This is a genomic window from Variovorax flavidus (assembly GCF_030317145.1).
GTDB lineage: Bacteria > Pseudomonadota > Gammaproteobacteria > Burkholderiales > Burkholderiaceae_C > Variovorax > Variovorax flavidus.
Window position 1 is genome coordinate 56,633 of the sequence record NZ_JASZYE010000009.1, and the last position, 55,651, is coordinate 112,283.

58 protein-coding genes (2 of these 58 cut by a window edge) are annotated in these 55,651 nt (G+C 61.6%); 23 read left to right on the forward strand and 35 right to left on the reverse strand.

The window, feature by feature from the left end:
* On the forward strand, positions 1-78 hold the end of the coding sequence (locus tag QTH90_RS27135) for a hypothetical protein (RefSeq protein WP_286667685.1). It extends 192 nt beyond the left edge of the window; the window shows 78 of its 270 coding nt (coding positions 193-270); its start codon lies beyond the left edge, outside the window; its stop codon occupies positions 76-78.
* A gap of 179 nt (positions 79-257) precedes the next feature.
* Here the strand turns inward: QTH90_RS27135 and QTH90_RS27140 are convergent, their stop codons facing one another.
* Positions 258-1,376, reverse strand: coding sequence for a DNA-binding protein (locus QTH90_RS27140; protein WP_286667686.1), 1,119 nt, complete (start codon positions 1,374-1,376; stop codon positions 258-260).
* Positions 1,377-1,662: 286 nt separating this feature from the next.
* Between QTH90_RS27140 and QTH90_RS27145 the strand changes: the two genes are divergently transcribed.
* The 3 genes from QTH90_RS27145 (at position 1,663) to QTH90_RS27155 (ending at position 4,374) form a co-directional block, all read left to right on the forward strand.
* Positions 1,663-2,670, forward strand: coding sequence for a site-specific integrase (locus QTH90_RS27145; protein WP_286667687.1), 1,008 nt, complete (start codon positions 1,663-1,665; stop codon positions 2,668-2,670).
* A 133-nt stretch (positions 2,671-2,803) separates the two neighbouring features.
* Positions 2,804-3,058, forward strand: coding sequence for a hypothetical protein (locus tag QTH90_RS27150; RefSeq protein WP_286667688.1), 255 nt, complete (start codon positions 2,804-2,806; stop codon positions 3,056-3,058).
* A gap of 365 nt (positions 3,059-3,423) precedes the next feature.
* Entirely contained in the window at positions 3,424-4,374 is a 951-nt protein-coding gene (locus QTH90_RS27155) for a GlxA family transcriptional regulator (RefSeq protein ID WP_286667689.1), read from the forward strand.
* Between the two features lie 629 nt (positions 4,375-5,003).
* On the opposite strand, the gene QTH90_RS27160 is transcribed toward QTH90_RS27155, so the two are convergent.
* Positions 5,004-5,897, reverse strand: a complete 894-nt coding sequence (locus QTH90_RS27160) for a sigma-70 family RNA polymerase sigma factor (RefSeq protein WP_286667690.1) — start codon at positions 5,895-5,897, stop codon at positions 5,004-5,006.
* Between the two features lie 106 nt (positions 5,898-6,003).
* Here QTH90_RS27160 and QTH90_RS27165 point away from each other — a divergent pair, with 106 nt between their 5' ends.
* Positions 6,004-6,363, forward strand: a complete 360-nt coding sequence (locus QTH90_RS27165) for a YciI family protein (RefSeq protein WP_286667691.1) — start codon at positions 6,004-6,006, stop codon at positions 6,361-6,363.
* Positions 6,364-6,941: 578 nt separating this feature from the next.
* Here the strand turns inward: QTH90_RS27165 and QTH90_RS27170 are convergent.
* From QTH90_RS27170 to QTH90_RS27280, 23 genes are all read right to left on the reverse strand, one after another.
* A complete protein-coding gene (locus tag QTH90_RS27170; RefSeq protein WP_286667692.1) occupies positions 6,942-7,802 on the reverse strand; it encodes an alpha/beta fold hydrolase in 861 nt (286 codons plus the stop codon).
* Positions 7,803-8,645: 843 nt separating this feature from the next.
* Complete coding sequence (locus QTH90_RS27175; RefSeq protein WP_286667693.1) at positions 8,646-9,341, reverse strand: TetR/AcrR family transcriptional regulator; 696 nt, start codon at positions 9,339-9,341, stop codon at positions 8,646-8,648.
* The gene (locus tag QTH90_RS27180; RefSeq protein WP_286667694.1) at positions 9,274-10,059 is read right to left on the reverse strand and encodes an ABC transporter ATP-binding protein; all 786 of its coding nucleotides are present in this window, start codon (positions 10,057-10,059) and stop codon (positions 9,274-9,276) included. The genes QTH90_RS27175 and QTH90_RS27180 overlap by 68 nt, the downstream gene beginning before the upstream one ends.
* Positions 10,056-11,090, reverse strand: coding sequence for an ABC transporter ATP-binding protein (locus QTH90_RS27185; RefSeq protein WP_286667695.1), 1,035 nt, complete (start codon positions 11,088-11,090; stop codon positions 10,056-10,058). Before QTH90_RS27185 ends, QTH90_RS27180 begins: the two co-directional genes overlap by 4 nt.
* Positions 11,087-11,971 carry an ABC transporter permease gene (locus QTH90_RS27190; protein WP_286667696.1) on the reverse strand — a complete coding sequence of 295 codons (885 nt, stop codon included), beginning with the start codon at positions 11,969-11,971 and terminating at the stop codon, positions 11,087-11,089. Before QTH90_RS27190 ends, QTH90_RS27185 begins: the two co-directional genes overlap by 4 nt.
* Complete coding sequence (locus tag QTH90_RS27195; protein WP_444814773.1) at positions 11,968-13,035, reverse strand: ABC transporter permease; 1,068 nt, start codon at positions 13,033-13,035, stop codon at positions 11,968-11,970. The genes QTH90_RS27190 and QTH90_RS27195 overlap by 4 nt, the downstream gene beginning before the upstream one ends.
* Positions 13,032-14,555, reverse strand: a complete 1,524-nt coding sequence (locus tag QTH90_RS27200; RefSeq protein WP_286667697.1) for an ABC transporter substrate-binding protein — start codon at positions 14,553-14,555, stop codon at positions 13,032-13,034. The genes QTH90_RS27195 and QTH90_RS27200 overlap by 4 nt, the downstream gene beginning before the upstream one ends.
* Before the next feature lie 148 nt (positions 14,556-14,703).
* Positions 14,704-15,867 (reverse strand): acyl-CoA dehydrogenase family protein, encoded by a 1,164-nt coding sequence (locus QTH90_RS27205; protein ID WP_286667698.1) that lies wholly within the window; start codon positions 15,865-15,867, stop codon positions 14,704-14,706.
* Positions 15,868-15,909: 42 nt separating this feature from the next.
* On the reverse strand, positions 15,910-17,103 hold the full coding sequence (locus tag QTH90_RS27210) for an alkene reductase (protein WP_286667760.1): 1,194 nt from the start codon (positions 17,101-17,103) through the stop codon (positions 15,910-15,912).
* Between the two features lie 86 nt (positions 17,104-17,189).
* On the reverse strand, positions 17,190-17,690 hold the full coding sequence (gene tnpB / locus QTH90_RS31555; protein ID WP_353506640.1) for an IS66 family insertion sequence element accessory protein TnpB: 501 nt from the start codon (positions 17,688-17,690) through the stop codon (positions 17,190-17,192).
* Between the two features lie 415 nt (positions 17,691-18,105).
* On the reverse strand, positions 18,106-18,891 hold the full coding sequence (locus QTH90_RS27220; protein ID WP_353506637.1) for an NAD-dependent epimerase/dehydratase family protein: 786 nt from the start codon (positions 18,889-18,891) through the stop codon (positions 18,106-18,108).
* Between the two features lie 139 nt (positions 18,892-19,030).
* Positions 19,031-21,028 carry a hypothetical protein gene (locus QTH90_RS27225; protein ID WP_286667700.1) on the reverse strand — a complete coding sequence of 666 codons (1,998 nt, stop codon included), beginning with the start codon at positions 21,026-21,028 and terminating at the stop codon, positions 19,031-19,033.
* Positions 21,029-21,281: 253 nt separating this feature from the next.
* Complete coding sequence (locus tag QTH90_RS27230) at positions 21,282-21,650, reverse strand: protocatechuate 3,4-dioxygenase (protein WP_286667701.1); 369 nt, start codon at positions 21,648-21,650, stop codon at positions 21,282-21,284.
* Positions 21,647-22,486 (reverse strand): gallate dioxygenase, encoded by an 840-nt coding sequence (locus QTH90_RS27235; RefSeq protein ID WP_286667702.1) that lies wholly within the window; start codon positions 22,484-22,486, stop codon positions 21,647-21,649. The genes QTH90_RS27230 and QTH90_RS27235 overlap by 4 nt, the downstream gene beginning before the upstream one ends.
* Positions 22,487-22,498: 12 nt before the next feature.
* Positions 22,499-23,674 carry a 4-hydroxybenzoate 3-monooxygenase gene (locus tag QTH90_RS27240; protein WP_286667703.1) on the reverse strand — a complete coding sequence of 392 codons (1,176 nt, stop codon included), beginning with the start codon at positions 23,672-23,674 and terminating at the stop codon, positions 22,499-22,501.
* A gap of 59 nt (positions 23,675-23,733) precedes the next feature.
* Positions 23,734-24,579, reverse strand: coding sequence for a creatininase family protein (locus QTH90_RS27245; protein ID WP_286667704.1), 846 nt, complete (start codon positions 24,577-24,579; stop codon positions 23,734-23,736).
* Positions 24,580-24,590: 11 nt separating this feature from the next.
* On the reverse strand, positions 24,591-25,280 hold the full coding sequence (locus tag QTH90_RS27250; RefSeq protein WP_286667705.1) for an ABC transporter ATP-binding protein: 690 nt from the start codon (positions 25,278-25,280) through the stop codon (positions 24,591-24,593).
* Positions 25,273-26,037, reverse strand: a complete 765-nt coding sequence (locus QTH90_RS27255) for an ABC transporter ATP-binding protein (RefSeq protein WP_286667706.1) — start codon at positions 26,035-26,037, stop codon at positions 25,273-25,275. Before QTH90_RS27255 ends, QTH90_RS27250 begins: the two co-directional genes overlap by 8 nt.
* A complete protein-coding gene (locus QTH90_RS27260) occupies positions 26,037-26,990 on the reverse strand; it encodes a branched-chain amino acid ABC transporter permease (protein ID WP_286667707.1) in 954 nt (317 codons plus the stop codon). The genes QTH90_RS27255 and QTH90_RS27260 overlap by 1 nt, the downstream gene beginning before the upstream one ends.
* Positions 26,987-27,856 carry a branched-chain amino acid ABC transporter permease gene (locus tag QTH90_RS27265; protein WP_286667708.1) on the reverse strand — a complete coding sequence of 290 codons (870 nt, stop codon included), beginning with the start codon at positions 27,854-27,856 and terminating at the stop codon, positions 26,987-26,989. Before QTH90_RS27265 ends, QTH90_RS27260 begins: the two co-directional genes overlap by 4 nt.
* Positions 27,857-29,062, reverse strand: a complete 1,206-nt coding sequence (locus QTH90_RS27270; protein ID WP_286667709.1) for an ABC transporter substrate-binding protein — start codon at positions 29,060-29,062, stop codon at positions 27,857-27,859. It abuts the gene before it with no gap.
* A 10-nt stretch (positions 29,063-29,072) separates the two neighbouring features.
* A complete protein-coding gene (locus tag QTH90_RS27275; protein WP_286667710.1) occupies positions 29,073-29,570 on the reverse strand; it encodes a nuclear transport factor 2 family protein in 498 nt (165 codons plus the stop codon).
* Positions 29,567-30,244: a cysteine hydrolase family protein gene (locus tag QTH90_RS27280; RefSeq protein WP_286667711.1), complete on the reverse strand. Its 678-nt coding sequence runs from the start codon at positions 30,242-30,244 to the stop codon at positions 29,567-29,569. The genes QTH90_RS27275 and QTH90_RS27280 overlap by 4 nt, the downstream gene beginning before the upstream one ends.
* Positions 30,245-30,454: 210 nt before the next feature.
* On the opposite strand from QTH90_RS27280, the gene QTH90_RS27285 reads away from it, so the two are divergent.
* The 6 genes from QTH90_RS27285 to QTH90_RS27310 all read left to right on the forward strand — a co-directional run bounded on the left by QTH90_RS27285 (position 30,455) and on the right by QTH90_RS27310 (position 37,333).
* Positions 30,455-31,654, forward strand: a complete 1,200-nt coding sequence (locus tag QTH90_RS27285; protein ID WP_286667712.1) for a LysR family transcriptional regulator — start codon at positions 30,455-30,457, stop codon at positions 31,652-31,654.
* A gap of 420 nt (positions 31,655-32,074) precedes the next feature.
* The gene (locus tag QTH90_RS27290) at positions 32,075-32,983 is read left to right on the forward strand and encodes an NmrA family NAD(P)-binding protein (protein WP_286667713.1); all 909 of its coding nucleotides are present in this window, start codon (positions 32,075-32,077) and stop codon (positions 32,981-32,983) included.
* A 4-nt stretch (positions 32,984-32,987) separates the two neighbouring features.
* Complete coding sequence (locus QTH90_RS27295) at positions 32,988-33,578, forward strand: malonic semialdehyde reductase (protein WP_286667714.1); 591 nt, start codon at positions 32,988-32,990, stop codon at positions 33,576-33,578.
* A gap of 64 nt (positions 33,579-33,642) precedes the next feature.
* Entirely contained in the window at positions 33,643-34,635 is a 993-nt protein-coding gene (locus QTH90_RS27300) for a Bug family tripartite tricarboxylate transporter substrate binding protein (protein WP_286667715.1), read from the forward strand.
* Between the two features lie 39 nt (positions 34,636-34,674).
* Entirely contained in the window at positions 34,675-35,124 is a 450-nt protein-coding gene (locus QTH90_RS27305) for a (2Fe-2S)-binding protein (protein WP_286667716.1), read from the forward strand.
* A 1-nt stretch (position 35,125) separates the two neighbouring features.
* Positions 35,126-37,333, forward strand: coding sequence for a xanthine dehydrogenase family protein molybdopterin-binding subunit (locus tag QTH90_RS27310; RefSeq protein ID WP_286667717.1), 2,208 nt, complete (start codon positions 35,126-35,128; stop codon positions 37,331-37,333).
* A gap of 247 nt (positions 37,334-37,580) precedes the next feature.
* Here the strand turns inward: QTH90_RS27310 and QTH90_RS27315 are convergent, their stop codons facing one another.
* From QTH90_RS27315 to QTH90_RS27325, 3 genes are all read right to left on the reverse strand, one after another.
* Positions 37,581-38,486 carry a LysR family transcriptional regulator gene (locus tag QTH90_RS27315; protein ID WP_286667718.1) on the reverse strand — a complete coding sequence of 302 codons (906 nt, stop codon included), beginning with the start codon at positions 38,484-38,486 and terminating at the stop codon, positions 37,581-37,583.
* 577 nt (positions 38,487-39,063) lie between these two features.
* Complete coding sequence (locus QTH90_RS27320) at positions 39,064-40,053, reverse strand: zinc-dependent alcohol dehydrogenase family protein (protein WP_286667719.1); 990 nt, start codon at positions 40,051-40,053, stop codon at positions 39,064-39,066.
* Between the two features lie 540 nt (positions 40,054-40,593).
* Complete coding sequence (locus QTH90_RS27325) at positions 40,594-41,526, reverse strand: NADP-dependent oxidoreductase (RefSeq protein WP_286667720.1); 933 nt, start codon at positions 41,524-41,526, stop codon at positions 40,594-40,596.
* A 99-nt stretch (positions 41,527-41,625) separates the two neighbouring features.
* Here QTH90_RS27325 and QTH90_RS27330 point away from each other — a divergent pair, with 99 nt between their 5' ends.
* The 8 genes from QTH90_RS27330 (at position 41,626) to QTH90_RS27355 (ending at position 47,494) form a co-directional block, all read left to right on the forward strand.
* Complete coding sequence (locus QTH90_RS27330; protein ID WP_286667721.1) at positions 41,626-42,501, forward strand: LysR substrate-binding domain-containing protein; 876 nt, start codon at positions 41,626-41,628, stop codon at positions 42,499-42,501.
* A gap of 1,097 nt (positions 42,502-43,598) precedes the next feature.
* Positions 43,599-43,919, forward strand: coding sequence for an NmrA family NAD(P)-binding protein (locus tag QTH90_RS31560; protein ID WP_353506638.1), 321 nt, complete (start codon positions 43,599-43,601; stop codon positions 43,917-43,919).
* On the forward strand, positions 43,916-44,389 hold the full coding sequence (locus tag QTH90_RS27335) for a LysR family transcriptional regulator (protein ID WP_286667722.1): 474 nt from the start codon (positions 43,916-43,918) through the stop codon (positions 44,387-44,389). Before QTH90_RS31560 ends, QTH90_RS27335 begins: the two co-directional genes overlap by 4 nt.
* A 23-nt stretch (positions 44,390-44,412) precedes the next feature.
* On the forward strand, positions 44,413-44,886 hold the full coding sequence (locus QTH90_RS31565; RefSeq protein WP_353506641.1) for a LysR substrate-binding domain-containing protein: 474 nt from the start codon (positions 44,413-44,415) through the stop codon (positions 44,884-44,886).
* Positions 44,865-45,497, forward strand: coding sequence for a glutathione S-transferase family protein (locus QTH90_RS27340; protein WP_286667723.1), 633 nt, complete (start codon positions 44,865-44,867; stop codon positions 45,495-45,497). The genes QTH90_RS31565 and QTH90_RS27340 overlap by 22 nt, the downstream gene beginning before the upstream one ends.
* A 504-nt stretch (positions 45,498-46,001) precedes the next feature.
* Positions 46,002-46,370, forward strand: coding sequence for an enolase C-terminal domain-like protein (locus QTH90_RS27345; RefSeq protein ID WP_286667724.1), 369 nt, complete (start codon positions 46,002-46,004; stop codon positions 46,368-46,370).
* A gap of 39 nt (positions 46,371-46,409) precedes the next feature.
* Complete coding sequence (locus QTH90_RS27350; RefSeq protein WP_286667725.1) at positions 46,410-47,333, forward strand: DUF3616 domain-containing protein; 924 nt, start codon at positions 46,410-46,412, stop codon at positions 47,331-47,333.
* Entirely contained in the window at positions 47,330-47,494 is a 165-nt protein-coding gene (locus QTH90_RS27355; protein WP_286667726.1) for a methyltransferase family protein, read from the forward strand. The genes QTH90_RS27350 and QTH90_RS27355 overlap by 4 nt, the downstream gene beginning before the upstream one ends.
* A 40-nt stretch (positions 47,495-47,534) precedes the next feature.
* Here QTH90_RS27355 and QTH90_RS27360 read toward each other — a convergent pair whose 3' ends face one another.
* From QTH90_RS27360 to QTH90_RS27380, 6 genes are all read right to left on the reverse strand, one after another.
* Positions 47,535-47,777: a hypothetical protein gene (locus QTH90_RS27360; protein WP_286667727.1), complete on the reverse strand. Its 243-nt coding sequence runs from the start codon at positions 47,775-47,777 to the stop codon at positions 47,535-47,537.
* Between the two features lie 235 nt (positions 47,778-48,012).
* Positions 48,013-48,390, reverse strand: a complete 378-nt coding sequence (locus QTH90_RS27365) for a hypothetical protein (RefSeq protein ID WP_286667728.1) — start codon at positions 48,388-48,390, stop codon at positions 48,013-48,015.
* A gap of 209 nt (positions 48,391-48,599) precedes the next feature.
* A complete protein-coding gene (locus tag QTH90_RS31570) occupies positions 48,600-48,947 on the reverse strand; it encodes an SH3 domain-containing protein (RefSeq protein ID WP_353506639.1) in 348 nt (115 codons plus the stop codon).
* A 317-nt stretch (positions 48,948-49,264) separates the two neighbouring features.
* Positions 49,265-49,642, reverse strand: coding sequence for an SHOCT domain-containing protein (locus QTH90_RS27370; protein WP_286667729.1), 378 nt, complete (start codon positions 49,640-49,642; stop codon positions 49,265-49,267).
* 35 nt (positions 49,643-49,677) lie between these two features.
* Positions 49,678-49,992, reverse strand: coding sequence for a hypothetical protein (locus tag QTH90_RS27375; RefSeq protein ID WP_286667730.1), 315 nt, complete (start codon positions 49,990-49,992; stop codon positions 49,678-49,680).
* A 17-nt stretch (positions 49,993-50,009) separates the two neighbouring features.
* The gene (locus QTH90_RS27380) at positions 50,010-51,440 is read right to left on the reverse strand and encodes a basic amino acid/polyamine antiporter (protein ID WP_286667731.1); all 1,431 of its coding nucleotides are present in this window, start codon (positions 51,438-51,440) and stop codon (positions 50,010-50,012) included.
* 288 nt (positions 51,441-51,728) lie between these two features.
* Between QTH90_RS27380 and QTH90_RS27385 the strand changes: the two genes are divergently transcribed.
* Together QTH90_RS27385 and QTH90_RS27390 are read left to right on the forward strand one after the other, a co-directional pair.
* Complete coding sequence (locus QTH90_RS27385) at positions 51,729-51,971, forward strand: YMGG-like glycine zipper-containing protein (protein ID WP_286667732.1); 243 nt, start codon at positions 51,729-51,731, stop codon at positions 51,969-51,971.
* A 475-nt stretch (positions 51,972-52,446) separates the two neighbouring features.
* Positions 52,447-54,156 carry a uracil-xanthine permease family protein gene (locus QTH90_RS27390; protein ID WP_286667733.1) on the forward strand — a complete coding sequence of 570 codons (1,710 nt, stop codon included), beginning with the start codon at positions 52,447-52,449 and terminating at the stop codon, positions 54,154-54,156.
* A 104-nt stretch (positions 54,157-54,260) separates the two neighbouring features.
* Here QTH90_RS27390 and QTH90_RS27395 read toward each other — a convergent pair whose 3' ends face one another.
* Positions 54,261-54,524 (reverse strand): hypothetical protein, encoded by a 264-nt coding sequence (locus QTH90_RS27395; RefSeq protein ID WP_286667734.1) that lies wholly within the window; start codon positions 54,522-54,524, stop codon positions 54,261-54,263.
* Between the two features lie 747 nt (positions 54,525-55,271).
* Between QTH90_RS27395 and QTH90_RS27400 the strand changes: the two genes are divergently transcribed.
* Both QTH90_RS27400 and QTH90_RS27405 read left to right on the forward strand, forming a co-directional pair.
* Positions 55,272-55,607: a helix-turn-helix domain-containing protein gene (locus QTH90_RS27400; RefSeq protein WP_286667735.1), complete on the forward strand. Its 336-nt coding sequence runs from the start codon at positions 55,272-55,274 to the stop codon at positions 55,605-55,607.
* A 31-nt stretch (positions 55,608-55,638) separates the two neighbouring features.
* Positions 55,639-55,651: the 5' portion of a type II toxin-antitoxin system HipA family toxin gene (locus QTH90_RS27405; RefSeq protein WP_286667736.1), read on the forward strand. It continues 1,208 nt past the right edge of the window; the window shows 13 of its 1,221 coding nt (coding positions 1-13); the start codon lies at positions 55,639-55,641; its stop codon lies beyond the right edge, outside the window.

The following is a 55,651-nucleotide window of genomic DNA, read 5'->3' on the forward strand; positions in this document are numbered from 1 at the left end:
GAAGCGATCCGTCACGCCGAGCAACAGGCGATGCGCTGGGTTCATGATCGCACCGGCGATGGGCAGGCGCAATTCTGAGCAGCGCTCGAGATGCTCCAGCCGCAGGCCTTGAAAGGCGAGGGCGCCAGAGGCTGCCTGCAGGCCCTTGCCGCTTCATTGCACTGCGAGGTCCCATAGGTCGTCGAGCCGAATGGAGCATGGTGCGGCATTGAGGTTATCGCGGGGCGCTCGCTGCCACGCTTCGGCGGTTCCGAGGATCATGATTGACCGAATTTCCTGCTTCGCGCTGCGCGGCCGACCTGCGGCTTCTTCACGTCATCCTCTCTTCGACTTGCCTCGAACTGGCGCAAGGCAGCTGTCGTTGCCTCCTGGCTTTCGCGGAGCCGCTCAATCTCCTGTGCGGCCTGCTCTTCCTGCCGCCGCAGCCGGTCGCCCAGATCCGCTGCGCGCTGCTCTGCCCCGGCGGCGCGCTCTCGCAGGGTCGCCAGGTCGACCCGAATCTCCTGCTGCTCACGCAACCAGGCGGCGGCGGCATCGCGGTGTGCGGCTTTCTGGTTCTGGAGCGCCTGCTCTGTCGCCGTCAGTGCGGCGCGCGCGGCCTCCCGCTCTTCAGTGCGCACCTTCTGTTCTTTCGCAATGTCCGCCGCGGCCTGGCGCGCCGCTACCCGCTCGCGATCGACGTCGGCGAGCAGTCGGCGCTCGTGGGCGACATGGCGTTGCTCGGCTTCCTTCGCGTCGCGGTGAGCAGCGCCGAGGTCCATCTCGGACTTCTCGCGCAGGGCTTCCTTGCTGGCCACGGACTCCTCGAGGGCTTTGCGCAGGCGCCGCACCTCGGCTTCCGATTCGCTGAGCAGGCGCGCTGATTCCTGCTGCTGCGTGTGCATCTGCGCCTCCATGGCTGCGACTGCCTGGCGCGAGGATGCGAGCGCCTCGTCAAGCCCGACGCGGGCTTGCTCGAACGAAGTCTCGCGCTGCTGCAGATCGGCTTCCTTTTGGGAGAACGCGCTGCGCTCGAGTTCGAGCTCGCGCCGGACAGCCTCAGTCTTCTGGATCTGCGCCTGATCAGCCTCGCGACGGGCGACGTCCCAGAACTGCTGTGCGGCTTGCACGATGGCCAGGGGAAGCCGATGCGCGTCGTCGTCGGTCACGCTGGCGCCACGGCCGTCAAGTCGCTTGCCGAGCGTGGCGAACCAGCGTTCGAGCATTGGGCTCACAGTGTTGGGTGAGCCGCTGCCGATCTTCTGGCGCACGCGCTCGATCGTCGGGCGCAGGCCCTCGTGGAGCAGCAAGTCGGCCGCTTCCCAAACCTGAGCCTCCTGAATTCCACGGCCGCTGCGGACAGGGTGAATGCTGGCGCTCGAACTTCTCGGATCCATGTCGGCTTTCCTTGCTGACTTTTACTTGCGATAATAAATGATTATCGGAAGTGATATGCAGTGTATGTAAGACATCATACATGGCATGTGTGATAAATAACATTAACGTGAAATCGGTCAGACTGCTGCCGCCGTCGTCCGGGGATCCGTTGCTGCTGGAGATCGCTTGAAGAAACCCGCTGAAAAAGTGCCGTCCTCCAAGGCCCTGTTGTCTTTGAAACTTGATCACGCGCTGCTCGATCCCGGCCAACTCTCGGGCATGGCCGAAGAAGCCGCGCAAGATCTCATGGCCGAGGGCGAGTCGGACAACACCCGGCTGGCGTACCGCGCAGCGATGCGCTACTGGGCCGCTTGGTACGGTGCACGTTTCGGCAGCCAGCTGGAGCTTCCTGTGCCGGTACCGGTGGTGGTCCAGTTCATCGTCGACCACGCCGAGCGCTCGACCAAGGCCGGCCTGGTGCATCAGCTGCCGCCGGAAATCGATGCCGCATTGGTCGAGGCCGGCTTCAAGGGCAAGAAGGGCGCGCCGGCGCTGAACACGGTGATGCACCGGGTCTCGGTCCTGTCGATGGCACATCACCTGGCCAAGCAGCCCAACCCATGCACGGACTCGGTGGTGAAGGCCCTCCTGAGCAAGACCCGTAAGGCCTACGCCAAGCGCAACGCCACGCCTCATAAGCAGCGCGCGCTGACCAAAGAGCCGCTCGAGGCCGTTCTCGACACCTGCGATGATTCGCTCAAGGGCAAGCGCGACCGCGCCCTCCTCCTGTTCGCCTGGTCGTCGGGCGGCCGCCGGCGCTCGGAGGTCTCGGAGGCGGTGTTCGAAAACCTGCGCCGCGTCGATGAAGGCGACTACCTCTACACGCTGGCCAACTCGAAGACGAACCACACCGGCAAGGTGAAGCCCGAGGATGTGAAGCCCGTTGTCGGCATGGCCGCAGAGGCGATGGAAGCCTGGCTGAAGGCCAGCGGGATCAGCTCAGGCCCCCTCTTCCGCCGGATCAACAAAGCCGGGCACCTGGGCGATGACGCCCTCACCGGGACCGCCATCCGCGACATCGTGAAAGCGCGCTGCGCTCTTGCCGGCGTGGGCGACGACTTCTCGGCGCACTCGCTGCGATCGGGCTTCGTCACGGAAGCCGGCCGCCAAAACATGCCGCTGCAGGAAACCATGGCCATGACCGGCCACCGCAGCATGGACGTCGTGACGGGCTACTTCCGCGCCGGTGCGGCGCAGGTTAGCGCGGTAGCTCGCATGATGGATGCACGGACGCGGCCGACTAGGGACGATTAGGGCAGCTCGGGATCATCCGGTGTCGGGCGCGATGAGGGCGTTCGTGCTCAAACAGGAACCAAAATCCAGAGAGAGCCAAGCTCAACCGAACCGTCGACCTCCCGTTGCCAGCGCATTGAGATAAGTATCGTTCATGAAGGGCTCGGAAGGCGAAGATCGACGAGATGGAGACCCTCGAGTACTTGTATGGCAGTTCCTGTGCCCTGAGAAATTCGACACTGCGCAGCGCGCGCCCGAAAGCGCAAAAGAGCTTGCGATCAATTGGGCGAACGAGCCAGCTGGCGATGGATTCGAACTGGCGATCGATCGCGTCAGGGGCAATGAGGCTGAGGGAAAGTTCTTGTGCTTCACCGGCGACTGCGTATTCGGGGCCTCGAAAGATCTGTGAGCAGGCCATTGAAGGGCGTTGTGGGATCGTCCCCAGCGTGAATAGGAAGCTCGGCAGCTTCGGGAAAAAAATCGAAAAAGCCATGCCACCACAAGCAATCGGATCGCCCCTCTTCTTTGTGCGCGAGGGCACGTCGGCCAACGCGCGAACGGATTGATCGTCCTCTTCGCAACGAGTACGTCAGTTGTGCAGGCGAGGTCCAGCGGCCGGATGGCGTCGTCATGAACGGGCCTTGCGGGAAGGTCGTCCAGTGGCGTGCCTCGTAATAAGCGTCTGTAACGCGACGTGGATCGAAGCTTAAGCTTGCCAATGTCTCAAAGGACGTATAGAGTACCGTTTCGTGACATAGCATTAGGAGCCTCGACATGCACCAAGTCGGATACGTCCTGACCGACGGCTTCCAACTGATGGCTTTGGCAACGCAGACCGCTTTCGAGATGGCAAACATCGTCGCTCGCGAGCCCTTCTATGCGATTACCAACTACGTTCTTAACGACTGTGAGGCACGCTCTTCCTCAGGGTTGATAGTTTCGGCTCACCCGTTGAACCGCCGTAGTAAAGCCGACACTTGGATGATCGCCGGCGTTTTGAATCCGCTTGCTTCGCCCCAACCGGAGGCAGTGATCAGCTTTGTGCAGCGGGCCAGTACACGAGCGCGGCGCGTTGCGGGGATCTGCACGGGCGCCTTCCTACTCGCCGAGGCCGGTTTGCTGGACCGTCGGCGGGCGACCACCCATTGGGCGTATGCCAATGCGATGCAAAGTCTGTACCCGGACGTTCAAGTCGAAGCCGACCGCATCTTTGTGATCGATGGGACGGTGTGGACCTCTGCCGGCATGACTGCAGGCCTCGACTTGGCGTTGGCCATGATAGAAAAGGATCTTGGCGAAGAAGTGGCGCGCGCGGTTGCACATAAACTGGTTATGAACCAGCGCCGGACGGGGGGACAGTCCCAACACTCGGAATTGCTTGAACTTGCGCCTAAATCGGATCGCATCCAAACAGCGCTAAGTTACATCCGCGCCAACCTAAATCAGGCGCTCACGGTTCAGGATCTGGCCTCGGTCGCGCACCTGAGTTCCAGGCAATTCAGCCGCGTTTTCACCACCGAGACAGGGCGGTCCCCGGCCAAGGCGGTTGAAGGGCTGCGTGTTGAGGCGGCACGACTGCTAATTGAAAAGAGCAGACACTCACTCGACACAATTGCCCGGGACACCGGCTTTCGCGATCGCCGTCACATGCGGGAGGTGTTTCTGCGCAACCTAGGCGTGTCACCTCAATCGGTTCGAAGTGGTGTGCGGACCTCACCAGCGTGATTCTTCAATCCGATCGCAATCCCTGTGCCACTTGCTGCGTGGCGTGTGGATGAGTCACTGGATCATCGGCTGAATGCATCAAGATCCAGGCTGACGCAGGATTGCAAACTGCTTTTCCAATTCGATGTCGTCTGAGGGCCTTGGTCAACGCATAAACCAGCGATGCACCGCCGAATGAATGCGCAATGGCGGCGTTGAACTTACTGATAAGGCAGCCAAGATCTAGAGATGAGCTGGCCAATAGACGACCATGTGCCTTGTGAGTGCCCGCGTCCGGTAGGTCGGGTGCCCAGACGGTGAATCTTGCGTCAGCGACGCCCTGGGCTTGGACAAGCAGGTCTGCAGCTTGAGACTGCCAGTGGTGGACCGATCACTGCGCAGGCTGGACACCGATCTGATGACGGGCAACTTGGGGCTGCACGGTGGGAAGCTGCTGGTTGAGGGTATACCAATTCTCGACTGGAAATGCGAAATCGTGGTCACCGCTGATGTGAAGGATGGGCACTTGGTCGTGCTTCAAGGCCAGAAAGGATTGGATCGGCCGGGAACATCGGTGAGCGGGGCTCAGGAGGCAAGAAGCTGCTGCAAAAGCGTAGGGAATCTGCTGGCATCTGCCTTCCTTGCGCAAATCAAGTCGGCCATGGCAGTGCGGCGAGGTCGAGTCTTCCCAGACGCCCTGGATCCGAGATGATCTCGGCCGCACGGATCCGTCCTTCGACGTCGAATTCGAAGACGAGCACTCGCTGCAGCCGTCCGCGCGCCGCGAGGATGAGGCCGACGGCGCCGTTGATAAGCGCCGGCCGCATGAAGCGCGCTGCCTGGGCGTAAGCGATTGCACCCCTGGCCCAGTTACGCGCGCCGTGGACTTCAACGCGCGCGTCCGCGCGGCTAGCCGCCTCGGTGCGGAATACCATGTCGGGATCGAGGATCGCCACAAGGCCTTCGAAGTCGCCCGCACGCAGCGCTTCGATAAACGTGTCGACGACTTCACGGTGACGCCGGATTCTGGCTGGGTCAGCGGTCTGCGCGCCTCGGACACGCCGCCGCGCGCGGCTCGCGAGCTTCCGTGCCGTGGTCGGCGTACGGCCAACAATCGCGGCGATCTCTTCGAACGCCAAGTCGAACATGTCGTGCAGCACGAAGGCGAGCCGCTCGGCGGGCTCGAGCGTCTCGAGGACCACGAGCAGCGCGAGCCCCACTGACTCGGCGAGCTGCGCTTCCTCCTCGGGATTTGCGGCGAGTGCGACTGCCGCAGCGCTTTCGGCAGAGCTCTCGTCGAGCGATTGCTCGCCGCGCGTCGCGCGCGAGCGTAGCATGTCGAGGCACACGCGTGAGACCACTGTCGTGAGCCAGCCGCCGAGGTTGTCGATTTCGCTACATTCGGACCGCGCGAGCCTTAGCCATGCTTCCTGCACTGCGTCCTCGGCCTCGCCGAGCGAGCCCAGGACCCGGTAGGCCACACGCCGCAGGTGTCCGCGGTGTGCCTCGAATCGCAGCGCCAGCCAGTCATTTCCATTGCTCATGGAGACAAGACGGACAAGAGGCATGAAATGTGACCGGTCACAATGTGCCTTCCCGGTACGTCATGCAGTGGAAGGCCCATCCCGGGCCTTTTTTTGAGGAATGATGATGCAATTCTTGCTGTTGATATATCACGGGACAACTCCGCTGCCGGGGACCGATCGCTGGAACGCGCTTGCCATGGCAGAGCAAAGGCGCGTTTATGAGGAGTACGGCGAACTCAACAAGGCGCCCGGCATTACGCCCGGCCTTCCGCTCGGGTTGCCGAAGGACGCGAAGACCGTGCGTGCGAAGAACGGGAGCGCGCAAGTCAGCGACGGGCCATACCTCGATGAGTCCGGCGCAGTGGGTGGGTATTTCATCCTGGAGGCCGACGATCTCGACGATGCCATCAAGGTAGCTTCGCGGGTCCCGGCGGCGCGTCTTGGAGGTGCAATCGAGGTGCGGCCTGTTGCGAAGTACTGGTAGACAGGAGCGCTGATCGTCTTGCGCGGGTGGGGTCCAACTTTCGAGGATGCGGCCCAAGCGATCGGCTTGTCGACCCAGGCGCGCGGGGCTGCAACCACCTGGCGGCTGACGAGGTCGACTAACAACGCCAAAAGCAGCCGGCCCTGGCCGGCTGCGACGTAGGTGATGTTGCTCGTCCACAGCTTGTCGGGTTCGCTCATGGTGAACAGACGGTTCAGCAGGTTGGCTAGGAGAGTGAGAGACTGAGAGAGACCTTGAATGTGTTGTTGACTGACCGGCGCCATAGCCGGTCAAAGTACCAACAGTGCCGAGCTGGTACCGCTGTAGGCGTTGTCTGCGAGAGGAGCTCTACTGGGCCTGCGCCGTGCAGGCACTCGCCGATGAAACACCCAACTCGCACGAGCCATGCGAATTACGAACCCGCGCTAGCGGCTCCAACGCCGGTGCACTGTTCCGAGCGACAGACAATTCCGCGACGGCTTGCGGCATGCCGAGAGCGGCGAGGTGGACCCTGTGGCGGTGCGCAGATGTCCTCCGATTCGTCGGCATCAATCATTGAACATCATCTTCTCTTGCCGTCAACGCCGCAGGCGGACGAAGGCGGCGATGTGCAAGGCTGCTGCTTCGGGATACTGGTGGTGCGGACCGTGGCCAGCTTGTGGGAAAGTGATCAGCTGCACCGTGGGAAGCTGCTGGTTGAGGGCATACCAGTTTTCCACTGGAAATGCGATGTCGTGGTCACCGCCGATGTGGAGGATGGGCACTTGAGTGTGCTTCAAGGCCAGAAGGATTGGATCGGCCGGGAACATCGGTGAGCGCGGCTCAGGGGGCAAGAACGCTACTGCGAAAGAGTGGGAAATGTCTTGGCTCCGGCCTTCCTTGCGCAAAGCAAGTCGTTCATGCGATAGGTGGGCCGCCGCTCTACTGGCAGGCGATGCTGGCTCGAAGAAAAGGACGATCTCGTCTTCAAGGTCGTTCTCAATCTTGCGCGCCGTGTCATTGAACAACTGCTCTGCGCCCTTGACATTGGGGCCAGGTGGGACGGCGCCTAACAATACGGCATGAGTAATCAGTTGGGGATACTTCGCTAGGACCACCTGGGCCGTCAGCGCACCCAGTGACCAGCCGCCGAGCACAGCGTCCTTAAGCTCCAGCGCTTCGATCAAGTCGCGTGCATCTTCAGCCAGAGCCAGCGGCGAGTACGTGGGCGTGCCGCCGGACAGCCCAAGGCCGGAGTAGTCGAAGGTGATGACGCGAAAGCCTTGGTCGACAAGCGCGTCAATGAAAGCAGGATCCCATGAATCTAGGTTGCCGCGAAAGCGCGCACACAGCACTATCGGCTTGCCTTCGCCCACAGACCGATACGCCAGGCGCCGCCCGTTGCTCTCGACAAACTGATTGGGTGCCACGTTGTACGCGTAGGAGTTCTTTTCGATCATGATGGTTATGGGGTTCTTGGTGCCGGCCCTCGGCCGAATAATCAGGTTGAGTGAGCGATTGTTAAGCAGACAAGTAAGATCTCAAATGACGTATATAGTAGTGTTTTAAGACATTCAATCTTCGCTCGAGAGTGGCAGGAAAGGACATCCATACATTCACCTTCCGTCTGCATGTCCAATCATTACTAGTTTTCAGCCGTCAATGGCTCAGTCGCGTAGCCTGCAAGGTCGCGCGGATAGCGAGCCGTCGCAGCTCCAGACTGTTCGCCTGCTACACGGACTTCATGGAGCGATCACACAGGTTTGGAAGTTGACTGGTCGTACCCCCGAAACGAAGGGCTGCCGACCGTCTTTGATCGGGTAGACGTGACGTGCACGCCACCGATGTTGGCGCTGGAGACGTGAATGCTGATGGAACCCATGTCCGAGAGGAGATTGCGTGCCTGTGGATGTCACCCAGGACGGCGACAAGGTTGCAACGCCATTAGGGTTCAGGCGCACAGCCTCCCCTCGCGCCCACCCACTCTGCGACGATCCGGTTCGACATGTCCCTGGCTTTCCTCGGCACCACGCAGCATGCGAATCAGAGCCGACACCGTATGGTCATCAACCGACCAGAGACAAGGCTGACCACCGTGGCCGCTCGGTTGAGACGCGCGCAGGAGCAACTAAATGATCGGGGTTGGGCTGCGCAGACGTCAGGTCAGCCAGTCGTCGAGTGAGACGAGTGTCTTGAGCGGCGCGCCACCCTGGGCCAAGATCGCTCGTCCGGTCGAGCGTCGAGCAAGCGACCAAAGGCGACGACGAAGTTGCGGAGTGTGTGGATGGCGGCGCCGGCCTATGTTAAAGGCTTTCACCAACTGTTTCCTTGGCTGTTCTTCGCTTAGGACCTTGAGAACACCTGAGTAAGATCATGGCGCATTCGCGTGCGACTCGCGCGGGGTCCGGCAGGCGATGGACCAGTATCTGCGCCATCGCTCCGTCATAGAGGAGGTTCAGTTGGGCGGCCGTCTTCTCGCGGTCGTGCCAGGTGGCAGGTAGCAATGACGCGAACATTTCGAGGATGGCCTTCTTGTGCGTCCGGGCGATGGCGCGTATCTCGGCCGACTCTTCATTCTCCGCCACGGCTAGCATGAAGGCGCAGCCACGGAAGTCCGGCGAGTCGGCCTTGTCGTGCAGCAAGTCGAAGACCGCCAACGCCCGCGCCTGGCGTCGTCCGGGCATCTTTTCCAGGCCTTCGCGCAACGCCGCTACCACCTTCTCGTGTCGTCTTTGAAGGCAGGCCGCGACCAGCGCGTCCTTTCCTGAGAAATAGCGGTACATCGTCGCCTTGGCCACGCCTGTTTCAACGATGATGCGGTCAACTCCCACCGACTTGGTGCCCTCCCGATAGAAGAGCGCGCCGGCGGCGTCGATGATGTGATCGCGGATAGTGGGAGTCATGTGAAGCAGGTTGAAAGGCTCTTGCAAATCATAAAGCGGCCGCCAGCAGCCGCTGCGTATACGCATGGCGCGGCCGGTCCAGGATCTGGTCGACATCTCCAGTCTCCAGCAATTCGCCCTGGTACATGACCGTGATTCGGTCGGCGATATAGGAGACGACGGAGAGGTCGTGGGTGATGAAGATCATGGCCAGCCTGCGTTCAGACTGCAGGTCGACCAAAAGATTCAGGATCTGGGCCTGCACCGATACGTCGAGCGCGGAGACGGCCTCGTCGCAGATCAGTAACTTGGGGTCGCCCGCCAACGCGCGCGCGATGCCAACCCGCTGCCGTTGACCACCGGACAATTCATGAGGGCGTCGCTGCAACAACGCTGCCGACAGTCCGACGGCATCAAGCAGGGCCGCAATGGTGGCGCTGTCGGATGGCGTTCGACGCGTATCCCCGCGGTCCAGCAGCGCGATCGGTTCACGCAGGATGCGCTCGACTGTGAACCTTGGGTCGAGCGCGGCCATACTGTCTTGAAAGACCATGCCGAGCTGCCGTCGCTGGGCGACCGAGCGCGTTGCGGCGGAGGGTGGAAGGTGCTCGCTTGCCAGCGAGAGTGTGCCACTGCGCACCGGGACCATGCCCAAGAGAGCCCGTGCGAGCGTGGACTTGCCTGAGCCCGACTCCCCCACCACCGCCAGCACCTCACCCGGCTGCACATGCAGCGATACCCCGCGCAAGGCATCGATGCGGCCGTGCCTTTCATCGAACGACACCCGGAGGTCATGGGCTGCGAGCAGCGCGGGAGCGCCCGCCGGCGAGGTCATGCCACGGCTTCCCGGCGGAAGCCCAGACCGCCGTCGCCCACCGCGTGGCACCAAACCGCTCCATGTGGCAGGCACTGCTCGACCGGCACGACCGATCTGCAGTGTGCGCTGGCGAGGCCGCAGCGGCCCGCAAAGGCACACCCCGCGCCAGCCTCACCGGGAGCAGGCACGCGCCCCGGGATCTCTGCCAGCCGGCGACGGGCACCCTCTGAAGCGCGGCGGTGGGGGCGCGCTGCCATGAGGGCTTGCGTGTAGGGATGCACGGACGCATCCAGCAAGGTGTCGGCGCGCCCAACCTCGACCGCCCTGCCCGCATACATTACGATCACCCGATTGGCCCAACGGGCCACGAGGTTCAGATCGTGGGTGACGATCACCAGAGCCATGCCGCTGTCGCGTTGCAGATTCCGCAACAATGCAAAAATTTCCCCCTGGACGGTCGCGTCGAGCGATGTCGTCGGCTCGTCTGCAATTAGCAAATTCGGCTGGTTGGCGATCGCGACGGCGATCAACACGCGCTGACGCATGCCCCCGGAGAGCTGGTGTGGATAGGCCGCAAAGGCGTGCATCGGGTCCGGCAGGCTGACCCGTGCCAGCAAGGCGAGCGCCTCGTCCCGAGCGCGAGGCCGGCCAACTGGTCGGTGAGCCAAGATCGCCTCGACGATCTGCTCGCCGATGGGCAACACCGGGTTGAGCGCTGCCATGGGATCCTGGAACACCATCGCAATGTGCCGGCCGCGGCGGGCGCGCCAAGCGGACTCGGCGAGTTTGGTCACGTCTTCGCCCAGTAGCTCGATCCGACCGCTCGCAAGGTGCACGCCGTCCGGCAGCAAGCCGGCGAGCGCGAGCGCGGTCAGCGATTTGCCACAGCCCGACTCGCCGACGATGGCCAGCGTCTCCCCTTGGGCGACCTCTAGATCCAGGCCACGGACGGCCAGTACCGGGCCAGCCGCCGTGGGCACGGAAATCTCGATGCCCTGTACGCGCACGATCCGCGGTGCAGTCACATCTGTCCTCACGCCTGTACTCACGACGAAGCTCCGCGCCGCAGATGTTGCGCCAAGCCGTCTCCGATAAGGCTCAGCGCAGCTACCATCAGGACAATCGCCGCGCCGGGAATCAGGGTCATGTAGGGTGCATCAATTAGAGCCTCCCGCGACGCGCCGATCATCCCGCCCCAGCTGACGCGATTGCTGTCACTCATCCCGAGGAACGCCAAGCCCGCCTCAGCCAGAACGGCTAGGGCCGTGAGCACCGAGGCGGCGACGACCACCGGTGGCAACGCATTAGGCAAGATGTGGCTGAAGACCACGCGTGCATGGCTGCCTCCCATCACGCGGCAGATCTTGACGTAGTCGCGCTCACGCAGTGTCAGCGTCTCAGCGCGCACCAGCCGTGCCACCATTGTCCAACTCGTGATCCCGATCGCCAAGACGATGTTCTGCAACTGAGAGCCCGTGATCGACACGATGATGATGGCGAAAAGGAAATGGGGGATAACCTGGAAAAGCTCGGTTAAGCGCATCAGCAGGTGGTCCGGCCAGCCGCCGAAGTAACCGGCCACCAGGCCGACAGCGGTGCCCAGCACGGTGGCGATAAATGTCGCGAACAAGCCGACAAGGAGCGAGACCCGGGCGCCGTGCACCAAGCCCGCAGCAATGTCGCGACCCATGATGTCAGTGCCTAGTGGAAAGCGGGCATCTTCGCCCGGCCGCAGAAACGCGGCGCCCGCCAGATCAAACGGATCTCCTGGATAAAGCGATTTCGCCAGTAAGGCCACGAGCAACTGGATCGTCAGCAGCAGCGCACCGAAGCGGAGTGACAGGGGCCAGGACGTCCAGGTCCGCCAAGCGCGGTGGGCCACGGTAGTGCGCGCGAGCGCGATTCCGCTCGACGCTTGCGTCGTCTTCATTTCAGCCGCACCCTCGGATCAAGTAGCGCGTAAAGAAGGTCGACCGCCAGGTTCACGAGCACGACCAGTGCACCGCTACACAGGATCAGCCCGGCCAGCAAGTTGAAGTCGCGCTGCTGCATCGCTTCGAACGCCAGGCGCCCGAGCCCCGGCCAGGCGAACACGGTTTCGACCAGAATCGCCCCGCTCAGCAGCGCGCCGGTCTGCATTCCGATGATGGTGACCAGCGGAAGCATGGCGTTGCGCAGCACATGCCGAACCGCAATGCGAATCGACGACAATCCTTTCGAGCGCGCCGTTCGCACATAGTCCTGCCCGTAAACCTCGAGCATCGCGCCGCGCGTGAAGCGTGAATAGATCGCGGCATGCAAGGCGCCCAGCGTGATGGCGGGAAGCACCAGATGGCGTGCCACGCTGAGCGCGTACGCCCACGAACCCTCGAGGCCATATGGATCGACGAGGCCGCCGATCGGAAGCCATGGCAGCACCACAGCGAAGACCAGCATGAGACCGATGCCGAGCAGGAAGCCGGGCGTCGCGTAGATGAGAAGCGCCAAAATGCCAATGAGGCGATCCGCCGCACCGCCGCGGCGCGTGGCCGCCAATGCGCCCGCGACCACACCGATAACAATCGCCATCAGCAGGCCGGCCGTCGCGAGCAGCAGTGTTGGACCCAGTCGCGCCGCGATTAGTGTCGTTACGGGCGCATTATTGCGGAACGAGAACCCGAGATTGCCCGAAAGTACGTTGCGCGCGTACAGCAGGAACTGCATGTAGAGCGGCTGGTCGAGTCCGAAGCTCTGCCGCAGGCTCGCCAGGTATTCGGGCGAGCCCCCACCGGCCTCCCCGGCCAGCACCTGAACCATGTCGCCGGGAGCGATCTGCAGCAGCACGAACGCGGTCAGAAGAATCAGGGCAAGCGTGGGAACCATTTGCAGAATCCGCCCAACCGCGTAGGAGCGATGCAGGGGGACCCGACCGTCTCGCGCTCCGTCGCGGGGCCGCGCGTCGTTGGCCACGGGAACCTGGGGCACCGTGGCCCTCGCCGCTGAAATGATGCTCACGGTGCGAGCCATGCGCTCTTCAGCGAATCGTATGAGCCATCCGAGCCCGTCCCCAGACCGTGCAGGCGCTTCGAGGAAACCGTGTATATCCGGTTCTCGAGCAGCGTGAAGTTCGGGATGTCGGTCAGCGCCTGGTGCTGGATTTTCTTGTAGAGTTCGATTCGGCGTTCTTCGGTCGGTGCCTCGTGCGCCGCCTCGATCAGCCCGTCCATCGCCGGATTGCTGTAGCCCGAACCGTTCGACCAGGGCACGTCCTTGAGGATGGTCTTGGACCAGAACAGCCGGTCAGCGCCGATCTGCGGATCGCCGAAGCCGGCGCGGTGCGTGACGATCAGATCGAAATCGTTCTGCGTATAGACCCGTCGCATGAACTGTGGCAGATCCTGACTGCGTAGCGTCACGTCGATGCCGACCCGACGCAGTGACTGCTTTACGAATTCACCGTAGCGCTGGAAGTTCTCGCCGAAGGGCAGCCAGTCCAGCGTGATGGCGAAGCGCGTGCCGTCCGACCTGCGCGGCATTCCTGCTTCGTCGAGTAGGAGATCGGCCGTCTTCAGGTCGAATGGATATTTCGGCAGGTTGGTCGTGAAGAAGCGCGTCTGAGTCGAGAGGACGGGTGAAGTCCCCGGCTTTGCGATGCCGCGGGTGGTGACCTTCGACATGGCCTGCAAGTCAATCGCATGCGCCACCGCGCGGCGCACACGCACGTCGTTGAAGGGAGGCCTTCGGACATTGAATTCGAGCACGATGCTCGATGCCAGCCAGTCGTAGCCGTGGAAGTCAACGTTCAAGGTCAAGTTCCTCCGCGCGCGCTCCAGGTCGTTGATCGTGATCGGGGCCAGGACACCGTACTGAACGGCGCCGGTCTCGAAGGCGGCGTAACGCGCCGTCGCGTCGGGGATGATGCGGTAGACGATCCGGTCGAGGTACGGCTTTCCGGCATCCCAGTAGTCCGGATTGCGTTCGAGCACGATGCGCTCGCCTCGCACCCATTCCTTGAACCGGAAGGCCCCCGTTCCCACGGGGTTGCTGTTGTACGGATTGCGCAGGATGTCCGTGCCTTCGTAAAGGTGCCTGGGCAGGATCTGCGACTCGCCGCTGTTGAGCGCACTGAGGATCACACCGGACGGGTTGCGCAACTTGAAGACCACGGTCAGCGGATCAGGTGTCTCCACCGAGTGCACGGCAGCGAAGGTCGAGCGAGCGCGGGGATGAATCTTCATCCAGACCTCGTCGAAGGTAAACTTGACGTCCGCCGAGGTGAAAGGCCTTCCATCGTGCCATTTGACGTTTGGACGCAGCTTGAATTGGATCTCCCTTCCGTCCGGGCTGACGCCCCAACTCGTGGCCAGTTCGGGCTCGAGCTTGAAGTTGTCGCCGAAGTGCACAAGGCCGTCGAAGATCTTGGTCGAGATTGCGGCCACCGCGCCTTGCTGGTTGAATGCCGCGGTCAGCACAGCCGGTTCGCCCGGATTCGAAACGACCACCAGAGTGCCGCCGCGGATTGGAAACTGTGCCAACGCGAGTCTCGGAATCACATGCAGAAGAATCGCCACGACCGCAGCGAGAAAAAAGTGTGACGCACGCGGCCGATAGGGAAGATTGTGCATTCGATGGACCTGGGCTTTGTGTAAGTGATGGTGTGGCATGGTTGCGTCCGATGCTGAGTCAGACGCCAAGCGCGGCCTTGCCGGCGTTCAATAGCACAACGTCCGACTGCGGCGCATGGACACGGCCGCACAGCGCGTCGCGGTAGTGACGTTGGAGCGGGTTGGCGCGGTCCAGACCATGGTTGCCAGTCGCCGACAGCGCGAGCTCGAGCGCATGTATCGCATTGCCTGTCACCACTTGCTTGATCTGCTGTGCATGGAGTGGGTCAACCATCGCGGCCGCATCTGCGCGGTGGCCCGCGTCGTGGATCAACGTTCGATTCACCAGCAGAAGGGTGTCGATTTCGCCGACAATCGCCTGCAGGCGTGGCACGGTGGCGAGCGTTGCGCCGAGGCTGGAAGGTCTGCGCTGGTGCAGAAAGCGATGCAGCCAGTCGCGTCCGGCGCGCGCGATACCATCGTAAAGCGCCGCAATCAGCACACCGTTCCAAACCTCGACCACCGCGCGCCGCGCCTTGGCTTCGGGCGACCCGGGCACGGAGAACCCGAGCACGTTTGTCGCCGGGACCACCACCTCGTCCAGCACGATCTCGTGACTGGCTGTGGCGCGCAGGCCAGTGTGGTTCCAGGTCGGGTTCACCTTCAACCCGGCCGCATTTCCGGGAACCAGCACAGTTCCCACGCGTGGTGCGTCGTCTGGGCCGGTGCGTGCCAGCACCAGCCACCAGTGCACGATGGGGCTGCCGGTCGCATAGGCCTTGCGCCCCGAGATGCGCCAGCTGCCATCGGGCTGCTGCGTGGCAACTGTGCCCGGCAATCCGCCGCGTATGGCGGAGCCCAGGTCGGGTTCGGCCTGCAAGGCGTTGAGAATGCCTCGCCCCTCTACCGCCGCGTGAGCAATCGCGCCATATCCTGCTGGAGGGTTGCGCCCCAGCGTGTGGTGCATTAGGTAGTTCATGGCCAGGAGCAGCCCGGTGGATGCCTCACCAGCGCCGACAGCTCCAACGACGCGGGCTGCATCTGCCAGTCCGCCGCCAAGGCCCCCATGCGCGACCGGCACGGTCAGAGCTAGGAGGTTGAGCGCGCCGAGTTGTTTGAAGTTCGCATGCGGGAAGCTGGCGCGTTCGTCATGCTCGGCTGCAGTGAGTGCGAATTGGTCGCGCAGGTCAGCGAGGAGTTCATCGCTGAGTCGCGTCAGTGGCAAGGAGTCTGAATGGCCCATAAGATCGGCTTTAGAAAGGATGTCAGGAGTAGCCCTCGCGCTTCAGGCGGGGGCAGTGGCGTCAGAAATTACGCCGAAGGTCGCCAGGGCCTGCTCGCTCATTGCTGGGTAGTCGATGTAGCCGCGCGGCCCGCCGCTGTAGAAGGTCGACGGGTCCGGCTGGTTGAGCGGCGCATTGCGCCGGAAGCGTTCTGGTAGATCAGGGTTAGCGATGTACAGACGCCCGAAGGCCACAGCATCGGCCAGCCCATCGGTCAGCACCCGTTCGGCCGTCTCGCGGGTGTAGCCGCCGTTCAGGATCAGGGTGCCCTTGAAGAGCGGGCGCAGGATGGGCGCGAGGAACGGGTCGCCCGCGATGGGGCCAGGCCCGGAGTTGGCAGAGGAAGATTTCCTGACAAGACGAAGGTACAGCGGCAGGAATGGATCGTCGTCGTTCGTTGTTCCCTCGAGCAGATGAAGATAGACGATGCCACGCCGATCAAGTTCGGTAGCGACATACGAGAATGTGCCGACGGGGTCGGAGTCGCCAATGCGGTCGGAGCGGAAGTGCGGCGAGACCCGAACCCCGACCCGGGAAGCGCCGAGTTCAGCAATCGCCGCGTCCACCACTTCCAACAGAAAGCGGGCGCGATTCTCGATTGATCCACCGTAGGCATCGGTGCGGTGGTTGGTCTCGTCGCGTAGAAACTGGTCAATCAGGAACCCATTTGCGGCCAGGACTTCGACACCGTCGAAGCCGGCTTTGCCCGCGCGGCGGAACGATGCGCGAAAGGTCTCGACGATCGGTCCGATCTCATGCGTTTCGAGCGCGCGCGGAACCGGGAAGGCTTCGAGGCCCTCAGGCGTTACTACGCCGCCGATCGCCTCGATGGCCGAAGGCGCCACGGGCAGAACACCGGTGGGCATGGTCGACAGCAATGCCTTGCGGCCTACGTGGTAAAGCTGTTGGAATATCGTGCCCCCGGCCGCATGTACGGCATCGACCACGCGCTTCCAGGCGGCGGTCTGGTGATCGGTGTGATGAGCCGACGCATTGGCGCGCGTTGTGCTTTGCGGCGAGACGTGGCAGCCCTCGGTGATGATCAGGCCCGCGGACGCGCGCTGCGAGTAGTAGACGTCCACGAGTTCGGTCGGGGCGCGCATGTCGTCGGAGCGGGCCCGCACGAGAGGCGCCATGAAAACGCGGTTAGGGAGGACATGTGCACCGATCACCAGGGGTTCTAGGAGTTTCACAATGAATCGTCGGCACTCGGCCGATGGCGTGGACGAGCGACAAAGATAAGACAGAACGTTCTTTCTGGTTAGAAGGAATTATTGCTTGCTTATGCGTTTGGTGTTGGGGTGCGCCGAGCGAGTACGCCCTGCCGTCCGCGCGCCGCGCCGAAGAGCGGGTGGGCGATTGGACGCGGGACTGAGCTGTAAACGCGGCACGCGCATGCGCGCATCCGCGCTTGACTCCCTACAACTGCGTGATCGCGCTCATCTCGGGCATCGGCTCCCAGGGCATTGCCCACTACCAACGCATCGAGCTGCCCCTGCGGCAAAGCGAGCTGTGTCGCAGCGCGGCGCGCGCGGCCAGGCGAAGCGGTGTTGAGCCTTCTGGCAGTACACCACATGCCGATGCCGCCGTGCACGAGCAACTTCAAGCGGGTGGCCCGCGCGTTCGCGAAGACGTAGCCGTGATCCGCGAGAGCACTGCCCAGAGCGCGCGCGACATGCGCTATCAATCGCTCCGCGCCGGCGCGCATGACGCGCATGTCCAGAGGCTGCGTGCACAGCCACAAGGCATCGATCCGAATCATCGCAGCAGCTCGCGAAGCCATCTCGCACAATCGGCGGCCGCCGAGATCGGCCAAGTAATGCTCGCAGCGATCGAGCCGCGCTTGAGCTCGAATTGGATCGATTCGCCGAAACCGGTCGCAGCGGGCGATGGCGATGGCGCCCGGAGGCGCCGGCGGAAACGACAAGCAACGAAGTCCGGCGCAGGCTCGGGGGATTGGCCTCACGGTCGCGGCTAACGAAGCGCCAGCGTCCTCGTACGCCGCGTAGATCGGAGACGATCGTGTTCCCAGCCGCAGTCCTCAAGGCGAGGCGCCCAGCTGCTTGCGCCACACCTCCGCCCTCTCGCGCGCATTCCGGCCGTAGAGAACCGCTACCGCGGCCGGCAGCTTGCGTCAAAGCGCAGAAGCGGTTGTCAGCTTGCTGGAGTCCTATCCTGATCCAGCTAAGTAAAGCTATTTAAGGGTGTTGTCCCAAACTTAAAATTTCCCGTCGCCTGAAGGCCGGATTCCACCCGAGTGCACGTCGTGCCCTTTCATTAGAAGCGAACGTGTTGTCATCCACAACGTTATACACACCGGGGGCTCCACGCTCTATCGCGAGGACCGCCGCGTTGGCCGCAGCCTGTACGTGCACGACGCACGGTCCGACAGGCTCCTCACTGCTCGTGCCCGGTCCATAGAGCAATCCGTAGCGCAGCACGACACCTTGGATGGGCGGAGAATCAAGCACCGCATGCTCAAGCGAAGATGCTGCTTCAACGACGATGCGCAACTCAGGATCTACTACGCCGAGCAAATCCTCCTCACGGTGTGGCACCGGGCCAGGCGCATAGAGCCAAGCCAAGCTTTGTGCTATCGCACGCCTCGTGCCTGCTTTCTTGGCGGCCCTAATCAGATTGCCTGTACCTTCATTCCAGACACGTGCGTTGCGCACTTTGCCCTCTACCATTGCTTCTGGACTTAGGTCCTTGGGCAGGTCCGTAAGCTGGTGAATAAGAATTTCCGGCTTGATGCGCATGAAAGCTGTTTCGACCGCAGAACTATCAAAGACATCGAGAACGACGGGCTCGACCCCCACTTCTCTAAGATGACCCGCTCGCTCTTCCAATCTCGTAGTACCGAAAACGCGGTAACCCGCTTTGATCAAAAGCGGGACAAGCTGGCGCCCGATTGCGCCAGTTGCGCCGGCCAAAAAAACTGTTGTACTCATTTGTGTTCTTTCGACGGAAAAATATTTATGCATGAAGCCGAACGGAAGCCAACGTATCGCCTTCGTTAAACACACTGGGCCAGTGCGTTCTTTACGGCAACGACAAGATGAAATCAAAACGGTTCACGGCAACCCACAATCGGGACTCGTTGTGCGAGACGACGGCAAGCCGTCAGTAGTTGTAGTCGACGGCATGAGAGATGTTGTCGGTGGGCCACCAATATCTACGATTGTCGGCAGGCGAGTAGGATTTGTTGTCATCTCCAGCGCGGACTTGGTAGAAGTTGTTACGCCATAAAGAGCCTCGGGCCGAGCCACCCCAGAAGTTGCCATAGAGCGGACCATAGAGCTGGCGCAGTTCAGCAGAAAAAACGTTGCCGCTGAAGGTTATGTTTGTAGCGTTGTCCACTACACCTATGCTGATCGCGTATCCATATCCTGAAACATAGTTGTTTGTGAAAGCGATGTTGTCATAAACGCCACTGCCCTGCAGCGCCAAGCCATTTGTATTGCCAATTGACGCCAAGGTATTGTGGTCGATTAGCATCGGCCCGCCGTCACCTTCACTTTGCGGTCCAATTCCATCGTGGTGGTACACGTCATTGGCCGTATCCGAGGCATCATGGATGTAGTTGTTCGTCCAGACTGACGGCCGTCCAGGATACCCGGTCACGATTTCCATTCCGGCGTTGCCCCAGATGTCGTTGTGGTCCATCACCGCTACGGCGGTTCGCATCGTGGTTGCTAACTGCCATGATTTGTCGAAAGGAGTGCCTGGTGGTGAGCGTGATGAGGAAACAGTGCCGTCGTTTCCAGGCGGCGTAACATAGAAACTCGGCTTGAAGGTTGAATAGCGAAACGCGACATTGCTTGCAGCATATATCTGCACCAAGTTGTCGTTTGGATTCTTTCCTTCGAACAGACAACCGACAAATGTAAGGTTGTCACCATAGATGTAGACCTTCGATGCAAGGAAGCGGGTGTAGGAGACAACACTGTTGTCGGGAAGCGTAACAATGAGAGGCTTGCTGTCGCTCATTCCGCTCGTATAGTCGGCCAAGTGGCCTGGGTAGGCGTCTAAGCCTAAGCCGGCGACGTTTGCAGGCGTATGCGCGTACCCGGTGTTCGAAAAGTCAGGCCAATAGCCCGATCCGTCATTTGGTCGCGAAGTAAGTGCTGAACCGGTGCCCGTCACGCTGTAGACAACGTTGATTGACGCGGTTGAGAGGTTGCTCGCAGCGTCATGAGCGGTCACAGTGATGACATTGCTCCCAGGTTGCAACGGAGAAGCCCTGAAATTCCACGAAGATACTCCGTTGGCTATTCCGCCACCCCCACGGCTGTTCGACCAAGTTACTTGCGTTACGCCTAAGTTGTCTGTTGCAAAGCCCGCAATTTCTGCAAAGGAGCCTGTTGTCGAATAGAACCCAGAGTTATCAGGCGCCGTGATCGAAATAGCAGGCGGCACTTTATCGGAACCGCCTGGGGCCGCGCTTTTAACTGTAAGAGTCGCAACGCTGCTATTTCCGGCTATATCGCGCGCTGTTATCGTGATGACGTTATCGCCGACTAGCAAAGCGATGCCAGAAACTGACCATGACATCGTTCCCACTGCCACGCCCTGACCACCTCGACTGTTTGACCAGGCGACCTGCGTTACTCCAATTTCGTCCGCGGCAACACCGGAAATCGCAATGATTGAGCTTGTAGTCGAATAGGTTCCAGAAGTACCGGGCGCAGTGATGGAGATTGTGGGAGGAACTATGTCAACGACAGTCTTCACAACTTTCAGTGAAGCGGTCTTTCTGTTGCCGGCGGCGTCGCGCGCCGAGACCGTTACGACGTTGGCACCCAACTGCAGCGCGATCCCCGAAATTGACCATGACGTCGTTCCTTCGGCCGTGCCGCCGCCTCCTCGGCTGCTAGTCCATGCAACTTCGGTGACGCCGACGTCGTCCGCGCTGACTCCTGCGATTGATACGACCGACGCAGTTGTTGAGTAAGTATCCGTCGAAGTCGGAAAGGCGATGCTGATTGCAGGGGCTTGGATATCTGCACCGAGGCCGGGGCCGAATCCCCCGTCGCCGCCACAGGCTGCCATCAGCGCCGCGACGATTAAGAACGCAATGCGACTCGGCAAGCTCAAAAGGTTAAGGACGTTGCATGTCATACGTGGTATCCAACGAGCGCTTAGCGCACTCGGGCAAGGAGCGCGACGCTCCTGAGATGGTCTTGTCGCTGCGGAAAGACAACAGTTTTCCGTCTACAAGGCAAAATAATGCCGACAAAACTCGGACGGAAGGTCGAGAGCGCCTGTCGCCGGATGCCGATCGCAGCCACTTGGTTCGCGTCGAAGGTAGCCCTAAGCTAACTAAGAGAACGCCATTGCGGCGCCGTCTCGAGGCCTCTGCGTCTGATCTCGGCTAACGTGCGTCGGGCACTCGACGAGTTTTCATGAAGTCCTCAAAGCTCTCCCCTCGCATGGCGGCGTAGACCTCCAAATTGGTCCAGTTCGAGACGCGCGCGAATTTTTCGAGCACGAAGAAGCTCACGCCATAACGGATCATGCCGATCCAGTCGCGTTGCCGCACCAGTTGCAATTCCTCCTCGGACAGGTGGGCTTCTTGCATTAAGCAGTCGGGGTCAGCCTTGAATCGCGCGCGCGCAGTCGCGTGGGTAAGATTCCAAAAGAAGCGGTTAAGTCGGATCGCGCGATGGCTGGCGCGCAGGTCGAACACATAGGTTCCGCTCAGCGCCTCGATGCCGGCGAGTTGAGGATTGGGGTGGCTCATGCGATTTCCTCCCAGAGCGCGACCGTCAAGGCCGTCGTCGTCGCCAGGTAGTAGTTCTGATGAAGCTTGCGTAGCTTCGGACCCATCGCGCCGCGCATAGCCAACCACATAATCTGCTCGACGCTCTCGGCGCCGCCCAATCGAATAAAGTCAGAGTGCGTCATTTGAGTCAATGCTTGCGGATTGTGCTGCAGCAATTCCAGGAACTGGTGGTCCCAATCCTCGTTGTTGAAGCCGGTCCGTTCGCCATGGACTTGGTGCGACAGTCCCCCGGTACCTACGATGGCAACGCGCCGATCATGCGGGTAGCTTTCCACTGCGCGCCGCACCGCCTGGCCGAGCTTCCAGCATCGTGCGGCGGTCGGAAGCGGGAACTGCAGTACATTGATCGCGATCGGCACCACGGCGCCCGGCCATCTGGGATCGTGGGGCCATAGCAGCGGAAGGGGAGAGGCGCAACCGTGGTCGAGTGGTTTTTCCTGGAAGGTCGCCATATCGAACTCGTCGTTAACGAGCGATTCTGCAATGTGGATCTGCAGGTCGACGTCGCCGGTGATGGGCGGTAGCCGCCGCATACCCGCGCCCTCGTCGGCTATCTGAAAAGTCTCACCGATGCCGAGGGAGAAAGTCGGGTAGAGGTCGAAGAAGAATGCCGATGCATGGTCGTTGTAGAACATGATGAGCGTATCCACTTCCTGCTCGTCCAGCCACTTCGCGACAGGCTTGTAGCCGTCGAACAGCGGCTTCCAGGCCGGATCCTCCTGCTTGCCCTTGTCATAGGCAACTCCGATGGTGGGAACGTGCGAGGTCCCGATGCAGCCGATAACCTTTGCCATACCTTCCTCCTCTCAATCCGCGACGTCGGAGAGTTTCACGTACTGTTCCGCGATCGCCCGCTGAGCCGCTTCGGACTGCGAAATGAAATCGAGCTCGGTCAGTTGCATGCCGCGGTCGAAGGGCGAATGTTCGTCGAACCTATGCAGGAGCCCGGTCATGTAGGCCGAGAAGCGAATCGTCTTCCAGACCCGCGCCATGCATTCGGCACTGTAACGGTCCAACTCGGCGCGCGAATTGCTCGAGAAGTACGCGGCCATGCTTCGGGCAAGGATGCGCGCGTCGGCGACGGCCATGTTCAGTCCCTTCGCTCCCGTGGGCGGCACAATGTGCACGGCATCGCCGGCGAGAAAGAGGTTACCGTGCTGCATCGGGCTGGCGATGAAGGCGCGCAGTTGTGCGATGTCGCGCTGGAAGATCTCGCCTTCCTGGATCTCCGTGCGGCCGTCGTCGAACATGCGCGTGTGCAGTTCGTCCCAGATCCGAGCATCAGTCCAGTTCTCGGGCCGGTCCGACGGCGGCACCTGTAGGTACAAGCGTGAGATGCTCGCCGATCGCCGGCTACACAGCGCGAAGCCGTTGTCGTGGTTGACGTAAGTCATGTCAGACATCGGCGCCGCTTTGGCCAGCACACCCAACCACGCGAAGTTGTAGGCGCGGGTATAGGTGGTGATGACGCCCTCGGGCATCGAGGCGCGCGAGACGCCATGGAAGCCGTCGCACCCGGCCACGAAGGCGCATTCGAGCACCTTCATCTCGCCGCCCTGCTTGTAGTGCACCCGCGGCGCGCTCGTCTCGATGCCTTCGATGCGCACGACCTCGGCTTCGAAGATCAGCGGATCGCCTTCATTCACACGGGCGCCGATGAGGTCCCTCACGACCTCCTGCTGGCCGTAGATCCTGACGCTGCGGCCAGTGAGGCCGGGCAGGTCGAGGTGGATGGTGCGTCCGTTAAAGCGCATGTCGAGGCCGTTGTCGACCAGACCTTCGCGCATCATTCGCTCGCCCAGGCCGAGGTTGTTGAGCGTGTCGATGGTTCCCGCTTCGAGCACGCCGGCGCGCACGCGTCCTTCGGCATACTCGCGGCTGCGCAGTTCGAGGACGACGGACTCGATGCCTTGCCGCTTCAGCAGATGAGCGAGGAACAGCCCCGCCGGTCCGGCGCCAATGATGGCTACTTGCGTCTTCATGAATGATTCACTTCCTTGTGTTGTTTTGTGCAGTGTGCGAGGCTGGGACGTGCAGCGCTTCAGGCCACCCTTTGTCGAATGCCTTGCACGATGGCCTTCGCTTCGCTAGCGATCGATGCGCGGCCGCGCGCGGCATGGGCGGCTGCGGGGTCCCCGAAGTAGCCGAGGGGTGTGACGCGGCGCGAGGCGTCGAAGCCCTTCCGCCATTCGGCTAAATCATCAGGCCCGAGGTTGGTCGGGACCAGCCCCGTCATGCGGTCCTCGCGCACCACCTCCGGGTTAAAACCGAGCATCACTGAAGTCTCCCATTCGCCGGCGTGGATGTCGAGGAAGGGGCCCGGAGGTTGATTGGGCGCCACGCAGAAGGGCATCACGTGCGGGTCCGACATCTCAATGCCGAGGCGGCGGAGAATCGCCTCGTCGCAGATGAAGCAGGCCTGCGCGCTCGATTCAACCGTGGCCTTGCGCATAGCCCGGTAGACGGCCTCGTTGTGTCCCCCGTCGTTGTGGCCGGAGACGCAGAACACACGTCTAACGCCATCGCCTGCCAGGCTCTTGATAACGTCGCTGACCAGATCGATCATGACTTCGGCGCGCACTTTGATCGACGCCGGAAAGTTCGCCGAGACGACGTTCACGCCCCAGTAGAACGGAGGGACGATGAGGGCCTCAATGCCGGAATCAGCAAGCAGCGCTTTAATCGCACGCAGGCGCGCGCTCGGGATGTAGACGTCGGTTGCTGTCGGCAGATGCGGCCCATGCTGCTCGATCACCCCCATGCTCCACAGCGCAATTGCGCCGCGGCCAATCGCGGCCTCAACTTCCAGGTAGGTCATCTCGGCGATCGTGTCTTTGAAAACCGATTGACCTTGCTCTAGGCTCACGAACGGGGATGGTGCCTTCATAACTGGTCTCCTTAAACTGCGATCCATTTCTGCACCACTGAGATGTCATTGAGCATGTGCTCGGCCGAGCCGGATTCGACAATGCGCCCGCGATCCAGCACGATGGCGTCGTCGCTGAGGCGGAGCGCATCCTCGGCGCGCTGCTCGACGAGCAGCGTGGCGAAGCCGTCCTCGCGTCGTAGGCGCGATAACGTGGCCTCCAGTTCCTCGACGATCACCGGCGCCAGCCCCTCGAAGGGTTCGTCTAGCAGCAGCAGCTTCGGGTTGGTCATGAGCGCGCGGCCGATCGCGAGCATCTGTTGCTCGCCACCCGAGAGCTTGTCGCCCATGTTGCGGCGCCTCTCGTGCAGCCGCGGGAAGACGCCGTAGACCTTTTCGAGGTTGTAGAAACCCGATGTGGCGGCGACGCGTAGGTTCTCTTCGACTGTCAGCGAATGAAAAATGTTGCGCTCTTGCGGCACCCAGCCGATGCCCAAGCGCGCGCGCTCCGACGGTGGTTGGGCCGAGATGTCCCGGCCCCGCCAGAGAATGCGACCGCCAGTCTGTCGCGTGTGGCCCGCGAGGGTCATCATCAACGTGGACTTGCCGACTCCGTTGCGCCCCAGGACCGCTAGGCTCTTGTTCTCTTGGAGCGACAGCGACAGATCCTCGATCACGATGGCGTCGCCGTAGCCGGCAGTGAGGTTGTAGATCTCAAGCATACGGATGGTGCCGTTGGCGTCCGAGGTAGACCTCGCGCACGCGATCGTCGTTGCGGATCTCCGCGGGGGTGCCTTCGACCATGACGCGACCGGAGACCAACACCGTGATGCGTTCGGCGAAACGGAATACGAGGTTCATGTCGTGTTCGATGAAGACAAGCGTCATGTCCTTGGGCAGGCCGCTGATGCGCTCGAAGATCAACTCGCTCTGCGCCGCGGGCACGCCCGCCGCCGGTTCATCGAGGATCAGCACGCGAGGACGCGTTGCCAGCGCGATCGCGATCTCCACAAGGCGGCGCTGGCCGTAGGCGAGCGCGGCGACTCGGCTGCCCGCCTGTGCATCGAGCTGCACCAGGGTGAGCAATGCACGCGCCTCGTCCGCAAGATGCGTGCGCGATGCTAGTGAACGCCAGCACACGTGCGAGCTTCCATCGCGCTCGATCAGTGCCATCTGAATGTTCTCGAGTACCGTGAGCTCCGTGAAAAGCCGATTGATCTGGAAGGTACGGGCCATGCCGCGCCGCACGCGCTGGGCTTGCGATTGGCGCGTGACGTCTTCTCCGCCGAGTACGATTCGCCCACTGGTGGCCCGCGCGGAGCCGGTCAGCGCAGAGACGAAGGAGGTCTTGCCGGCTCCGTTTGGGCCGATGATCGCGTGCCGGGCACCGGTAGGCACCTTCAGCGAAACCTGGTCGATCGCCGTAAAGTTGCCGTAGCGCAAAGTGAGACGGTCGGTCTCGAAAGCCATATCGGACATCACTTTCTCCTTCTCCACAGGCGGCAGGTCGTCTCGGACAGGCCGGCCACGCCGCGCGGCAGCACGAAGACCGAGGCCATCAGCACCGCGCCCACACCAAGCTGCCAGTACTTCGGGCTCACCGAAGACAGCGCGTCCTTGAGCCAGGTGAACAGCGATGCGCCAAGGATCACACCGGGAATGCTGCCGGTGCCACCGAGCGCGGTCATGATCACCACGTCCGCCGAGCGTTCGAAGCCGAGCATGTCGAGCGAGGCGAAGTTGCTGGTCTGCCCGAGCATTGCGCCGGCGATGCCGGCAAGTGCACCCGACAGCACGTAGGCCCTCGAGCGATGCCGGCCGACCATGGCGCCGATGGCGTGCATGCGTGCGGTGTTTTCTCTTAGACCGCGCAGCGCCAGGCCGAACGGCGAGGTCGACACCCTCCAGACGACGAGATAGGCGACCACCAGGCCGGACAGCGCGTAGAAAAACGCGACGTGTCCCGCGAAGTCGAAGGTGAAGAGGCCGGCGATCGGACCCACTGCAAACGAAGAGAGGCCGTCGGCGCCACCCGTCCACTCGTTGGCTTGGTTGGCCGCTTCATAGAACAAAAAGCCCATGCCCAGCGTGACCAGCAACCGGTTGAAGTCGCTGCCGACCACGACAAAGGGCGCCATAATGCCTGCCACAAGGCCGGCCACGAGCATGCCGATGGCCAGTGTCAGTAGCGGCTCGGTGACGCCATGATTTCCGAGGAATGCCACGGCGTAGGCGCCTATGCCCAGGAACATGGCATGGCCGAGCGAAACGATGCCTGCGTAGCCTTGCAGCAGGTCATAGGACAGGGCCAGGATGGCGATGATGAAGATGGTGCGCAGCAGTACCAAGTAGCCCGGGAATATGAAGTAGAAGCCGACTGCCACGGCGAGCAGCAGGGGCAAGGCGATGCGAATGTCGAGGGTCTTGGTCATCCTGCTCTCCGAATGAGGCCGCTTGGCATGAAGATCATGGTGAGTACTAGCAGCGCGTAGATGACAAAGCTGCCCACGGCGGGGACGTAGTACTTGAACAGTCCGTCCGCGAGACCTAGGGATAGCGCGGCGATGAAGGACCCGAGGATCGAGCCTGGCCCGCCGATGGCCACGACCATCAGTGTCATCACAAGGTACTTCAGCGGGAAGCTCGGATCGAGCCCGAGCAGGCCGACCGCGAGCGCACCGCCGAGCCCGGCGCACGCAGCGCCGAGCCCGAAGGTCAGTGCGAACAGGCGCGTGACGTTAATGCCGATGCTTTCGGCTGTGCCTCGTAGATCGACCGCGGCCCGTACGCGAGCCCCGAACAGAGTACGGTGGAACAGCGCGAGCAGCAAGCACAGCGCCAGCGTGCCGCAGACCATGATGAATACTCGGTAGCCGGTGGTCCAGGTGCCAAGCAGCGTGACCTTGGCCACTGCCCAATCCGGGAGCGGAATGGGCTGCTGCTGGGGGCCGAACATGATGTTTGCGATCGCACTCGCCACAAAGGCGAGGCCAATCGAGAAGAGCACGTGCTGCAACGCGAGCTTGCGATAGACGTGTGCAATCAACAGACGCTCGAGCACCGCGCCGACCAACCCTGTTGCCACGAAGGTGGCCGGTAGCGCAAGCAGGAATGGCATTCCTAGGCCGCCGACGAGGACTACCATCAGGTAGCCGCCGCACATGGCAAAGGCTCCATGGGCGAGGTTGATGAAACGCATGAGCCCGAGCGTTATCGACAGGCCGATGGAGAATAGGAACAGCAGCATTCCGTAGGCCAGCCCGTCCACGAGGACGGTTGTGAATCCCTGAACGTTCATTTACTTAGCCGGGTCTTTGACGGCATGCAGCGTGGCGATCAGCGTGTTCACCGCCAAGCCCTTGTTCATGACGCCACGCCGGATGTAGATGTTTTCGATGATTTCGCGGGTGGCCGGGTCTATGCTGATCGGTCCGCGCGGGCTGTCGATCTGAATGCCCTTGACCGCTTCCATAAACGCGTCGCCGGTCTTGCCGCCGGTCTTGCCGAGAGCCTTGTAGACCATCGCCATCGCGTCATAGCCCTGCATCACGCGGTAGCTAGGCAGCTTGCCCGCACCGTGCTTCGCTTGGAAGGCCTTGAGGAAGACCCTATTGGGGGCGTTATCGAGTTCGGCCTGGTAGTGCCACGCGGAAATGACGCCGTCTGCCGCATCGCCCATCGCGGGCAGCAGGTTGTCATCGACCACGTCGCCGGTGACCATGAGCTGCGCACCGGTGCCCTTCAGTCGCGCGCTTGCCTGCTTGATGAACGCGATCGACACATCGCCACCGGGGTTGAATCCGAAGACGATTTCGGGCTTGGCCTCGAGGGCGCGCTGCAAATATGGGCCGTATTCCATCGACGACAGCGGCGTGCGGTCCTTGCCGACCACCTTGCCGCCGCCTGCCTCGAAGCCCTTGACGAACCAGGTCTCGGCGTCGATGCCGGGTGCGTAGTCGGACACGATCAAGTAGGCGGTCTTTTTGCCTTGGGCGGCGGCCCATTGACCCTGCGTGTAGGCCACCATTGGCATGGTGCCGGAGATGCGGGTGTAGTAAGGCGACTTCTCGGTCAGCACCGACGTCATCGCGTTGACGATGATCGCTGGCGTCTTGGACTGCGTGAGGATGCTCGCGGCGGCCATGGCATTCGGAGTGAAGCTGTAGCCCACGATTAGCTCGGCCTTGTCGCGCGTGATGAGCTCTTGCGTCAAGCGACGCGCGAGGTCGCCTGAGTTAGGCCCTTGGTCGTCCTTCACCACAAGCCTGATGTTGCGGTCGCCGACCTGGGGACTATTGAGCTCTTGGTACAGGCGCATGCCGTTCTCGTAGTGGGAGCCCTGGTCGGCGAACGTGCCAGACAGCGGTAGGATGACGCCGACGATGAGATCGTTGGTGGCGCGTGCCGGCGCTGCGGAGAGGCTGAGGACTCCCGCTGTGAGGGCGAGCGCGGTGCGCGTAGCCCGCCGAATCAGAGTGAAGGAAGAGGCGTTTCGCGAGTGCATAAGAGGTCCTTTACTTCGAGGAGGGAGGGCTGGTATGTCCCGGGGGAGCGACTGAACGGAAGTTGTTGCAGGCCTCGTTGTCAGGACGCTCGTGTGTCGTGTAGGGCACTAAGTCAAAAAAGGTGAAACCAGCACGCGACTGGAACCGCCAGCCGTCGCCCGTGCGGGTCAATCGGTCCATGAAACCACCCATGCTGACCGTGCCGAGACGCCTGCCCAGACGTACGAGGAGGATTGAATGACAGGAGGCTCGGGCGTGGTGTTCATCGAGCAGTTCGACTTCAGGATTGGCGACCAGATGCTGGCGATCCGACCCTTGGGACCGAGCCAGGAAGGATTGCAGGATCGCTGCGCGGCCGACGATCGGCCGCTCCCGGTCGCTCGGACGGATGAAGGTGGCGTCCTCGGTGAACAGTTCGGCCACTTGGTGCCATGCGGCCTCATCGTTTAGACGGGCGTAGGCGCGTTGCAACTGCTCGATAGCGCGGAGGTCTTCCGATCGGGTCATGTTTCGGACGCGCCGGCTTGCGCGGGCTGCAGCATGTCGCTCAGCATCTCGTTGACGGAGACAACGTCGCCGAAGCTCTGATAGACGGTTTGGAAGCCGACGTTGTGATCGTCGTCGAAGCGCGCGGCATTGGCGTCGTACACCATCGCGACGTGGTAGTCGAGCATCATTGCGTCGCGAGCCGAGGTTTCGCAGCAGAAATTGGTCAGCATGCCGACGACGGCGACGTTCTTGACGCCTTTCGCGTCCAGATGCTGTGGTAGATCGGAATACTTCGGAATGAAGGCGCTGAAGCGCTGCTTGTCTGCGTAGATGTCCTCGGGTCGGGCGTCAAGGTCGGCGTGTAGTTCTTGGCCGGGGTGGCCCTTCGTCAGGTTGTCGCGGTGCCGCTGACCATTCTCCGGCGTGAAGAAGTGATCGTGGTAAAGGGGCCACAAGCTCTGACCGCCTTTGCCTGCGACCATCTTTACCCAGGCGACGTGGCCGCCCCGCTCACGGAACGCCCGCGCCAGCCGGTTGATGTTTGGGATGATGGCGATGGCGGACGGGACGTCGCGCACGTAGAACTCCTGCATGTCGATCACGACCAGTGCGCTGTGTCGTGGCTCGAAGCGATCGAACACGCGCAGGCGGCCGCGCTTTTTCATCACGCGGTCGATCACGTATTGGGGCATTTGGAACTGGGTAGGCTGGGTCATGCGTGGGCATCAATGGATAGCGTGACGCCAATGATGCGGCGCAGTCGTCGTCACGGAACTGCGAAAAGGTCGAAAGCCGGTCTGAAAAACTTATCGCGCCGAAAGCGCTATAACAGCAGCCAACCAGAACGCTTATTGCCGCATGGGTTCCCCTTTGTTCCGATGACTCATTTCAACCCGCGTCACTTGAAGGTCTTCGTCGCAGTCGCCCGCGCTGGTAGTGTGGCTCGTGCGTCTGACGTCATCCTTCGCGCGCAATCGGCTGTCACGCGTTCGATCCAAGAACTTGAGGCGGATCTGCGAGTGCCGCTCTTCGAGCGCCGTCCCCACGGCATGCTTTTGACTGAATTCGGCGTTGCGTTGCTCGCGCGCGCCGAGGGCGGGTTGAACGAGCTCGGCCTGGCCCGGCAGGAGATCGAGGCGCTGTGCCAGGGCGCCCCGTGGAATCCGTCCGCGCCAATCCTCACGCTGTCGATCGGCAAGCAGCGGTTGCTCGTGTTCATTGAGTTGATGAAGCAACGCCACATGGGAACCGTAGCGAAGCGTTTCGGGATCTCTCAGCCAGCAGTGAGCCTCGCGCTGCGTGAAGTCGAGCAGGGACTCGGTCTTGCGCTGGTGTCGCGCACGCCGACCGGCATAGTTCCCAATTCGGTAGGCGAGAGGCTGGTCTTTCGGCTGCGTCGCGCGCTGGTCGAGATGGCCAAGGCAGAAGAGGACATTGCTTCACTGCAACAGGGCATAACGGGGCACGTCGTGGTGGGCACCCTGTCGCTCGGTCGGAACTGGCTCCTCCCGCAGGCGATCATCACGACTACGCGGGTTCATCCGAAGATCACGGTGTCGACAATTGAGGGTACGTTCGAACACCTCGCAAGCCTATTGCATGCGGGTGAGCTTCATTTCATCCTAGGAGGCCTACGGCCGGACGAGCAGATGGTCGGGTTCGTCTTGCGCCCGGTGCTGACCTCTGGCATCGTGCTCCTGGCCCGCAAGGAACACCCGCTATGCGCCTCGCTGCCTAACGAAGGTTGGCCGGGCCTCCAGCAGGCACGCTGGGTCCTTCCGCATCGGGGCACCTGGACGCGAAGTTCGCTGGAGGCCACGCTCACGGAGAATCACTTGGGGCCGGCCGAGGTGATAGTGGAGACGGCCGACTACACGGTGACTCGGGCGCTCATGTCGGACAGCGATCTCATCACCGCCGCATCGCCGTACCTCTTCCAAGACGACATTGCCTCTGGCGCCCTCGCGGTACTGCCACTCGCGCCGACATCGCAGCCGCGCGCCATCGGGGTCGTGATGCGCGCGGGCGGGAGCTTGACGGTGGCGGCACGCATGCTGATCGACGCAGTGGTGGCAATAGCAGACCGATCGATGATTCGTTAGCAATAAGCTTGCATTGTTGAGTGCCCCGTCCGGCGGTGGCCGTGAACAGCTTCGGCGATACCGGGGGCGGCAGAAGCGCGCTCAGTTGCAGTGAGAGTATCCGTGACGGACTTGACTCGGTAGTACAAGGCAACGCCTGCTTCAGTGGGCATGCATCTGCGAGTCGTCTCCAGAGAATAACCGCACCCATCTTCTCGTCGGGACTACTCAGCCACAGCACACAGTCTAAAGGAACGGATGCGTTAGCGAGCCGCTGCGCTTAAGCCGTTGCTCTTGTAAAGGGCGAGAGGAAAGGCGATGTCGACAAGGCATCCATTGCGATTATCACGCTAACCGTGATAGTCCATCTACACACTCAGGCCTTCCAGTCAATGGCAACGTTCAATAGCATGGTGCATTCCGAAACTGATGAGGTAAATGATGGATAGCGAAATCACGGTTCTATGCGTAGGCGGCTCTGGACGCTATGCAGGGATGGTTGTGCCAGAGCTCGCGAAACGCGGGGTGCGCACCCGAGCGATTGTGCGCAACGAAGACGAAGCCAAGGTGGCCCGATCGAACGGCGCCACTGAGGTGGTCTTTGCTGACCTGCGAGATCCTAGGTCCTTGGATAGCGCAACGAAGGGTGTCGATGGCGTCTTTCACATTGGTCCAGTCTTTGCGTCTGATGAAGCCCAAATGGGGCTAAACATGGTGGAGGCAGCCCGGCGTGGCGGGGTTCGAAAGTTTGTGTTTTCGTCGGTCATCCAACCTACGAACACGGATTTGGCCAATCACGCCAGCAAGATCCCAGTCGAGAACGCCCTGTTCGCCTCCGGAATGGAATACACACTGCTGCATCCGGCCAATCTCTTTCAGAACTTCGCGGGCGCCTGGAAAGCCATCGTGCAAACGGGCGTATATGCGGAGCCCAATCCCGTAGATCGACGACTCGCACGTGTGGACTATCGCGACGTCGCGGAGGTTGCCGCCATCGCTCTGACCGGAGATCGCTTGGCATACGGAAGTTTCGAACTCTGCTCGGAAGGTATGTTAACTCGACTCGAAATTGGGAAGCTGGCGTCTGATTTGTTGAGAAAGCCCGTCGAGGTACGAGAGATCGAGTTCGCCGGATGGGCAAGGCAGGCGAAACTGCCTTACGACGCTCGTGAACTGGCGATGCTCGAAAAAATCCATGCTCACATCTCCGAACATGGGATGCCGGGTAACAGCCTGACCCTGCGGGCGATTCTCGGCCGGCCAGCGCGCACAGTCCGACAGTACGTCGAAGAACTCTGGCGAGGCACGACAGCGGAACGCACGGCTTCCGGCAGCCGGCCTGGGGTCTAGTGTCATGGACGACGAAACTCGCGCCGCCGCCCAACGTTCCCTTTTTCACGAAGCGCGTACGCACAACGGGTGGTTAAACGACTCAATCGATGCGGCTACCCTGCGAACTCTATACGAGTTGGCAAGCTTGTCGCCAACCGCGATGAACTGCCAGCCAATGCGACTTGTCTTTTTGACGAGTGCAAGCGCCAAGGCTAGGCTGGTGCCCGCTCTCTCTCCTGGCAACTTGGAAAAGACGCTAGCGGCGCCTGTCACGGCGATCGTCGCGTACGACATCCGCTTCTATGAGTGGCTCCGCAAAACCTGGCACAACCCGGCGGCACGCGACACGTTTGCGGCGGATGAGGCGCTTACATCCATCACGGCTATCCGAAATAGTTCGATTCAAGCGGGATTCCTAATAGTCGCCGCGCGCGCGCTGGGTCTGGACTGTGGTCCGATGAGCGGCTTCGACTCCGTGAAGGTTGACGCTGAGTTCTTCTCGGACAGCAATTGGCGCAGTAACTTCTTGTGCAATCTGGGCCGAGGTGATCCGTCCCGTCTGTTGCCGCGTCAGCCGCGACTGGAGTTCGACGAGGCATGCCAGCTGCTTTGAACTGCACAGCCCGGAAGCCCGCCATGCGGTCGAAGTCGCGTTACCTGCGCATCTGGAGACAGTGATGATTTTTCGCAAAGCCCCGTATCCGCTCGGCCACTTGGCCCGCCTTCTATTAGCTGTGTTGGGCCTAAGCTCTACGGCTGTCGCCGCACCGGTATTCCCATCCCGCCCGATCACTTTGATCGTGCCCTATGCACCTGGCGGGGCAGCGGACATCTTGGCACGCGCCCTGCAGTCAGAGATGAGCGTGATGCTAGGACAGCCGGTGATTGTGGACAACAAGCCGGGTGCTGGAGGCAACATAGGCGCCGATTTGGCAAGGCGCGCGACGCCTGACGGACATACGTTGCTCTTTTCAGGTGCCAGCCTCGCCAGCAATCCAGCGCTGATGCGAGCCATGCCGTTCACTCCTATCAAAAGCCTGACACCAGTCGCCGGGCCGATGAGCCTTCAGCACATCGTGGTCGTGCATCCCGAACTACCGATCAACAGCATTAAGGAGCTCATCACCCAAGCCAAATCCCGGCCTGGAAAGTTGTTCTATGGATCCAGCGGCCAGGGGACATCCAATCATCTTGCAGTGGAACTGTTCAAGACTAAGGCCGGCGCAGACTTGGTTCACGTGCCTTACAAGAGTTCAGGCGCGGCGATCCCTGCCCTGATGTCGGGCGAGATCCAATTGATGTTTGATCTACTCCCATCGTCGATTGCACAGGTCAAGGCAGGCAGGTTGCGAGCCTTGGCGGTGACGGGGGCGAATCGGCTGCCAAGCCTGCCTGACGTCCCGACCGTGGCGGAGTCTGGCCTGCCCGGCTACGAATACATGGGCTGGTTCGGGGTGTTCGCTCCCGCCGGCACGCCTACTGACGTCGTCATTCGGGTCAATGCGGCTGTGAATGCGGCTGTCGCCGGGGCAGCATTCCAGACAAGGTTGGAGCAGTATGGCGGGCAAGCGGGGCACAGCACTCCAGAAAGTTTTGCTGTGACGTTCCGCGGCGAAACCACGCGGTGGGCGCGACTAGTGAAAGATGGCCGTCTTTCACAGATTGATTGAATTCGGTATCGCAGATCGATTGATTGAAATGCATAGACCATGAAATTAAACATTAACGAAGCGGCTATAGACGTTGGCGTGGATGGCCAAATGCCACTGCTCTGGGTCCTGCGCGATGAGTTGGGCTTGACGGGGACGAAGTTTGGCTGTGGCATAGGGGCTTGCGGCGCTTGCACCGTGCTCATCGATGGGGAGCCCATACGTTCCTGCTCATTTCCAACGGCAGCAGCCGCCGGCAAGCGCATAACGACGATCGAAGGCCTGTCGAAGGATGGCGATCACCCTCTGCAGCAGGCTTGGATCGCCGAAGGGACCCCTCAATGTGGCTATTGCCAATCGGGACAGATCATGGCTGCCGCAGCACTGTTGCAACGCGATCCAAAGCCTTCTCGCGCAGTGATCGAACAAGCCATGAATAGTCATATCTGTCGCTGCGGCACCTACAAACGGATCGTTCGGGCGGTGGAGCGTGCAGCAAGGAATTCATGATATGTGTGCACAACCGCATATGCCTTTGGTCTCTCGCCGCCATTTCATCGTTCAGTCGGCCGGGCTCGCGATTGGCGTCGTCTTTGCAGGTCCTTCTGGTGCTGATGCGGTCCGATCCACTTCTCCGTTCAGCCCGACACCTTGGGTCACGCTGGAAGCAGATGGAACCATCATTTTGCTGTCACCAGGCTCGGAAATGGGGCAGGGCACCTCCACGGCTTTGCCGATGTGCTTGGCCGAAGACTTGGACGTGGAATGGACCAAGGTGATCGTGCGACAGGCGCCGCATGATCCCCGTTCGTTTGGAAACCCACGCTTCGCTGGGGCGATGCACACCGGCGCGTCCCGAACCACGCGGGGCTATTACAAGTTGTTGAGAATCGCGGGCGCGCAGGCGCGTCAAGTGATACTGCTTGCCGCCGCCGAAAAGTGGGGACTATCTGCGTCCTCATTGGAAACAAAACTCGGCGTAGTTATTCACCGCGCTAGCGGGCGCAGCATGCCGTACGCCGAGGCCGCATCGATAGCTAAGGTACCCGCGAATCTGCCGGAGATCACGGAGGCAATGCTAAAGCCACTTGCTGAATGCCGCTATCTCGGCCGCAGCTTACCGCGGCTGGACCTGCTACCCAAAGTGACCGGACGCGCCGTTTTCGGTATCGACGTGCGCCTTCCCGGTATGTTGTACGGTGCCGTGCTTCGATCACCGCTGCGTAGCGGCAGACCACTGGCCATAGATGACGTGGCGGCGCGAGAAACAACGGGCTACCTCAAGACCTTAGTGTTGCCTTATGGTGTCGGCGTGCTGGCCACCAGCACTTGGGCTGCGCACAGGGCAAAGGACGCTTTGAAAGTCACATGGTCGAACACGGATGACTTGCCGGGCTACGACTCGGAACAAACAAAGGCCTCCTACCAAATCGCGGCCGACAATGTGGGACATCCTGCTGTCATTGTGGACAAGCACGGTGATGCCCCCGCAGCAATCGCAACTGCCTCGCGGGTGTTCGAAGCCGACTATATCAGCGGCCACCTGGCCCATATGACTCTTGAACCCATGAATGCGACTGCGCGAGTGAGTGGCAATCGCATAGAAGTATGGGCGCCGACGCAGGTGCCTTCAGCAACTGTCAATGCACTCGCGAAGGCATTTCGGATACCTCCAGAAGACATTGCAATGCATGTCACTATGCTGGGCGGCGGCTTTGGCCGGCGGCTAGAGGTGGATTTCGCAGTCGACGCCGTAATGCTTGCTACTGAAGCAGAGGGTCGGCCAGTAAAAGTCACTTGGACACGGGAAGACGATGTTCGCAACGATTTTCCGCGCCCTCTGGTTGCGCAACATTTGCAAGTCGGACTAGACAAACAGGGCAAAGTGGTCGGATGGCGCACGCGAATCGCCTCGGAGTCGGTCTTTGCTCGCACTGCGCCGGCTGCATACGTCCGAGCTGGTGGAAAAGATGTACCTGTGAACGAGGGCTCCGAGAGCCTGTACGAATTCGACAGCGTTATGATTGAATACCTTCGGCAGGAGGGAGGCATTGACGTTGGCTTCTGGCGTGGGGTGGGGGGCGGCTACACAAAGTTCGCCTCGGAGACCATGCTGGATGAAATCTCGACTTATCGCGGTGTCGATCCGTTGGCCCTGCGCCTGGAACTGCTGCGCAATCATCCGCGCGCGCAGGCAGTGCTACGTCAAGTGGCGACGATGGCTGCGTGGGAGCGCCCGCGCGTTGCCAATCGCGCGCTGGGTATTGCATATTCAGATCTCTGGGACACGCACACGGCGACGGTGGCCCAAGTATCTGTAGATCCAGTGAGCGGATTGATCCAGGTTCATGCGCTCTGGACTGTCGTTGACGCAGGAATCGTTCTGATGCCAGACAATGCTCTCGCGCAGATCGAGGGAGGCTTGATCTGGGGCCTGGAAGCCGCGCTCAAAGCCGAACTGAGCTACAAGAACGGTATGCCCCAACAGTCCAACTTCCACGATTACTCCGTTATGCGCTTGTCCGACGTGCCGGAGCTGCATGTACGGTTGCTGCGCAGTGAGAATCCCCCAGGAGGTGTTGGCGAGTGCGGCGTGCCCCCAGTGGCTCCCGCTATTGCTAATGCAGTGGCGCGGCTGACGGGAACTCGGTTGCGATCGCTTCCGATGACGCCGGATTTGTTGAGAGACGCTCGGGCGCGGAGCACTCCAAACGCTTAAGACGTTCGAACTGTCATCATGGGGGACTGCTCGGTTCGAGGCCGCGAGGATCGCGGCGACAGGTCAAATTGAAAACCCAATGGGCATGCGACGAGTCATAGATGCAGAGGCTTGCCGCGTGACCTGCGGTTGTCCTTCCGGCCTTCCGTGGCGCAGAGTTCAGTTCCATTGGCCGACGCGGCGCCGCGAGACGGTGTGCGAAAACTGACCTTCATCAACGTAGACCTGAATGCTCGAACGTCCTCTTCTACGTAGTAGGTAAGGCGTGATCATCAACAAACTCGGCTTCCAAAAAATCAATGAACTGTCGTGTCTTGGCCGGTACATGTCGATATTCCGCCCAAACCGCATGAATGGGGACGGGCGCTACCTCGTAGGTGGTGAGTACAAGCTCCAGCTTGGACCGTTCTAAAAGGTCTCGGATCTGCCAGAGCGGGGTGAATCCAATCCCTAAGCCTTCCACGACGGCCTGAACGACGGCCGCGGAGTCGCTGGCACGGAACCGTCCACTCACGCTGACGCTCCGCAAGCCGCCGTCGATCAGGAAAGGCCACTTGGCATCAGATCCTGCGGCGGTTCTTACTACGCATTGATGGTCTTTGAGTTCGTCTGGCTTTTCGGGGCGGCCATGTTGTGCGAAATAGGAAGGCGATCCGTACACGACGCGCCGAAACTCGCCCAAGCGGCGGGCGCGCAGGTCTGAATCGGGCAAAGTCCCTATGCGCAACGCGAGGTCCAAGTTGGCTTCGATCATGTCGACAAAATTGTCCGACATCACCACCTCGATGTTCACCATGGGGAATCGCTTCATGAACTTGGCCGCGATCGGCACCAAATATGTGGGCGCGAACTGAACGGAAGCACCAACGCGCAGCAGTCCCTTCGGCTCAACCCGACGATTTGCAACTTCCAGCTTGGCTTCACGCAGTTCCGCGTAGGCCGGCTTGACTCGGTGGTAGAACGCAACGCCCGCTTCGGTGGGCGTGCAGTGACGAGTAGTCCTTCGAATCAACTGCACCCCCATCTCCCCTTCGAGCCCCATCAGCGCCCGGCTTACAGCCTGTAGAGAGCGGTTGAGTTGGCGAGCCGCTGCGCTCAAGCCGTTGCTCTCGTAGATGGCAAGAAAGACAGCGATGTTGTCGAAGGCATCCATGTTGCAATTATCACGTTAACTGTGATGGTCCATCTACACATGTAGGCCATCCCGTCAATGGAAAGGGACAATGGCATGGTGCGCCCACTAGATTCCATTCTCAATTTCTAAGGGAATCCGAGGTTCATGGGGCCTCCAGCAAGTCGTCGTAAAACCGCGGTGGCCGACAACAGGACCTCCACGAATAAGATCAATGCCGGGCGGCGCGCGAACTTCACCTTCTGCGTCTCGATGCCGGGGAGTTCGTTGTGACCGCCCAGGGCGCCGAAGATCCGGTGACCGTTAAGCGGCAGGCCTCCCACTCGCTCAGCCGTGGCTCGTGTGTCCCCCAGGCTTGCGCGTATGCGCCGCGCGGGAACATGGCATCGCGCGGCATCCATCGGAAGCCCTCCAGCAGTGCCATCAACCGTCCCTAGTGGCCGCCTGGAGCGATGAAAAGACGCGATCGACAATGTCCAAGGCCTGCCGCTCCAGCGCCTTACGATGTTTGGCATCCTCGAGCAGAAGCGCGGCTTCGCAGATCATTGCTCCGATCATCCGGCCGGCCAACTCCACGTTCGCGCTTGGGCGCAATGGCTCAAACGCGGACGATGACTTTGCCGATCTGTTCGTTGGATTCTAAGTAACGATGTGCCTCTTGGATTTGGTCAAGTGTGAACGTGCGAGCGATCTTTGGCTTTAGCGCGCCCGACGTCAATCCATCGACGATGCCAGCCCTAACCCGGTTTAAGATCGTGTCATCAGAAACGATCTCGCTATAGAGGTAGCCCTTCACAGTTACGCTTTTGGCGAGGACGGCGAATAGCGGGAACGGTGTTGGTTCGGGACTAAGTGCGCCGTATTGGATAAGAATGCCCCCGCGCGCAATGCTGGCCGTCAGCCGCTCGAACGACGGCCCGCCGACTGCATCAAAGACGACGCGGGCTCCTCGGCCACCAGTTACGGCCATCACCTTTTCAACCAAGTCTTCTTCTTCTATCGCCACTACGTGATGAGCTCCTGCGTCAAGCAACGCTTGCCGCTTGGCGCGGGTGCGCGTGGTGGCAACTATCGTTGCCCCCATCATTCGAGCGACTTGGAAAGCTGCAAGACCCACGCTGCTGGATGCTGCCGTAACGATCACGGTGTCTCCAGCACTCAGCTTTGCCTGCTCGACCAGCGCTCCCCAGGCCGTGACGTATTGCATCCATACTGCCGCCGCAGCGTCAAACGATAAGGTTACGGGATGCTTCACTACTAAACGTGCCGGCACATTGACAAGTTCGCCATAGGTGCCGCCGCGGGCGATATCAAGTGCTGGGATGACGCTCACCAGGTCGCCCGGTTTAAATCCTGACACTGTAGCCCCCACTCCCTGCACGATCCCCGCCGCCTCGTATCCCAGACGGCTCGGGAAGGTGGCCAGCTGGAGGTAGGCATGATTGCGGAACATCACCTCGGCGCGATTGAGCCCGATGGCTTTAACTGCGATCTGAACTTCACCGTCCGCGGGCGCTGAAACCTCAATGTCTTCAATTTCCAAAACACTGGCATCGCCATATTGGTGAATGCGAACAACACGGGTCATAAGTAATCCTAAATAGTTTTAACAATGAAGTCGACGCTTAGGGGTAGGAATCAAAACTGCTTGGCAAACCTCGGGAGATAGGCGGAGTGCTACCGCCTTGTGCTTTCTCGAAGTAGCCCTCGCCTTCCCTTTTAGGAGAGCGATTGAAAATTGAGAGGCAGCGGACGAGTCGCTGCCGTCGACACGTTCGCGCTAGCGGCGATGGCGAGCCACCCATCCTTTCTCGATGGCGGCAGTCCCTCGCGCGGATCGGAAACAGTTGAATTCAGCAGCGCTCGTGCACCCACTGTCGGGATAGACCTGCCGGCCACGTTTTTCTTACATCGCGCTGAAATTGGCGTTGACCGTATGGATCGCGGCTATGTGTGCGCCGCTTTCGTCGACGGAACGCTCCTGAGACGCAGCGTTGTTCAAAGCTTCCTGCAGAAAATTGTGGCGCGGTCATTGCGCTCGCTTCGCCGTATGCAAGAGGTAGACCGGAGGTCTGCCTTTAAGCACACGTGCAACAGCAGCAATAGCCGCGTGGCCATGACAAGGCAGTTAGCGCGTGAAGTCGGCAACGATCTTCCCGGGTGCGTGGCCAATGCGCACGCGCTCGACGGCGGCTGGAATCTGGTCGAATCCCACGACTTCGGCGATGGTCGAGCGCAACTTACCGGAAACGACCGCCTCGGCCGCGAGGCGTAGTCGGGCGGCGTCAGGGCGCGTTGCGAACGCAATGCCCTTGCGTCCAACGGGCGTCTTGGCGCTAATACCGAGGTCCACTGCGCTGACGATCGCGCCACCGGGCGCGAGCACTTGCCACGAACGATCCAGTACATCGCCGCCAACGAGATCGAGCACTAGGTCGATGCCTTCCGCAAGCGATTCAAATCGCTGCGCATTGCGGTCGATTACTACGTCCGCGCCCAATTTAAGCACATGGTCACGGCTGGTCGCCGAGGCGGTCGCCCATACGGTAGCCCCCTCTGCCTTGGCGAATTGCACCGCGAAACCGCCAACGCCCCCCGCTGCGCCATGAATCAACACTTTCTGCCCGGGCGTCAGTTCGCCTGCCGCGCGTAGCGATTGCCACGCGGCCAGGGAAGCGACCGGTAGCGCGGCTGCGGCCACGTCGTCTAGACCCTCGGGCGTCAGGGCCAAATTGGCCGCGTTGACTGCAACGAAATTTGCATACGCGCCGAGGCCAGCGAGCGGTCCCATGACACGGTCGCCGACCTTGAACCCGGTGACGCCCTCGCCCACGCGGCTCACAACGCCGGCCAATTCGACGCCAAGCGTTGCGGGCAGCGGCAGCGGGAAGGCACCGCGGAGCAAGCCCTCGCGGATCTTCGCATCGAGGCCATTGATGCCGGCCGCCTTGACCTCGACCAAGAGCTGACCGGCTGCGACTTCGGGCTCGGGTACGTCATCACGACGCAGGGCATCAGGGCCACCGTAGGCGTGAATGCGGAAGGCTTGATTGCGCTTCATCTCAGAGTTCCTTTTGAAATAAGGAATCGAATCTATCGAGTCCCACTGAAGAGCGGAAGTCGCAAATAATAGACGCCCCGTCTCAAATATGGATCACCTATGAATTTCGATACTTTGGCGGACTTCAACCTTGTGGCCACCCACGGGGGCTTCGGCAAGGCAAGCCGCGCCAGTGGACGGGCCAAGGCGACACTGTCGCGGCGTGTCATGGAACTTGAGGAAAGTCTGGGCTTAAGGCTACTGGAGCGCGGCGGAAGAGCCTTTCGATTGACTCAAGACGGCCAAGTTTTGTATGCCCGGACCGAAGGACTGCTGGCGGAGATCGAAGAAGTTAGCAAATGCCTGGCAAGCGGCCAAGCGAAAGGCGCGCGCGGCACGCTGCGCATCAGTTGCCCTTTACTGTTTGCGCATACGGCGATGGGACGCCTCGCGGCAGAATTCATCAGGCGATATCCGCAGGTCGTGATCGAAGTGACGACTGAGGACCGCATGGTCGATCTCGTTGAAGAAAACTACGACGTCGTGATCCGGACCAATCCGCCGCCGGACAGCGAATTGGTTGGCCGTTGCTTCCTGCGCGACCAAAAGCTTGTCGTCGCCGCCCCAACTATAGGGCGACCACGAGTCGGAGCAGCGGTGCCAGCCGTGCTCCTCGCATCGACGAGCGATACCACCCCATGGCGCGTGCAGGCCGCGAACTCGCAGTACGAATTTCTACCCTCTGCAGTACTGCGTCTTTCATCGATTTGCATGGTGCGAGACGCAGCACTGGCGGGCGCGGGTGCTGCGATGTTACCGTCATCACTTGTGCGCGAGGATCTCGCAGAAGGCCGGCTCGTCAATTGGGGTGAGGTCATGCAAGGCCGTGTCGAGGTTTGGGCGCTGCATACTTCGCGCAGACTTGTGAGTAGCAAGGTGTCGGCATTTGTTCAGTTTTTGTGCGATGCGTTTCCTGAGAATGCTGCTGGACTTTAACGGCGTATTCGAAGCGACCTACGAGATGTAAGGGAGCAAGTTCATTGGGTTGGGCATGACGGAACTCAAACCCGTTGATGCCGGTTTAACTTTGCCCTCCGATTGAGCTTTGACCCGGGAGATCGATGCAGCAATCGTAGATGCCTGCCGCGCAGGCGGTGCCCGAGTCTCTCTGTGTAAGGCGGCTAGTTGAATCATCGGTCTAACTCATTCCTCTTTTGCCTACGGGCCCCTGCCACGCCGCCGGAAGCGCGCGCCCCCGGTTGAGCGATGCACCCATGCTCAACCTCCTTTCTGCCGTCCCCATGGAGCGCGGGAATCGTTCTGTCATGTGGCAACACGTTGCGCAGCGAGGCGTCTTCGGTTAAGACGGTCGGGTCACTGGCACATTGCGGTGCTTGCTTGGTCCTCAGCCTTGGCCGCGCCCAGGGCCTCGTTCGATAAGCCCATTCTTGAAGGCCATCGAGGCAGCTTAGCCCGATCGGCACTCATGCGGCCCTTGAAGAAATGTTCAATCAGGTCCGTAAGGATCGGCCAACGCCGCCGTGGCGACCTGAGACGGATGCGGGAAGGCTCTTCTGATCAAGAGGCACGTTGAGATCCCGGGAAAGTAGCTGGCCGCCGCGGACATCGCTGCAGCTGCCAGCGAGGATTCCCGCCGAGGTGACTGCGAACGCGATAGCGGATGCGCGAGCAGATTAAGTAGGCTATTGGATCGGGCCGAGAGGGGATCCACGTAAATGCGCCCGGGTCGGTGCCACTCGCCTTGGCAAGAGGTGGAGAAACGTCGGCGATGACCGTGGACATCTAAGAAGGTTTCCCAAGGCTGACCGTCATGCGAGGGGCACGAACCTGTCAGCGCTCGGCCATCGCGGATCCTTCAGGGGAATGGCCGCTCCAGGCTTGCGATCAGCTGGGTGTCGACGCGCGATGCCGGTCGCAGATGACACAAAAGCAGCTGATACAGATCATGACGTTCTGGGCAAGCGCTCCCTTTGATGAAAATTCTTCATCGGATTGATGAAAACAATGCGCTTCTTCATCTGTAGATACAACGGCACTATTGGCGGCCTCATGGCGGGATGCTCGGAGTGAAGATGACTGAACGGGAAAATGTGGGACTCGTCGTTGGCGGGACGAGACTTCAAGGTGGAGCGGTGGCGCGTCGGCTGCCGGACGCAAACTGGCGCGTTCGCTTTCTCACGCGCAACGCTGAATCCGACGAGTCGTGTTGCCTCGTCGGTCGCGGCGCGTCAGTCGTGGTCGGCGACCTTGAGGACGTCTGGGAGCACGGATTCGTCAAAGAAGTGCGCCAACGCATGCCGAGTATTGAGGCGGCTGTGGCTACAAAGGTAGCGCACTTCGTTGACTTTTCGGTTGGCGTCTCTCGCCGCGCTGGAGGACCACAACGCTCATGACCAACATTGTCGATTTCGGACTGCGGCACGATGTTGCCGCGAAGCGCGATTGCAATGCGCGTCTCGTACTGGAAGTTCGGCATTTGCAACTGGTACAGAGCATCGTGCGTGAAGGCAATGTGGCGCGTGCGGCGCCGTCCCTGAATTTATCGCCCAGCGCGCTGAGCCACCAATTGCTCAATGTCGAGCACGACCTGGGTGTGAAGCTCTTCGAGCGCGTAGGTAAACGGATGGTCCTCACGACAGCGGGCGCCGCAGTTCTGGATGCAAGCGACGAGATACTACATCGCCTCGCCCAGGCGGAGCGGGACGCGCGGGCCAGCATTTCAGACCGGTCCACGGTGCGCATCGCGGCGGGCTGCCCTATTATCAATGGCTCGCGGGTGCATTGGCGCGCTTCGCGACGGTCACGCCAAACATTGACGTCGACATCAGGCTGCAAGGAACGCGCCGCTAAATCCAGGCGCTGAAGGAAGACGAGATTGACCTCGCGATCAGTCCCCGGCGCGCAAGCGCCGAACCGTTCGTCAATCGGCACATCTTCGGACTCGACATCGTCGCAGTCCTGGGAGAAGAACACGGACACCTCGTATCGGGCAACTCGTTGCATCCCGCTGTGATGTGGTCAGCCCTCAAGAACGAGACGCTGCTCACGCACGATCTAGCGAGCGAGGACGCGGCACAACTGTTGACCGCTACAGGTGCTTCGCCGGCACGGCTGCGCCGCGTCCAACTGACCGAGGCAATAGTCGAACTGGCGCGCAGCGGGCACGGCGTCGGAGTTCTCACCGCGTGGCCCGGCATGGACCACGGCGCTGCGAAGGTGCGCATTCTGCCGCTTGTGCCTCGGCATACGCGCGATTTCCACGCGATATGGCGTCGCAGCAACCCCCGCCGGTTACCGATAGAGCAGCTGGCAACCTACCTAAGACTGGATACCGAAAAATGGACACACTCGACCACCTAACGTTATATTTCAGTAAGGACTCCTGCGCGATCGCCTCCATCGCGGCGCTCGAAGATGTCGGGGTACCCTTTGGTCTTCAACGTGTCGACATGTCGCTAAGCGGCGCCGGCGACGAGAACTACATGGCGATCAATTCGCGCCGTCAGGTCCCGGCCTTATGGGTCGGTGGGCGGATTGTGCGGGAGACGGGCTCGATCTTTCATTTCCTGCAACAGCACTTTCCCTCGTCGCGAACGCTGCCGACCGATCCGCAGCACACGATCAAGGCGATGGAATGGATCGGCTACTTGGGCGGAACGTTGCATCCCGCATTCCGGATCCTTTTTCTCGCGCCTCGTTGGGTGGGTGACGACGCCGTGGCTAAGAAAGCGCTTTGGACCCATACCGTGCCTGTCATCGAAAAGCTTTTGCATGGCATCGACGGCGAACTCGAAGACGGTGCCTGGGTGCTCGGCGAGCGCAGCGCGATCGACTACTACCTGTTCGTGTTCGCACACTGGGCCCTTATGCTTCGTCTCCCCCTGCCCCCTCGCTTGGCCGCTCACCACGCACGGACACGCGATCTGCCCGCGATGCAGCGCGCCCTGCTGCGCGAGGCGGAGCAGGCTTGAAGGCTCCTCTTCCCCAAGTTCAAGGAATGCGGCGGCATGAGCATCAGTCCACCTGCTTTTGTTCTGCTTCACGGCGCGTAAGCGACGCATGGTGCTGTTCCCTCGTGCGGCTCCGGTACTCGGTCTATCTGGGTGCTGCAGTGCCTGCCGACCGTGACGCCGTCGCCTCCCACGTCCCCGGCATAGACGGCTAGAGCATCGAGCGTCGTCGCACCGCCTTTCGGCAATTGGTGGCGAACGGCCATTGGATTGCCGTACCGGGCACCGTGTTGTGCATCTCACGAGAGGATCACGCAGCGTGGCTGCTGCGTAAGCGGGTTGCGCATCCGCTTCCGACCTGGCTCGACCGATTTGAATTGCCGGCCGCTGGAGCTCGGACGCAACCAGCGTGGCCCAGGCCACGCCGAGCGCGACGCGGATGGCGGTGAGGATGTGCGGCACCGTCAACGGCACGATCACCTTGGCGAAGATCTCAGGCCGTAGGTGGGCAGGGCCCAACGGAACGTGCTGCGGTTCGATGCCGCGCTGCAGGCCGGCGTCCTGTCGGTGCTGCAGCCTGATGCGGCCAAGTGGGGCGGCATCTCCGGTTGCTGGCCCGTCATCCGCCGCGCCCGCGCTGCCGGGTTGCGCTATTGCCCTCACTACCTGGGAGCGGGCGTCGGCCTGCTGGCCTCGGCGCATCTGCTCGCAGCGGCGGGCGGCGATGGCTCGCTGGAAGTGGATGCCAACGACAACCCCTTGCGCACGGCCGTTGCGCCCGCCCTCCAGCATCTGGATGAAGACGGGTGCGTGAGCCTGGGCGACGCGGCAGGCATCGGCGTCGAACCCGATCCGCAACGAATCGCCGAAGCGATCCGCGCTGCGGCTGGTTGAGCAGGTGCGTATGTTGGCGGCGAGGTAGACAATGGGCCGGTGGCCCACCCTGAACCACCCGTTTTTCGGCCCCTGACCGGCATCTACGAGCCGTCGGCGATCCGGCAATTGTCGGACGGGCGCCTCCTTGTCGTCGAGGACGAGAAGAAGCACCCCTTCAGTCTGGTCACGATCGATGCAGGCCATGTCGAAAGCGTCGCACTCGCCGCCACCCTGCTCCAGACCTTCAGCGACTTCTGGAAGCTCGACGATCTCGAAGGGCTTGCGCTGGATCGATCCGGCTTCGTCTACGCCATCACTTCCCATTCACGGGACGACGAAGGTCACACCCGGCAGGCGCGCGAGCGACTCGTGCGCTTTCGGGTCGAGGGTGATCGCGTCGTCGAGCCGAAGGTCGTCCAGGGATTGAAGCAAGCCATGACGGCGGAGCATCCGCTGCTCGCTGCAGCGGCCGAGATCCGGGAGGTCAAGACCGGAGGTGGACTCAACATCGAAGCGCTGGAGATCGACCCGTTCGAGCACCATCTGCTTGTCGGCTTTCGCAGTCCGCTGCACGAGGGCCGCGCAATCATCGCCCGCATCGTGAATCCGACCGCCATGTTCGAAGCCAACGAGGAGCCTCGCGTATCGGCCGAACTCGATGAATTGGATCTGGACGGCCACGGAATCCGCGCCTTGTCTTTTCTCCCAGCGCTCGGTCAGTACCTGGTCGTCGGCGGGCCGGTTTCGCGGGAGCCCGGCCAGTTCTCCCTGTGGCTCTGGAATGGAAGGGGAAGCAACGCCGTATACCGCGTTGCTGTACAGGCTCTGCGGGATCTGGCCCACACCGAAGGCGTGAGCCCGGCGACCATCGACGGTGCCGCGGGAATCGTCCTTGTCAGCGACGACGGGGATCGCAAGGCCGGACGGCCGGCCAGCTACCTCTGGCTCGGTCTCGATCAACTGCAGATGGCGTCCGGTTGAAGCAGCGCTTCACCTGGCTGGGGCTGTTGCTGGTGCTCGCGTCCACTGCGCTGATCTTCGTCACTGCCAAGCGCGAAGAGATCGAGTGCCTCGAACATTTCGGCGATGCGTACCGTGAGTACATGCGTCGCACACGCCGCTTCATACCCTTCCTTCTCTAGAGGCCAGGCGGCGGGAGCAAGGCCCCGCCGTCCACCGAACTCAGCGCACTTCGCAATCCACCGTGTTGGACTTGCCGGCGGTGTTGGTGCCACTGGACCCGATCGGCGCGTTGAAGGCTGGCGGCGGCGTGAACTGGATCCCCGGGTTCTTCGGCACGACCACCGGCGGTTGGGTGACGTTGGGCGTGAAGCCGAACTGCCCTGCCGCAAAGTTCTGCGTGCCCACCGGGTTGGTGACGTGAATCAAGCCGTCGATGACCTGCACGTACAGCCCGGGCGGCATCGCATTCAATGCCCAAGGCCAGCGGGGTCACCTTAGGACCACTCTTCCGCCGGATCAACAAGGCGCCTGGGCGAGGACGCCCTCACCGGCACGGCCATCCGGGACATCGTGAAGGCTCGATGCTCGCTCGCCGGCGTAGGCGACGACTTTTCTGCTCACTCGCTGCGGTCAGCCTTGAGGATCCGGGGCTTTTGTCCCAAAGAGAAACGGCGGGGAACTTCTGGTGCCCGCCCGTCTATCGGCAGACGAACTGTTCTGAACTGACCTCACCGGACGTCATCGAGCCTGTAGCAAACGCCCGAAGAGAAGCGCCGTCGCGGCGCACAAACAGTTCCCCGCCCAGCACGGCGTCAAGCGCACTGGGAGGGCCAGCAGGCTTAACCATACGAACCGCACGAAATGCCCCGAGTGTCTTGCTCTCAGCAAGAACTTGATACGCCCACTCATCGTTCGACGCATTGGAGGCGCGAACAGTAATGCCGTCGCCGCTGCGCACAATTTCAATCTGCCGGGAGCCGAACAGCTTGCCGATCTCGCTGTTGCAAGTCAGCGTTTGCGCAGAAGCCGGAGCTACTAGAGTGACGAGCGCCGTCGCGATGACGAGCTTCTTCATGTCAGCGATTGTCCCCGCCCAGCTCCCTGGACCTTCGGGCTTGGTCTCACGCAGGCGCGAGCGTCTGCCGCACCCCGACTCGGTCAAATTTGATCGCATAAACCTGATGGATCGCCACGTCAGCTGCCGGTGTCGCGATCATCGGCCCTCAGTGCGACAACGCCAAGGCAAACTTCGGTGATGTCATGACTTATTGAGTAGCTATGGGATTACCCAACCGGTCGCTGAGGCCAAGGACCGGGCTGCGGGGGCGGTCCTGGGCGTCTCCGATCGTTCACTATCGGAACCCGGCCGCGAACAGAGGGACTGAGGAATCGAGCATCCACCCATCCGCGCCCACCGCGCCTCCCTGAAACTTCACACCAGCGCCACCCGTTCGTGCATCGATCCACCCACACCGAGGTGCGTGGCGGAAGCACCGTGACAACCCGAAACGAACTTCCTGGACCGGAACGAACATTGAGTGATCGCGTAGTAGACGAGTTGAAGGCCATCGCCGGCAAAGCCAGCATCAGCGACAAAGCGAGGAGCAGCGATGAAATGAACGCTCGTGGCATGGTTAGCTCCCTTTTGCAGGTGATGAGTTCTTCTGCATGGACATTTCGTTGTGGCGGGACTTGCCGCCGCTCTCCACCCTGCCCTTGACGGTCGTATCTCCGGCGTCCTGCCCGCGCTTCTCGCACGCTGTGCGCGCATTGCCAGCCGGGTGCCGTCGGCAACGTTTCAATGCATTTTCGTCATGTTCGCCCACCCTGTTCAAGCGACCTTGACGCTTCGCTTCGATTTCAAGAACTACTCCTGGCTCGGTTCGCACCTGCAGGCCAACGCGGATGTTCGTCTGATGCCGGTCGCGCCAGTAGATTCGGTGCCGCCCTCAGGACAGCGCCTTGGCCTTGAGCTGGTCGAACTCTTGCTGATTGATGGTGCCTGCGTCGAGTAATGTCTTGGCCTCCGCGATCTGCTCGGTAGGCGACTTGCCGGCCACTTGCCGGATATAGGCATCCGTTTCTGACTTGGCACGCTGAAGACTGGCGCGCTGCCGCTCCGCCATGCCACGTCCACGAACGATGATGTAGATAAGCGCCGTCAGGAATGGCAGGAAAACCAGCCCAATGATCCAAATTGCCTTGAACCCGCCGCCCAACTCCGAATCGCGGAAGAGGTCCCCGATGATCTGGAACAGGATGAAGAGGTAGGCGATGAGGACGAAGGTCGACAGCAGCAGTTGAATCAGGTCCCAGAAATTGCTCATTTGACTTCCTTTGAAATGGTCTATGGAGGTGAACGCTATCGTGCAGTGGCCTTGCTCGTCCATGTGCACAAGAGCGCGAAGACGCCGCCCATGAACATGCCAAGCACGTACACGATCAGAACAAGAACAGAGGTCGGGAGCGTGACGCTCATGTCTGAAGACAGCCGCTGGTGCAATCCATCACCGACGGGGGCTCGCGCAGGCAGCCAGGTCACCAATGCAAAGGCGCGGCCAGGTCCGCTTTTCATGTTGACCGCCTGCAGCGTCACTGCGTTGATCGCGAGCGCCGAGAGAGGCAGCAACAAGAGCAGCAACGCATCGGCATGGCGCGAGGGGTGCGACATTGACATTCGCATTCCTTCGGGCTCTAAACGGCGATCGCGCCGGTACCGAGCGCGATCAGTGCGGCGATCGCAGCCATCACCAGCACCGCGAACACCATCATCTCTGGCAAGGTGAAAAGCCGCTCCTTCTGCTCACGCCGTGCGATGAAATAGAGGATCGTACCGGGCGCATACAGGACCGCCGCGAGCATCAAGAACTTGAGTCCGCCCGCGAAGAGCATGGCCATGGCATAGACCGTCGCGATGGCACCGCGCACCCAATCCACGGTCCGGGCACGCGCATCGGCCTGGTAGGTCTCACCTGTCCACGCGAGCTTTAGCGCGTACGCCGCGACGAGCAGGTAGGGGATGAGCGTCATCGAGCTCGTCATCTTCAACGCCAGCGTGAAGGCGTATTCGGCAAACCAGGTCACGAGCAGGAACAGCTGGATCACGATGTTCGACAGCCACAGCGACGCAACGGGAGCCTTGTTGACGTTCTCGCGCGCGAGGAAGGCTGGCATGACCTTGGTGTTCGCCGCGGAGAACAGGACTTCGGCCGCGAGCAAGGACCACGACAGGTAGTTGCCGAGGACGGAGATCAGCAGACCGATGCTGATGAAGGCCAACCCCCACGGCCCCACGAGCTCCGCCATCACACCCGCCATCGACGGCGTCGCGAGCGCCGCCAGCTCGGGACGCAGCAGCACACCATAGGACAGGATGGTGACCAGGACCAGCAGGCAGAGCACCCCCAGGAAGCCGAGCACGGTGGCGAAGCCGACATCCTCCCGCTTGCGCGCATAGCGCGAGTAGACACTTGCGCCCTCGATACCGACGAACACGAACACGGTGGCCAGCATCGTGCCGCGCACCTGATGGGCCACGCCAGACAGGCTGCGGTCTTCGCCGCCCCAGAAGTTGAGCGCGAAGATATCCGCTTTGAAGCCAACGGCCGCGACGACGATGAAGATGACGATCGGCACCATCTTCGCAAACGTGGCAATGGAGTTCAGCGCCGCCGCCCCTTTGACGCCGCGCAGGACCAGGACCTGCACAGCCCACAAAAGCACCGACGCCGAGACGATCGCCACAGTGGTCGAGCCGTCGCCGAAGGCCGGAATGAATTGCCCCAGTGTTGCTTTGATCAGGATCAGGCAAGCGGTGTCGGCCAGGCATGCCCCGATCCAGTAGCCCACCGCGGATGCGAAGCCGAGGTAGTTGCCGAACCCGGCCTTGGCATAGGCGTAGATGCCGGTGTCGAGTTCGGGCCGCCGCCGGGACAAGCTCTGGAAGACGAACGCCAGCATCAGCATCCCGGTGCCGGCGATGGACCATGCAATCAACGCGCCCAGGACGCCGGTCGACCGGCCGAAAGCCGCCGGCAGCGCGAAGATGCCGGCACCGACCATGGAACCCACGACGAGCCCAACAAGCGCACCGCGAGAAAGTTTCTGGTCCTCCGGTGTGGTCATGACAGGTCCGCGCCGCGGACTCTCATCGAAGCCACGGAATCTCCTCTTTTTTGATTGAGTCCTGTGCAAATGAGCATCAGTGGATGCCCGCCCCTTGTCAATAGCACCATGGGGCAGTGCTTTCGAAACGCTCCGGCGGGGAGTTGGCAGAAGACAAGAATGGGGTCAAACTTCCTTTCCGTCACTCTCAAGGAGCATGTCAAATGAACAGGCCTTCGCGGCCCGTGCAGGACGTCATCTGGTTTGAACAGGCCACCCCCGGCCTGCAGAGGAAGTAAGGAGCTGACCATGAGAAGACTTGGATGGCTGGCAAGCGTAGCAACGCTGGCATTCTTGGCGAGTTGCACGGATATGAGTCCGCAACAGCAAGGCACGATGAGCGGCGCAGCCATGGGCGCTGCGGGCGGGGCAGGCATCGCAGCGATCGCCGGGGGCGACGCTTGGACGGGTGCCGCTATTGGTGGTATTGCAGGGGCAATCGCCGGCAACATTCACGGCAACAGGCAGCAACAGCAATGGCAAGGCTGGTGAGGGCTGCACTAGCAGAACTGACTGGACCATGTGCAGGTCGGATCTGACCGCGGCCACAGCGAAGCCGAGCGCGCGGCGCTCAATTGGGCAGAGGCCGTCAACGCGGTTCTGGAGCGCACGCCCAGCGATGTGGACTTCGACGCCGTGAAGCGGCACTTCAGCGATGCGCAGATCGCGCACCGCTCCTTTGCGGTCTCTGCGATCCGCTCGTGGAACATGCTCAATGCCAGCTTCCACACGCAGCTGCCCCAAAACGCCCTACACCGTCGATTGATCCGGGCGGCTCGTGCGGCTGGACAGGGCACCTTCGCAAAGAGACTCTCGCTTCGCTTCTCGCGCTCCAACGCGAACACGTTCTTGCACCCCGTTCGATTCTGGCCGCTTCTGCTTCCCGCCGGGCTATGATCCGCGCGGCCAAGCGGTCGCTCGGCGGTTTCCTCGCCCGCACGCGCCTCAACCAAAGGAACGCAAGCCGATGTCGCACAAGCCCGTGGGGCTGATCTACGGGGTCGACGAGACGCCGCCTCTCGGGGTCAACCTCCTCAGCGGCCTGCAGCATGTCGGGTTGATGTCGATCTTCCTGGTCTACCCGGTGCTGATCGCGCAGGCGGCCGGCAGCACCGCCGAGGTGACGGCGGCCATGGTCAGCGCGACGCTGATCGCGATGGCCGTCGGCACCCTGCTGCAGGTGATCACCGTTGGGCCGATCGGCTCCGGCTATCTGTGCCAGCCTTCGCCGAGCGTTGTCTACATCGTTCCCTCGCTGATCGCCGCGCGCAGCGGGGAACTGTCCGCGGTGTTCGGCATGACGATTCTTGCCGGCCTCTTCGAGATGGCCCTGGCTCGCCTGTTGCCGCGCTTGCGTCCACTGTTCACGCCAGAAATAACCGGCCTGGTGGTGTTGCTGGCCGGGATTTCTGTCGGCGTGGTTGGCCTGCGCACCGCACTGGGTGGCTCGCAGGCCAACATGCAACCGGCGCAGATCGACTTGTTGCTGGGCCTCGGCACGCTCGCTCTGATGGTCGCCCTCAACGTCTGGGGCCGCGGCGGGCTGCGCGTGTTCAGCGTGCTGATCGGCTTGGGCGCCGGCTGCCTGCTCGGCGGGGCGCTCGGCCGACTCGATGCCCACGACCTTGCTCGGGTGGCGACGGCGCCCGTGCTGGCCATTCCGGCTTGGGGGCCGGTTGGCTGGACCTTCGACACCACGCTGGTGCTCCCCTTTCTGATCGCCTCGGTCGCCGCGGTGCTGAAGGTGATCGGCAATGTCACAACTGCGCAGAAGGCCAGCCAGCCCGGCTGGGTGCGCGCCGACATGCGTTCCATCAGCCGCGGCGTGCTGGCCGATGGACTCGGTTCGGTGGCGGCAGGGGCGTTGGGCGCGCCGGGCATCAACTCGTCCACCGGCGCGGTCGGCCTCGCGACCGCTACCGGCGTCGTCAGCCGGCGCATCGGCTGGTCGGTAGCGGCGATCCTGCTGCTATTCGCCTTCGTGCCGAAACTGGGCCTCCTGTTCAACCTCATCCCGCGGCCGGTGCTCGGTGCGGCGCTGGTGTTCTCGTCCACCTTCATCATCATCAACGGCTTGTTGATCATGACCTCGCGCCTGCTTGACGCCCGCAAGACACTGGTGATCGGCCTCGCCATCGTGTTTGGCCTGGCGGTGGAGATCTTCCCCGGGCTGGTGTTGGTCCTGCCGTCGGGGCTGCAGCCTTCGTTTGGCAATTCGCTGGTGCTGGGCACGCTGGTGGGACTCGGGTTGAACCTGCTGTTTCGTATTGGCCTGCGGCGCAGCGTCTCGATGACAGTGACACCTGGCGCGGTCGACCCAGCGGCGCTCGAGCAATTTCTCGATCTGCACGGAGCCGCCTGGGGCGCGCGCAGCGACGTCATCGTCCGCGCCAAATTCAATTTGGTGCAGTCGATCGAGACACTGGTGTCAAGTGGCGTCGCCACCGGTCCACTCGCTATCCAAGCCGCGTTCGACGAGTTCAACCTCGACCTGCAGGTGTCGTACGACGGCCTCGAACTTGAGCTGCCACAGCAGCGGCCGACGGTTGATGAGCTCATCGATTCGGACGATGGCGAGCGGCGAATGGCCGGCTTCCTGATGCGCAGCTTTGCCGATCGCGTGACCTCGCGGCGTTCGGGACCGCGGGCGTCGGTCGCGTTCCACTTCGATCACTAGCAGCGCTTGCCGCGCCGCTGCCAGCCGGCCGTGCCGTCAGGGGGTGATCGAATGAAACGGGTTCCCCCATTCCGATGAGGCCACGACGTGCTGCGGCTGCCGCGTCAGAAGGTCGGAGCATCCGGCACTGTGTCTTTCACGGACATGGCCTTTTGCTCGGTGGCGAACGTTTCGCCGATGTAGACATCCATGCGCCCCGTTGTCCTGGCGTCTCTCGAATGATCGAATCCTGCGTCGACCTTCTGACCGCCGCTGGCGATTGAAGCCTGTAGACGCGCCGACGGCTGGTTGCTCTGTTGGCCGCACCCGGCGGCAATGGCACCGAGCGCCATGAGCACTGGAACATAGAAGATTCGGAGGTAGTTCATGTCTGCTCCTGTGTGATTACACGCAGCGATGTGCAGCTACAGCGCAATGCGCGCTAGCGAGCAATCGTCCTGGTAAGGGTGACTACTTGACAGCCGAAGCTGCGTGGGCCGCACTGGAAGACCCACTGTGTGCCGAAGAATCGACACTGAATGCCAGCATCTCGGCTACCTTCGAGTTCTCAATGCGACCTGGCCCCGCTCTGCGCCTTCTCCGACAATGCCCGGAGTACTCAGGTATGCGCGGTCAGCCGCGAATGCGGGGTTTGGATGAAGCAGCGCGACGGCCGTCGCCGTCAGTGACAGTGCGCTCGTCAACCAGAACAGGCAACGCGAAGAGAGTTTCATGGCAAGTGCTCCCCGAGGACTGGATCGCGGCCGTGCGAACCTTTAGTAGGAGTGAATTTAGGCGTGCACCTCAGTTGGGTCGAGGAAGTGACGCACAAGACGGTTGTGACCTTTGTCACTTTGCGACCGCGGCATGCAGCCCTTGCGGCGCACATACTCAAGTGATGCCACCAAGTAGGGTGGCCAGGCAGCAAGATGGCGCGCGACCAGATTGGCGGGAAGGATGCGACTCCTCGCCCCAGTTGCGTCGGCTGCAGCAGTTCTGGCTCTGTTCGCCAGGCTGATCATGCAGATGGCCTTGATCCACGAGCCTCGAGGCCCCCCATTGACCGCGCTCTTTCTAGATTCAGCGCTGTTGCGTCAAACATTGCATCGCATGTATAAAGGTTCATAATGCATGCCATGGCAAGCACAAAGGCGCATGCAACCCCCGATGCCGTTGCGGATCGAATCCAGCGACTTGGTCAGCGAATCCGCGATGCGCGTACCCGCCGGCGGCTGCGGCGCGAAGACTTTGCGCAGCGCGCGGGCGTCTCTCGATCGACGATGGAAGCCATCGAACGCGGCGAGGTCAACACCGGGATCGGCGCGTACGTCAAAGCTCTATGGGCGCTTGGGCTCGACGAGGAACTTGACCTTCTTGCTGATCCTGGATTGGATCGCGACGGCCTGGCGTTGGAGCTCTCGACTCAGACCAAGCGGGTGCGGGTGCGAACGAAGGTCGACAATGACTTCTAAGCGCGGCCAACCTCCGTCCAACCAGGCTTACGTGTGGGTCTACC

What these genes read in the sequence shown, in the direction of transcription:
- QTH90_RS27155 (WP_286667689.1), top strand. Translation starts at nt 3,424, where the DNA reads ATGCACCAAGTCGGATACGTCCTGACCGACGGCTTCCAACTGATGGCT.
- QTH90_RS27175 (WP_286667693.1), bottom strand. Translation starts at nt 9,341, where the DNA reads ATGTCGACCAGATCCTGGACCGGCCGCGCCATGCGTATACGCAGCGGC.
- QTH90_RS27390 (WP_286667733.1), top strand. Translation starts at nt 52,447, where the DNA reads ATGTCGCACAAGCCCGTGGGGCTGATCTACGGGGTCGACGAGACGCCG.
- QTH90_RS27325 (WP_286667720.1), bottom strand. Translation starts at nt 41,526, where the DNA reads ATGAAGCGCAATCAAGCCTTCCGCATTCACGCCTACGGTGGCCCTGAT.
- QTH90_RS27225 (WP_286667700.1), bottom strand. Translation starts at nt 21,028, where the DNA reads ATGACATGCAACGTCCTTAACCTTTTGAGCTTGCCGAGTCGCATTGCG.
- QTH90_RS27330 (WP_286667721.1), top strand. Translation starts at nt 41,626, where the DNA reads ATGAATTTCGATACTTTGGCGGACTTCAACCTTGTGGCCACCCACGGG.
- QTH90_RS27380 (WP_286667731.1), bottom strand. Translation starts at nt 51,440, where the DNA reads ATGACCACACCGGAGGACCAGAAACTTTCTCGCGGTGCGCTTGTTGGG.
- QTH90_RS27290 (WP_286667713.1), top strand. Translation starts at nt 32,075, where the DNA reads ATGGATAGCGAAATCACGGTTCTATGCGTAGGCGGCTCTGGACGCTAT.
- QTH90_RS27140 (WP_286667686.1), bottom strand. Translation starts at nt 1,376, where the DNA reads ATGGATCCGAGAAGTTCGAGCGCCAGCATTCACCCTGTCCGCAGCGGC.
- QTH90_RS27365 (WP_286667728.1), bottom strand. Translation starts at nt 48,390, where the DNA reads ATGAAGAAGCTCGTCATCGCGACGGCGCTCGTCACTCTAGTAGCTCCG.
- QTH90_RS27375 (WP_286667730.1), bottom strand. Translation starts at nt 49,992, where the DNA reads ATGTCAATGTCGCACCCCTCGCGCCATGCCGATGCGTTGCTGCTCTTG.
- QTH90_RS27265 (WP_286667708.1), bottom strand. Translation starts at nt 27,856, where the DNA reads ATGAACGTTCAGGGATTCACAACCGTCCTCGTGGACGGGCTGGCCTAC.
- QTH90_RS27360 (WP_286667727.1), bottom strand. Translation starts at nt 47,777, where the DNA reads ATGCCGCCCGGGCTGTACGTGCAGGTCATCGACGGCTTGATTCACGTC.
- QTH90_RS27275 (WP_286667710.1), bottom strand. Translation starts at nt 29,570, where the DNA reads ATGACCCGATCGGAAGACCTCCGCGCTATCGAGCAGTTGCAACGCGCC.
- QTH90_RS27340 (WP_286667723.1), top strand. Translation starts at nt 44,865, where the DNA reads ATGGACACACTCGACCACCTAACGTTATATTTCAGTAAGGACTCCTGC.
- QTH90_RS27310 (WP_286667717.1), top strand. Translation starts at nt 35,126, where the DNA reads ATGTGTGCACAACCGCATATGCCTTTGGTCTCTCGCCGCCATTTCATC.
- QTH90_RS27245 (WP_286667704.1), bottom strand. Translation starts at nt 24,579, where the DNA reads ATGAAGGCACCATCCCCGTTCGTGAGCCTAGAGCAAGGTCAATCGGTT.
- QTH90_RS27240 (WP_286667703.1), bottom strand. Translation starts at nt 23,674, where the DNA reads ATGAAGACGCAAGTAGCCATCATTGGCGCCGGACCGGCGGGGCTGTTC.
- QTH90_RS27320 (WP_286667719.1), bottom strand. Translation starts at nt 40,053, where the DNA reads ATGACCCGTGTTGTTCGCATTCACCAATATGGCGATGCCAGTGTTTTG.
- QTH90_RS27400 (WP_286667735.1), top strand. Translation starts at nt 55,272, where the DNA reads ATGGCAAGCACAAAGGCGCATGCAACCCCCGATGCCGTTGCGGATCGA.
- QTH90_RS27235 (WP_286667702.1), bottom strand. Translation starts at nt 22,486, where the DNA reads ATGGCAAAGGTTATCGGCTGCATCGGGACCTCGCACGTTCCCACCATC.
- QTH90_RS27385 (WP_286667732.1), top strand. Translation starts at nt 51,729, where the DNA reads ATGAGAAGACTTGGATGGCTGGCAAGCGTAGCAACGCTGGCATTCTTG.
- QTH90_RS27270 (WP_286667709.1), bottom strand. Translation starts at nt 29,062, where the DNA reads ATGCACTCGCGAAACGCCTCTTCCTTCACTCTGATTCGGCGGGCTACG.
- QTH90_RS31570 (WP_353506639.1), bottom strand. Translation starts at nt 48,947, where the DNA reads ATGCCACGAGCGTTCATTTCATCGCTGCTCCTCGCTTTGTCGCTGATG.
- QTH90_RS27230 (WP_286667701.1), bottom strand. Translation starts at nt 21,650, where the DNA reads ATGAGCCACCCCAATCCTCAACTCGCCGGCATCGAGGCGCTGAGCGGA.
- QTH90_RS27170 (WP_286667692.1), bottom strand. Translation starts at nt 7,802, where the DNA reads ATGATCGAAAAGAACTCCTACGCGTACAACGTGGCACCCAATCAGTTT.
- QTH90_RS27205 (WP_286667698.1), bottom strand. Translation starts at nt 15,867, where the DNA reads ATGGGCCATTCAGACTCCTTGCCACTGACGCGACTCAGCGATGAACTC.
- QTH90_RS27165 (WP_286667691.1), top strand. Translation starts at nt 6,004, where the DNA reads ATGCAATTCTTGCTGTTGATATATCACGGGACAACTCCGCTGCCGGGG.
- QTH90_RS27395 (WP_286667734.1), bottom strand. Translation starts at nt 54,524, where the DNA reads ATGAACTACCTCCGAATCTTCTATGTTCCAGTGCTCATGGCGCTCGGT.
- QTH90_RS27190 (WP_286667696.1), bottom strand. Translation starts at nt 11,971, where the DNA reads ATGAAGACGACGCAAGCGTCGAGCGGAATCGCGCTCGCGCGCACTACC.
- tnpB (WP_353506640.1), bottom strand. Translation starts at nt 17,690, where the DNA reads ATGGCTTCGCGAGCTGCTGCGATGATTCGGATCGATGCCTTGTGGCTG.
- QTH90_RS27160 (WP_286667690.1), bottom strand. Translation starts at nt 5,897, where the DNA reads ATGAGCAATGGAAATGACTGGCTGGCGCTGCGATTCGAGGCACACCGC.
- QTH90_RS27220 (WP_353506637.1), bottom strand. Translation starts at nt 18,891, where the DNA reads ATGCATAAATATTTTTCCGTCGAAAGAACACAAATGAGTACAACAGTT.
- QTH90_RS27300 (WP_286667715.1), top strand. Translation starts at nt 33,643, where the DNA reads ATGATTTTTCGCAAAGCCCCGTATCCGCTCGGCCACTTGGCCCGCCTT.
- QTH90_RS27145 (WP_286667687.1), top strand. Translation starts at nt 1,663, where the DNA reads ATGGCCGAGGGCGAGTCGGACAACACCCGGCTGGCGTACCGCGCAGCG.
- QTH90_RS27260 (WP_286667707.1), bottom strand. Translation starts at nt 26,990, where the DNA reads ATGACCAAGACCCTCGACATTCGCATCGCCTTGCCCCTGCTGCTCGCC.
- QTH90_RS31560 (WP_353506638.1), top strand. Translation starts at nt 43,599, where the DNA reads ATGACTGAACGGGAAAATGTGGGACTCGTCGTTGGCGGGACGAGACTT.
- QTH90_RS27305 (WP_286667716.1), top strand. Translation starts at nt 34,675, where the DNA reads ATGAAATTAAACATTAACGAAGCGGCTATAGACGTTGGCGTGGATGGC.
- QTH90_RS27255 (WP_286667706.1), bottom strand. Translation starts at nt 26,037, where the DNA reads ATGTCCGATATGGCTTTCGAGACCGACCGTCTCACTTTGCGCTACGGC.
- QTH90_RS27370 (WP_286667729.1), bottom strand. Translation starts at nt 49,642, where the DNA reads ATGAGCAATTTCTGGGACCTGATTCAACTGCTGCTGTCGACCTTCGTC.
- QTH90_RS27280 (WP_286667711.1), bottom strand. Translation starts at nt 30,244, where the DNA reads ATGCCCCAATACGTGATCGACCGCGTGATGAAAAAGCGCGGCCGCCTG.
- QTH90_RS27315 (WP_286667718.1), bottom strand. Translation starts at nt 38,486, where the DNA reads ATGGATGCCTTCGACAACATCGCTGTCTTTCTTGCCATCTACGAGAGC.
- QTH90_RS27250 (WP_286667705.1), bottom strand. Translation starts at nt 25,280, where the DNA reads ATGCTTGAGATCTACAACCTCACTGCCGGCTACGGCGACGCCATCGTG.
- QTH90_RS27335 (WP_286667722.1), top strand. Translation starts at nt 43,916, where the DNA reads ATGACCAACATTGTCGATTTCGGACTGCGGCACGATGTTGCCGCGAAG.
- QTH90_RS27295 (WP_286667714.1), top strand. Translation starts at nt 32,988, where the DNA reads ATGGACGACGAAACTCGCGCCGCCGCCCAACGTTCCCTTTTTCACGAA.
- QTH90_RS27150 (WP_286667688.1), top strand. Translation starts at nt 2,804, where the DNA reads ATGAAGGGCTCGGAAGGCGAAGATCGACGAGATGGAGACCCTCGAGTA.
- QTH90_RS27180 (WP_286667694.1), bottom strand. Translation starts at nt 10,059, where the DNA reads ATGACCTCGCCGGCGGGCGCTCCCGCGCTGCTCGCAGCCCATGACCTC.